Source organism: Streptomyces sp. NBRC 110028, from assembly GCF_001417735.1.
GTDB lineage: Bacteria > Actinomycetota > Actinomycetes > Streptomycetales > Streptomycetaceae > Streptomyces.
In genome coordinates this window covers 1-57,671 of the sequence record NZ_BBUZ01000038.1, presented here as the reverse complement: position 1 = coordinate 57,671, position 57,671 = coordinate 1, and the positions used below count along the sequence as shown (strand labels likewise).

The 57,671-nt window shown below is 74.1% G+C and carries 45 protein-coding genes; 24 read left to right on the top strand and 21 right to left on the bottom strand.

The features are described 5' to 3' along the window. The first annotated feature begins 207 nt into the window (after positions 1-207). From ASC60_RS30205 to ASC60_RS30180, 6 genes are all read left to right on the top strand, one after another. Entirely contained in the window at positions 208-1,632 is a 1,425-nt protein-coding gene (locus ASC60_RS30205; protein WP_055556507.1) for a hypothetical protein, read from the top strand. 236 nt (positions 1,633-1,868) lie between these two features. Further along, entirely contained in the window at positions 1,869-3,011 is a 1,143-nt protein-coding gene (locus ASC60_RS30200; protein WP_055556505.1) for a glycosyltransferase family 1 protein, read from the top strand. After that, the gene (locus tag ASC60_RS30195; protein ID WP_055556503.1) at positions 3,008-4,198 is read left to right on the top strand and encodes a glycosyltransferase; all 1,191 of its coding nucleotides are present in this window, start codon (positions 3,008-3,010) and stop codon (positions 4,196-4,198) included. Before ASC60_RS30200 ends, ASC60_RS30195 begins: the two co-directional genes overlap by 4 nt. Positions 4,199-4,340: 142 nt before the next feature. Next, positions 4,341-5,690 carry an SGNH/GDSL hydrolase family protein gene (locus ASC60_RS43370; protein WP_234357198.1) on the top strand — a complete coding sequence of 450 codons (1,350 nt, stop codon included), beginning with the start codon at positions 4,341-4,343 and terminating at the stop codon, positions 5,688-5,690. Further along, entirely contained in the window at positions 5,599-9,201 is a 3,603-nt protein-coding gene (locus tag ASC60_RS30185; RefSeq protein WP_055556502.1) for a hydantoinase B/oxoprolinase family protein, read from the top strand. Before ASC60_RS43370 ends, ASC60_RS30185 begins: the two co-directional genes overlap by 92 nt. 200 nt (positions 9,202-9,401) lie before the next feature. Further along, positions 9,402-9,674 carry a WhiB family transcriptional regulator gene (locus tag ASC60_RS30180; protein ID WP_055556500.1) on the top strand — a complete coding sequence of 91 codons (273 nt, stop codon included), beginning with the start codon at positions 9,402-9,404 and terminating at the stop codon, positions 9,672-9,674. A gap of 48 nt (positions 9,675-9,722) precedes the next feature. Here the strand turns inward: ASC60_RS30180 and ASC60_RS30175 are convergent, their stop codons facing one another. Both ASC60_RS30175 and ASC60_RS30170 read right to left on the bottom strand, forming a co-directional pair. Then, the gene (locus ASC60_RS30175; protein WP_055556609.1) at positions 9,723-10,745 is read right to left on the bottom strand and encodes an iron-containing redox enzyme family protein; all 1,023 of its coding nucleotides are present in this window, start codon (positions 10,743-10,745) and stop codon (positions 9,723-9,725) included. 23 nt (positions 10,746-10,768) lie between these two features. Next, a complete protein-coding gene (locus ASC60_RS30170) occupies positions 10,769-12,391 on the bottom strand; it encodes an FAD-dependent oxidoreductase (RefSeq protein WP_055556498.1) in 1,623 nt (540 codons plus the stop codon). A gap of 174 nt (positions 12,392-12,565) precedes the next feature. Here ASC60_RS30170 and ASC60_RS30165 point away from each other — a divergent pair, with 174 nt between their 5' ends. Together ASC60_RS30165 and ASC60_RS30160 are read left to right on the top strand one after the other, a co-directional pair. After that, positions 12,566-13,246 (top strand): HemK2/MTQ2 family protein methyltransferase, encoded by a 681-nt coding sequence (locus tag ASC60_RS30165; protein ID WP_055556496.1) that lies wholly within the window; start codon positions 12,566-12,568, stop codon positions 13,244-13,246. Beyond that, on the top strand, positions 13,236-13,493 hold the full coding sequence (locus ASC60_RS30160; RefSeq protein ID WP_055556494.1) for a CDGSH iron-sulfur domain-containing protein: 258 nt from the start codon (positions 13,236-13,238) through the stop codon (positions 13,491-13,493). The genes ASC60_RS30165 and ASC60_RS30160 overlap by 11 nt, the downstream gene beginning before the upstream one ends. Here ASC60_RS30160 and ASC60_RS30155 read toward each other — a convergent pair. Genes ASC60_RS30155 through ASC60_RS30135 form a run of 5 tightly spaced genes read right to left on the bottom strand, consistent with a single transcriptional unit; the run spans position 13,451 to position 17,939 of the window. Beyond that, positions 13,451-14,359: a biotin-dependent carboxyltransferase family protein gene (locus ASC60_RS30155; protein WP_055556492.1), complete on the bottom strand. Its 909-nt coding sequence runs from the start codon at positions 14,357-14,359 to the stop codon at positions 13,451-13,453. The genes ASC60_RS30160 and ASC60_RS30155 overlap by 43 nt on opposite strands. Further along, the gene (locus ASC60_RS30150; RefSeq protein ID WP_199831088.1) at positions 14,356-14,979 is read right to left on the bottom strand and encodes an allophanate hydrolase subunit 1; all 624 of its coding nucleotides are present in this window, start codon (positions 14,977-14,979) and stop codon (positions 14,356-14,358) included. The genes ASC60_RS30155 and ASC60_RS30150 overlap by 4 nt, the downstream gene beginning before the upstream one ends. Before the next feature lie 2 nt (positions 14,980-14,981). After that, the gene (locus ASC60_RS30145; protein WP_055556488.1) at positions 14,982-15,761 is read right to left on the bottom strand and encodes a LamB/YcsF family protein; all 780 of its coding nucleotides are present in this window, start codon (positions 15,759-15,761) and stop codon (positions 14,982-14,984) included. Between the two features lie 59 nt (positions 15,762-15,820). Next, complete coding sequence (locus ASC60_RS30140; RefSeq protein WP_055556486.1) at positions 15,821-16,609, bottom strand: putative hydro-lyase; 789 nt, start codon at positions 16,607-16,609, stop codon at positions 15,821-15,823. Between the two features lie 31 nt (positions 16,610-16,640). After that, positions 16,641-17,939: an MFS transporter gene (locus ASC60_RS30135; RefSeq protein ID WP_055556484.1), complete on the bottom strand. Its 1,299-nt coding sequence runs from the start codon at positions 17,937-17,939 to the stop codon at positions 16,641-16,643. 188 nt (positions 17,940-18,127) lie between these two features. On the opposite strand from ASC60_RS30135, the gene ASC60_RS30130 reads away from it, so the two are divergent. From ASC60_RS30130 to ASC60_RS30115, 4 genes are all read left to right on the top strand, one after another. Continuing rightward, positions 18,128-18,832 carry a GntR family transcriptional regulator gene (locus tag ASC60_RS30130; RefSeq protein WP_055556482.1) on the top strand — a complete coding sequence of 235 codons (705 nt, stop codon included), beginning with the start codon at positions 18,128-18,130 and terminating at the stop codon, positions 18,830-18,832. Positions 18,833-18,918: 86 nt separating this feature from the next. Continuing rightward, positions 18,919-20,451 carry a hypothetical protein gene (locus tag ASC60_RS30125; protein WP_055556480.1) on the top strand — a complete coding sequence of 511 codons (1,533 nt, stop codon included), beginning with the start codon at positions 18,919-18,921 and terminating at the stop codon, positions 20,449-20,451. 77 nt (positions 20,452-20,528) lie between these two features. After that, the gene (locus ASC60_RS30120; RefSeq protein ID WP_055556478.1) at positions 20,529-21,422 is read left to right on the top strand and encodes a hypothetical protein; all 894 of its coding nucleotides are present in this window, start codon (positions 20,529-20,531) and stop codon (positions 21,420-21,422) included. A gap of 77 nt (positions 21,423-21,499) precedes the next feature. After that, the gene (locus ASC60_RS30115) at positions 21,500-26,797 is read left to right on the top strand and encodes a hypothetical protein (protein WP_055556476.1); all 5,298 of its coding nucleotides are present in this window, start codon (positions 21,500-21,502) and stop codon (positions 26,795-26,797) included. Positions 26,798-26,807: 10 nt separating this feature from the next. On the opposite strand, the gene ASC60_RS43805 is transcribed toward ASC60_RS30115, so the two are convergent. The 7 genes from ASC60_RS43805 to ASC60_RS30080 all read right to left on the bottom strand — a co-directional run bounded on the left by ASC60_RS43805 (position 26,808) and on the right by ASC60_RS30080 (position 36,086). Then, complete coding sequence (locus tag ASC60_RS43805; RefSeq protein ID WP_055556474.1) at positions 26,808-27,020, bottom strand: Ig-like domain repeat protein; 213 nt, start codon at positions 27,018-27,020, stop codon at positions 26,808-26,810. Positions 27,021-27,088: 68 nt separating this feature from the next. Continuing rightward, a complete protein-coding gene (locus ASC60_RS30105) occupies positions 27,089-28,654 on the bottom strand; it encodes an APC family permease (RefSeq protein ID WP_055556472.1) in 1,566 nt (521 codons plus the stop codon). 31 nt (positions 28,655-28,685) lie between these two features. Then, entirely contained in the window at positions 28,686-30,152 is a 1,467-nt protein-coding gene (locus tag ASC60_RS30100; protein WP_370592979.1) for an aldehyde dehydrogenase family protein, read from the bottom strand. Then, complete coding sequence (locus tag ASC60_RS30095) at positions 30,149-31,306, bottom strand: aromatic ring-hydroxylating dioxygenase subunit alpha (protein ID WP_055556468.1); 1,158 nt, start codon at positions 31,304-31,306, stop codon at positions 30,149-30,151. Before ASC60_RS30095 ends, ASC60_RS30100 begins: the two co-directional genes overlap by 4 nt. Positions 31,307-31,379: 73 nt before the next feature. After that, entirely contained in the window at positions 31,380-33,869 is a 2,490-nt protein-coding gene (locus tag ASC60_RS30090) for an FAD-dependent oxidoreductase (RefSeq protein ID WP_055556466.1), read from the bottom strand. A gap of 29 nt (positions 33,870-33,898) precedes the next feature. Continuing rightward, complete coding sequence (locus ASC60_RS30085) at positions 33,899-34,984, bottom strand: S-(hydroxymethyl)mycothiol dehydrogenase (protein ID WP_055556464.1); 1,086 nt, start codon at positions 34,982-34,984, stop codon at positions 33,899-33,901. Between the two features lie 304 nt (positions 34,985-35,288). Beyond that, positions 35,289-36,086 carry an IclR family transcriptional regulator gene (locus ASC60_RS30080; RefSeq protein WP_055556462.1) on the bottom strand — a complete coding sequence of 266 codons (798 nt, stop codon included), beginning with the start codon at positions 36,084-36,086 and terminating at the stop codon, positions 35,289-35,291. Positions 36,087-36,235: 149 nt separating this feature from the next. On the opposite strand from ASC60_RS30080, the gene ASC60_RS30075 reads away from it, so the two are divergent. Further along, the gene (locus ASC60_RS30075; protein WP_055556460.1) at positions 36,236-36,574 is read left to right on the top strand and encodes a bifunctional 3-phenylpropionate/cinnamic acid dioxygenase ferredoxin subunit; all 339 of its coding nucleotides are present in this window, start codon (positions 36,236-36,238) and stop codon (positions 36,572-36,574) included. Then, positions 36,574-37,794, top strand: coding sequence for an NAD(P)/FAD-dependent oxidoreductase (locus ASC60_RS30070; RefSeq protein ID WP_055556607.1), 1,221 nt, complete (start codon positions 36,574-36,576; stop codon positions 37,792-37,794). The genes ASC60_RS30075 and ASC60_RS30070 overlap by 1 nt, the downstream gene beginning before the upstream one ends. Here the strand turns inward: ASC60_RS30070 and ASC60_RS30065 are convergent. Further along, positions 37,742-38,158 carry a hypothetical protein gene (locus ASC60_RS30065; RefSeq protein WP_055556458.1) on the bottom strand — a complete coding sequence of 139 codons (417 nt, stop codon included), beginning with the start codon at positions 38,156-38,158 and terminating at the stop codon, positions 37,742-37,744. The genes ASC60_RS30070 and ASC60_RS30065 overlap by 53 nt on opposite strands. Positions 38,159-38,524: 366 nt before the next feature. On the opposite strand from ASC60_RS30065, the gene ASC60_RS30060 reads away from it, so the two are divergent. The 4 genes from ASC60_RS30060 to ASC60_RS30045 are packed head-to-tail and all read left to right on the top strand — an operon-like array spanning position 38,525 to position 42,472. Further along, positions 38,525-41,062 carry a nitrate- and nitrite sensing domain-containing protein gene (locus ASC60_RS30060; RefSeq protein ID WP_055556456.1) on the top strand — a complete coding sequence of 846 codons (2,538 nt, stop codon included), beginning with the start codon at positions 38,525-38,527 and terminating at the stop codon, positions 41,060-41,062. Next, positions 41,059-41,484 (top strand): roadblock/LC7 domain-containing protein, encoded by a 426-nt coding sequence (locus tag ASC60_RS30055; RefSeq protein ID WP_055556454.1) that lies wholly within the window; start codon positions 41,059-41,061, stop codon positions 41,482-41,484. Before ASC60_RS30060 ends, ASC60_RS30055 begins: the two co-directional genes overlap by 4 nt. A gap of 15 nt (positions 41,485-41,499) precedes the next feature. Next, a complete protein-coding gene (locus ASC60_RS30050; RefSeq protein ID WP_055556453.1) occupies positions 41,500-41,898 on the top strand; it encodes a DUF742 domain-containing protein in 399 nt (132 codons plus the stop codon). Continuing rightward, a complete protein-coding gene (locus tag ASC60_RS30045) occupies positions 41,879-42,472 on the top strand; it encodes an ATP/GTP-binding protein (protein ID WP_055556451.1) in 594 nt (197 codons plus the stop codon). Before ASC60_RS30050 ends, ASC60_RS30045 begins: the two co-directional genes overlap by 20 nt. A gap of 94 nt (positions 42,473-42,566) precedes the next feature. Here the strand turns inward: ASC60_RS30045 and ASC60_RS30040 are convergent, their stop codons facing one another. Together ASC60_RS30040 and ASC60_RS30035 are read right to left on the bottom strand one after the other, a co-directional pair. After that, the gene (locus ASC60_RS30040; protein ID WP_055556449.1) at positions 42,567-43,757 is read right to left on the bottom strand and encodes a lipid-transfer protein; all 1,191 of its coding nucleotides are present in this window, start codon (positions 43,755-43,757) and stop codon (positions 42,567-42,569) included. After that, positions 43,754-44,206, bottom strand: coding sequence for a Zn-ribbon domain-containing OB-fold protein (locus tag ASC60_RS30035; RefSeq protein WP_079038714.1), 453 nt, complete (start codon positions 44,204-44,206; stop codon positions 43,754-43,756). The genes ASC60_RS30040 and ASC60_RS30035 overlap by 4 nt, the downstream gene beginning before the upstream one ends. Positions 44,207-44,347: 141 nt before the next feature. On the opposite strand from ASC60_RS30035, the gene ASC60_RS30030 reads away from it, so the two are divergent. From ASC60_RS30030 to ASC60_RS30015, 4 genes are all read left to right on the top strand, one after another. Continuing rightward, the gene (locus tag ASC60_RS30030) at positions 44,348-45,385 is read left to right on the top strand and encodes an ABC transporter ATP-binding protein (RefSeq protein ID WP_079038713.1); all 1,038 of its coding nucleotides are present in this window, start codon (positions 44,348-44,350) and stop codon (positions 45,383-45,385) included. A gap of 92 nt (positions 45,386-45,477) precedes the next feature. After that, positions 45,478-46,659 carry an ABC transporter substrate-binding protein gene (locus ASC60_RS30025; protein ID WP_055556443.1) on the top strand — a complete coding sequence of 394 codons (1,182 nt, stop codon included), beginning with the start codon at positions 45,478-45,480 and terminating at the stop codon, positions 46,657-46,659. Position 46,660: 1 nt separating this feature from the next. Continuing rightward, a complete protein-coding gene (locus ASC60_RS30020) occupies positions 46,661-47,509 on the top strand; it encodes an ABC transporter permease (protein WP_055556441.1) in 849 nt (282 codons plus the stop codon). Between the two features lie 11 nt (positions 47,510-47,520). After that, complete coding sequence (locus ASC60_RS30015) at positions 47,521-48,333, top strand: ABC transporter permease (protein WP_055556439.1); 813 nt, start codon at positions 47,521-47,523, stop codon at positions 48,331-48,333. Between the two features lie 3 nt (positions 48,334-48,336). Here ASC60_RS30015 and ASC60_RS30010 read toward each other — a convergent pair whose 3' ends face one another. Together ASC60_RS30010 and ASC60_RS30005 are read right to left on the bottom strand one after the other, a co-directional pair. Then, complete coding sequence (locus tag ASC60_RS30010) at positions 48,337-49,140, bottom strand: M15 family metallopeptidase (protein WP_055556438.1); 804 nt, start codon at positions 49,138-49,140, stop codon at positions 48,337-48,339. A gap of 10 nt (positions 49,141-49,150) precedes the next feature. Then, a complete protein-coding gene (locus ASC60_RS30005) occupies positions 49,151-51,550 on the bottom strand; it encodes a glycoside hydrolase family 31 protein (RefSeq protein ID WP_055556437.1) in 2,400 nt (799 codons plus the stop codon). 433 nt (positions 51,551-51,983) lie between these two features. On the opposite strand from ASC60_RS30005, the gene ASC60_RS30000 reads away from it, so the two are divergent. Together ASC60_RS30000 and ASC60_RS29995 are read left to right on the top strand one after the other, a co-directional pair. Continuing rightward, positions 51,984-54,002: an acetoacetate--CoA ligase gene (locus ASC60_RS30000; RefSeq protein WP_055556435.1), complete on the top strand. Its 2,019-nt coding sequence runs from the start codon at positions 51,984-51,986 to the stop codon at positions 54,000-54,002. 65 nt (positions 54,003-54,067) lie between these two features. Continuing rightward, a complete protein-coding gene (locus ASC60_RS29995; protein WP_055556434.1) occupies positions 54,068-55,006 on the top strand; it encodes a hypothetical protein in 939 nt (312 codons plus the stop codon). A gap of 73 nt (positions 55,007-55,079) precedes the next feature. Here ASC60_RS29995 and ptsP read toward each other — a convergent pair whose 3' ends face one another. After that, positions 55,080-56,750 carry a phosphoenolpyruvate--protein phosphotransferase gene (ptsP, locus tag ASC60_RS29990; RefSeq protein ID WP_055556432.1) on the bottom strand — a complete coding sequence of 557 codons (1,671 nt, stop codon included), beginning with the start codon at positions 56,748-56,750 and terminating at the stop codon, positions 55,080-55,082. A gap of 95 nt (positions 56,751-56,845) precedes the next feature. Next, a complete protein-coding gene (locus ASC60_RS29985; protein WP_055556431.1) occupies positions 56,846-57,295 on the bottom strand; it encodes a PTS glucose transporter subunit IIA in 450 nt (149 codons plus the stop codon). Positions 57,296-57,671 lie beyond the last annotated feature (376 nt).

The window sequence follows — 57,671 nt, the reverse complement described above, 5'->3', positions numbered from 1 at the left end:
TCGGTGGTGCTTCTGGCATATGTCATTGGCTTTCCTGGGGCACATCGGGCGCGGCTGGGTGGAGTATCCGGTTCCGGGTAGGCTGCGGCGCTCGGGGATTCCCTCCGTCCAGGTGTTCATCCGGCATATGGCGCCAGGACACCGGCAAGAATGCCGGTCGACGGAAATCCCGTTGCCAGCGAACCCCCCGCACCGGATGCTGACCTCATGTTCGATCCAGACATAGCGCCCAGCGGTACCCTCCTCGGCCTCCTCCAGCGAGGCCGCGGCGACGGTACTCTGCATGCCCTCGCCGCGCCGCGGGCCGAGGCGCTCGCGGCACTGCACCACTGTGTGCTGCACGACCCCCGCCGTGACTGGCAGGTCGAGAACCGCTCCCTCTATTACGCCCGGCTCTGCCTGGACCTCGACGCGGACCTCGACGAAATCGAACAGCACCTCTTCCACCCCGACGACCTGGTGAACACCGACGAGGAGCGCACCGGGCTAGCCCTCGCCGTCCTCGGCCACCTCGCCGCGTACGACCGGCTCGACGCGCTGCGGCTGCTGCGCCGGTACGCGGCCGTCGGCGGCAACTGGGAATGGGCCCTGGACGAGCTGGCCCTGCGCGACGACGACGCCGGGCTGCGCGCCCTCGCCCCCGCCGTCCTCGGCCGCTTCCCCGAGACCCCCGAGGGCGAGGCCGAACTCGCCGCCGCCGCGCGCGGCGCCTACGAGCCCCGCCCCTGGCGGCTGTGGGCCCACGACCCGGTGTACGGCCCGCGCGTGCGCGCCGCGCAGGAACAGGGCGCCTTCGACCGCTGGCAGCGTCAGCTGCGCCCCTCCGGGCCGCGGCCCGGCTGGAGCGTCCACGACGTTCTGGTCTGGGCCCAGCAGGAGCACGACCTGCGGCCCGGCGCCCGGCGCCCCGACGCCGCCGCCCGCTGTCTCGCCGCCGTCGCCGGTCCGGAGGACCGGCCCGAGCTGCTGGCCGCCGCTGCGTCGGCCCCGGACGCCGCCCGCGCGACCGCCCTGCGGCACCTGGCCGATACCGGCGACCCCGAGGTGCTGGACCTGATCGAGGCCGCCGTGACCGAACCGGACGCAACGGAGCCGGTCTCCCGGGCCGCCCTCGGCGCCTTCGAACGCATGCGCAGTGTCGCCGCCCTGGACCGCGCCCGGATCTGGGCCCACCGCCCCGACGCGCTCGGCGCCGCGGCCGCCGCGATGCTCGCCGCCCGGGGCGGACCGTACGACGCGGGCCTCGTCCTCGCCGCCCTCCGCCGCACCGTGCGGGCCGAGGGCCCGCACAGCCAGGCGTTGTGGACGCTCGTGGACGGCGCCGGCCGCCTCGCGATCACCTGCGCCGCCCCCGTCCTGCGCCACGTCTACCGCGAGACCGCCTCCTCCCACCTCCGCGGCCGCGCCGCCCGCGCCCTGGCCGCCACCGATCCCTCGTTCGCCGCGGGCTTCGCCGTCGAATGCCTCTGGGACTGCGAGGAGACCACCCGCGAACTCGCCGCCCGCCACGCCGCCACCGGTGACGCCCGCGTCGTGGAGCAGCTCCGCAGGCTGGCCACCGACCCGGCCGAGGAAGCGGAGGTCCAAAACGCGGTCCGCAGCCGCATCGGCCCCGACGCCGCCGGGGTCTGACCCCCGGCCTCGGCCGCGGGGCGTCATCCGGGGCGGCCGGGGGCCGCCGGAACGGGTGACCGATGGGTTCACGCCATGTGGTCGGCTGTAATCCCCGCGGCCGGGGTGGGGTTTGGGGTGGTTCCTCCGGCACTCGCCCGGCTTCGGCGGGCGCGAGGGCCAACGCTCACGGGACGTTTCACGGCCCGCAAGGTGCACGATGCCGGGGCCACCCTTCGTACGCCGACAACACCGGTATGCGAGTCGCCATCGTGACCGAATCCTTCCCGCCCGACATCAACGGCGTCGCTCATTGCACGCTCCAAACCGCCCGGCATCTCCACCGGCGCGGCCACCAACCCCTCGTCATCGCCCCCGCGGGCCCGCACGACGGGTCGCCCGATGCGACCGGGGACATCGACGGGGCGCATCCGTTCCCCGTCGTCCGGATCCCGTCCCTGCCCCTGCCCGGCTATCCGCAGGTGCGGGTCGCGCTGCCCAGCCGCCGGCTCGCCGCCGCGATCACCGCGCACCGCAGCGACCTGGTCCACCTGGCCAGCCCCTTCGTGCTCGGCGCGCGCGGGATGACGGCCGCGCTGCGGCTGCGGATCCCCGCCGTCGCCGTCTACCAGACCGACCTGGGCGGCTACGCCCGTACATACCTCGGCGCGGGCGAGAACGCGGCCTGGCGCCGGATACGGGCCGTCCACACCGCCGCCGACCGCACCCTCGCCCCGTCCACCGCCGCCGCCCGCGACCTCGACGAGCACGGGGTGCCGCGGATCGCGCTGTGGCCGCGCGGCGTCGACACCGAGCGCTTCCACCCCTCGCGCCGCGACCCGGAGCTGCGCCGCTCCCTGGCGCCCGGGGGCGAGCTGATCGTCGGCTACGTCGGCCGTCTGGCGCCCGAGAAGAACGTCGAGCTGCTGGCCCCGCTGTGCGCGCTGCCCGGCGTCCGGGTGGTCGTGGTCGGGGACGGGCCGAGCGAGCCCGCGCTGCGCGCTGCCATGCCCGGCGCCCGCTTCCTCGGCCGCCGGACCGGCACCGAGCTGGCCCGCGTCTTCGCCTCTCTCGACGTCTTCGCGCACACCGGCCCGCAGGAGACCTTCTGCCAGACCGTGCAGGAGGCGCAGGCCAGCGGCGTGCCCGTGGTCGCGCCCGCCGCGGGCGGCCCGCTCGACCTCGTCGACCACGGCCGTACCGGCCTGCTGGTGCCGCCCGGCGACGCGGACGAGGTGCGCGACGCCGTGTCCCTCCTCGCCGCCCACCCCCGCAAGCGCGCCGCGCTCGGGCGGGCGGGCCGGGAGGCGGTCCAGGGCCGCACCTGGGAGGCGATCGTCGACCAGCTGATCGACCACTACGCCGAGGTCCTGATGGCCCGTACGGCGGTGGCGGCATGAGCGGGAACACCCACGGGCCGCTGCGCATCGTCCGGCTCGCCAACTTCGTCACCCCCTCCTCCGGCGGCCTGCGCACCGCGCTGCGCGAGCTGGGCGCGGGCTACCGGGCGGCCGGGCACGACTCCGTCCTGATCGTGCCGGGGGAGCGCGACGCGGACGAGCACACCCGCCAGGGCCGCGTGATCACCCTCCCCGGCCACACCGTGCCCGGCACCGGCGGCTACCGGGTGCTGACCGACCGGCGGCGGCTGGCCCGGCTGCTCGACGGGCTCGCGCCCGACCGGCTGGAGGTCTCCGACCGCACCACCCTGCGCTGGACGGGGGAGTGGGCGCGGCGCGCCCGCGTGCCCGCCGTGATGGTCTCCCACGAGAGCGCCGACGCCGTGCTGCGCACCTGGGGCGTGCCCGAGGCGGCCGCCCGGGGCGCGGCCGACCGGCTGAACCGCCGTACCGCGCGGGCGTACGCACGGGTCGTCTGCACCACGGAGTGGGCCGAGCGCGAGTTCGTACGCATCGGCGCGCGCAATGTCGTACGCGCCCCCCTGGGCGTCGACCTCGGCCACTTCCACCCCTCCCACTACGACGGCGCCCTGCGCGAGCACCACCGGGGCGGCGCCGCGGTCCTGCTCGCCATGTGCTCCCGCCTGTCGCCCGAGAAGCGGCCGGGCCGCGCGCTCGACGCCCTCGCCGAACTGCGGCGGCGCGGCGTCCCGGCGGCGCTCGTCGTCGCGGGCGACGGCCCGATGCGCGCCCGGCTGGAGGCCCGCGCCCGCGCGGAGGGGCTTCCGGCGGCCTTCCTCGGCCACGTCGGCGACCGGACCCGGCTGGCCGCGCTCCAGGCCAGCGCTGACGTCGTCCTCGCCCCGGGCCCGGCGGAGACCTTCGGGCTGGCCGCGCTGGAGGCGCTGGCGTGCGGGTCGCCCGTGGTCGTCAGCGCCCTGTCCGCGCTCCCCGACATCGTCGGCCCGGCGGGCGCGACGGCGGCCGACGACGGGGCGGCGTTCGCGGACGCCGTCGCCCAGGTCCTGGCCCGCCCCGAGCCCGTACGCCGCGCCGCGGCCCGGGCCCGCGCCGAGCGCTACGGCTGGCCCGCGGCGGTCGACGCCTTCCTGGCCGCCCACGACGCGCCCCGCCCCCGGCCCGACGGCCGTACCCCGGCCCGCACGACGGTCGGCGGTGCCCGGTGAGCGCACCCGGCGCCCACCCGGCCCGTCGGCCGCGTCCGGCGACCACGCCCGGCGGTACGACGGTCCCGGGCGCCCGGACCGGTCGGCTCGCGGAGGCCGCCGCCGCGCCGGTTCCCGGCCGTCCGCCGTCATCCCGGCGCCGGTGGGCGCGTCCGGCCGAGCGGTTCCGGGCGGTGCCGCCCGGGGGCCCGGCGGCGCCGGCACCGATGCGTCCGCGTCGTCGGGCCCGGACGCGGACGCGGTCGCCCAGCGGGCCCGGCACGCCGAGTCCGCCGACCGGGCGTGCGCCCCGGGCGGCGGCCGCACGGCGGCCCCGGGGAGCGCCGTGCCGCCGGGCCCGGCAGCACCGCCCCGGCACGTGGTCCCCTCCGGCCCGGCGGCCGCCCGACGCGGGGCGCGCCCCACCCCGGACGGGTCCGCCCGCCCGGCCGTACCGACCGGGAACGGCCGCTGCCCCTCGGCGTCGGCCTCCGGTGCGGCGACCGGCCCGCAGCCCGCCGCACCGGAGGCCGACGGCGATGCCGCATCCGCCCCGGCCGTGCCCACCACGCGGTTCGCCGCGCTCGGCGACTCGCTCACCGAGGGGCTCGGGGACCCCGTGACCGGCGGCGGGTGGCGGGGGTGGGCGGCGGGCCGCACGGGGAGCCCGTCGACTTACGTCAACGTCTCCCGCAGCGGCGCGCTCGCCGCCGACGTGGCCGGTGAGCGGCCGACCGCCGCCCGCCGGGCCCGTCCGCGTCTCGCGTCCGTCGTGGTCGGCATGAACGACCGCCTGCGCGGCACCTTCGACATCCGCCGGGTCGCCGAGGCCCTGGACGCGACGATCGGCGCGCTGCGCGCCGACGGGACGGTGGTGCTCACCGCGTGCCTGCCCGACCCGGGCCGGATGCTGGGGCTGCCGGACGCGCTCGCCCGGCCGCCGGGGCGCCGTATGCGGGCCGTCACCGCTGTGGTGCACTCGCTGTCCGGCCGGTACGGCGCGGTGCACGTGGAGTTGACCGGGCACGGCTGGGTCACGGACCGTGCGGCGTGGAGCGTGGACCGGCTGCACCCGAGCGAGCTGGGGCACCGGCTGCCGGCGCGGGAGTCCCACGCCGCGCTCACGGCCCGCGGGGTCGCCATGGGCGACCCGCCGTCCACGGCGCTCGACGGCCCGGAGCCCTCGCGGGCCGTCGAGCGCCTGGTGGATGGCGACCCGCGGCACGCGCTGGGTCGTGGACCGCTGTACCGATCTGCTGCCCGGACTCCTCGCACCCGGCGGCGCGGGAGGTCCGCCACCGGGTGCGGGGGACCGGACAGCTGCTCGACGGGCGGGAACGCCGGGCCGCGCTCGCCGCGCTGCCCCGGGCGACACCGGTCGAACTCGGCACATCACCCCCGCACGCTGCGACAATGGCGGGATGACGGGTCGCTGGGAATTCTGGATCGACCGTGGCGGTACCTTCACCGACGTCGTCGGAAAGCGCCCGGACGGCCGCCTGGTCACCCGTAAGCTCCTGTCCCATCATCCCGAGCGCACCATGGACGCGGCCGTCGCCGGGATCCGGCAGACGCTGGGGCTCAGGTCCGACGAGCCGGTTCCGGCCGACCGGATCGCCGTCGTCAAGATGGGCACCACCGTCGCGACCAACGCCCTGCTGGAACGCGAGGGCGAGCCCACGGTGCTCGTCGTCACGGCCGGTTTCCGGGACGCGCTGCGCATCGCGTACCAGAACCGGCCGCGGCTGTTCGACCGCCGGATCGTGCTGCCGGAGGCGCTGTACGACCGGGTGATCGAGGTGCCCGAGCGGGTGGACGCGCACGGCGGCGTCGTACGCCCCCTGGACCTCGGCGCCGCCACCGAGGCGCTGCGCGGCGCCCGCCGCGACGGCTTCCGCAGCGCCGCGGTCGTCCTGACGCACGGCTACCGGTATGCCGCGCACGAGCGCGCGGTGGGCGACGCGGCCCGCGCGCTGGGCTTCACGCAGGTGAGCTGTTCGCATGAGGTGAGCCCGCTGATGAAGCTGGTCTCGCGCGGCGACACCACCGTGGTCGACGCGTACCTCTCGCCGATCCTGCGCCGATACGTCGAGGACGTGGCCGCCGAGCTGCGCGGCATCCGGCTGATGTTCATGCAGTCCAACGGCGGGCTGCGGGAGGCCGCGCACTTCCGGGGCAAGGACGCGGTGCTGTCGGGGCCCGCGGGCGGCGTCGTGGGCATGGCGCGCTCCTCCGCCGAGGCCGGTCACGCGCAAGTCATCGGCTTCGACATGGGCGGCACCTCGACCGATGTGTCGCACTACGCGGGCGAGTTCGAGCGGGTCTTCGGGACCGAGGTCGCGGGGGTGCGGATGCGCGCGCCCATGATGAACATCCACACCGTCGCGGCGGGCGGCGGCTCGGTGCTCCACTTCGACGGGCGCCGCTACCAGGTGGGCCCGGACTCGGCCGGTGCCGTCCCCGGCCCCGCCTGCTACCGGCGCGGCGGACCGCTGACCGTGACCGACGCCAACGTGATGCTGGGACGGATCCAGGCCGCCCACTTCCCGGCGGTCTTCGGCCCGCGCGCCGACCAGCGGCTGGACGCGGACACCGTACGGGAGCGCTTCGCCCGCCTCGCCGAGGAGATCGCGGAGGCGACCGGGGACCGGCGCGGCCCGGAGGAGGTCGCGGCGGGCTTCCTGGACATCGCCGTGCTGAACATGGCCAACGCGGTCAAGAAGATCTCCGTGCAGCGCGGTCACGACGTCACCCGCTACGCGCTCACCAGCTTCGGCGGCGCGGGTGGCCAGCACGCGTGCGCGGTCGCGGACGCCCTCGGCGTCGGCACGGTGATCGTGCCGCCGCTGGCCGGGGTGCTCTCGGCGTACGGCATCGGGGTCGCCGACGCCACCGCCATGCGCGAGCAGGCCGTGGAGACGGAGCTGAGCGAGGAGTCGCTGCCCCAGGTGCGCGAGCTGTGCGCGCGGCTGGCCGGCCGGACCCGCGACGAGCTGCTGGCCGACGGCGTTCCCGGGGAGAGCGTGCGCACCACGGCCCGGGTCCATCTGCGGTACGCGGGCACCGACGCGGCCCTCCCCGTCCCGCTGGACTCCGCCGCCGTGATGACCGACGGCTTCGTACGGGCGCACCGCGCGCGCTACGCCTTCACCATGGACAAGCCGCTCGTGATGGAGGCGGTGTCGGTGGAGGCGGTCGGCGCGGCGGGCCCGGCGGGCGGCCACGCCGTGGAACCGCCGCCCAGGGAGGGCGCCCTGGCACCGGTGGCGACCGCGCGGATGTTCACGGCGGGCCGGTGGCAGGACACCGGCCTGTACGAACGCGCCGGGATGCGCCCCGGCGACACCCTCACCGGCCCCGCGGTCATCGCCGAGGCCGACGCCACCACCGTCGTCGACCCCGGCTGGCAGGCGGCCCTGGGCGACCGCGGCCATCTGCTGCTCACCCGGGTCCGGCCCCGGGTGAGCACGGCGGCGGTCGGCACCGAGGTGGACCCGGTGATGCTGGAGGTGTTCAACAGCCTCTTCATGGCCATCGCCGAACAGATGGGCCTGCGTCTGGAGAACACCGCCCACTCCGTGAACATCAAGGAGCGGCTGGACTTCTCCTGCGCCCTGTTCGACGCCGACGGCAACCTGATCGCCAACGCCCCCCACATCCCGGTGCACCTGGGATCGATGGGCGAGTCCATCAAGGAGGTGCTGCGGCGCAACGGCGAAACCATGCGGCCGGGCGACGTCTACGCCATCAACGACCCGTACCACGGCGGCACCCACCTCCCGGACGTCACGGTCGTCACCCCGGTCTTCGACGACGGCGGGACGCGACTGCTGTTCCTCGTCGCCTCCCGCGGCCACCACGCCGAGATCGGCGGCATCACCCCCGGCTCCATGCCCGCCTTCAGCCGCGTCATCGAGGAGGAGGGCGTCCTCTTCGACAACTGGCCGCTGGTACGGGACGGCGCGCTGCGCGAGCGTGAGACCCGCGAACTGCTGACCGCCGGGCGGTACCCCTCCCGCGCCCCGGACGCCAACCTCGCCGATCTGCGAGCCCAGATCGCCGCCAACGAGAAGGGCATCCAGGAACTGCGCCGCATGATCGGCGAGTTCGGCCTGGACGTCGTGCACGCCTACATGCGCCACGTCCAGGACAACGCCGAGGAGTCCGTGCGCCGCATCGTCGGCGCCCTCCGGGACGGCTGTTGCGCCTACGAGACGGACGGCGGGGCCGTCATCCGCGTCACCGTCACCGTCGACCGCACGGGCCGCGCCGCCGTCCTGGACTTCGCCGGTACGTCGCCGCAGGCGCCGGGCAACGCCAACGCGCCCAGCTCGGTGGTGATGGCGGCCGTGCTGTACGTCTTCCGCACCCTGGTCGCCGAGGACATCCCGCTCAACAGCGGCTGCCTGAAGCCCCTGGAGGTCCGCATCCCCGAGGGCTCGATGCTGGCCCCGGTGTACCCGGCCGCCACGGTCGCCGGGAACGTCGAGACCTCCCAGGCCGTCACCGGCGCCCTCTACGCGGCGCTCGGCGTCCAGGCCGAGGGCTCCGGCACGATGAACAACGTCACCTTCGGCAACGACCGCGTCCAGTACTACGAGACGGTGGCCAGTGGCTCGGGCGCGGGCGACGGCTTCGACGGCGCCGACGCCGTGCAGACCCATATGACCAACTCCCGGCTCACCGACCCCGAAGTGCTGGAGTGGCGCTACCCGGTGCGGGTGGAGAGCTTCGAGGTGCGGCGGGACAGCGGCGGCCGCGGCCGCTGGCACGGCGGCCACGGCGTCACCCGCCGCATCCGCTTCCTGGAACCGATGACGGTCGCCCTGCTCACCGGTCACCGCCGCGTCCCCCCGTACGGCATGGCGGGCGGCGCGCCGGGCGCGCTCGGCGCCAACCTCATCGAGCGCGCCGACGGTTCGGTGGACCGGCTGAAGGGCTGCGACGCGGCCGACGTCGGCGTGGACGACGTCCTCGTGGTCCACACCCCGGGCGGCGGCGGTTACGGCCCGGCACGGGACTGACGGCCGCTCGCCGCCTTCGCCGCCGTATTGGCGCGATCAACCCCGTTTGCGGTCGCCGGGGTGGGAAACCCGACTTCCGTCAAGCCCGCCAAGCCTTGTGCGCGAGGTCGGCTGCGTGCCCTCATGACCACCCATTGGATGCGGCACACCCGCGTGGGCGAGGCGGGAAATCACCACGACGCATCACAGAAGGGGCAGTCATGGATTGGTGGCAGAGCGCGGCATGCGTGGACGAGGACCCCGAACTCTTCTTCCCGGTGGGGGCGGCCGGACCCGCGGCCCAGGCGCAGCAGGCCCAGGCCAAGGAGGTCTGCCACCGCTGCCCGGTGATCCACCAGTGCCTCACCTACGCGCTGGACACCGGTGTGACGCACGGCGTGTGGGGCGGCACCGACGAGGAGGAACGCCGCGTGCTGCGCCAGCGGGCGCGGCGTCAGGCGCGCGGCGCACCGGCCGAGGCGTCCCGGAGGTGAACCGAGCCCTCGAACGAGGCCGGGCCCGGGCGCCCCGCCGCGCGGCGGTCAGCCGTCGCACAGCGGCAGGCGCAGGGACGGGCGGCCGGCCGCCCACGCCCCGAGCAGGCGGTCCGACCAGCGGGCCTCCAGGTAGTCGGTGGCCTGGATCCCGAAGACGACGGCCGGGGCCTGATCCGGCTCCTGCGCGAGGAAACCGCCGATGACGTCCCGGCGCATCAACTGCTCGTGCACCGCGTCGGCCTCGATGTGCTCGGTGAAGAACCGTACGCACCGGGGCTCGGCGCCCAGCCGCTCCAGCGCCCGGGCCAGCCGCCGGGCGCCGGGCGACGAGGTGATCTCCAGGGTGGCGAAGTGTCCGGCCATCGCGCCGCGCAGCGAGCGGTGCAGGCCGAGCAGCGACATCAGGTTGACGGTGGCGAGGGTCTCGGCGGGCGCGTGGTCCAGGTAGCGGCCGTACCCCGGATCGAGCCCGGCCCCCGCCATCGCCTCGGCGAACAGCCGGGCGTGCACCCGGTCGCCGTGGCCCGCCCCGAACTCGTCGAACGCCACCGCCACCAGTGACGCCTTGGGCTGCCCGGTCAGCCGGGGGATCAGCCACGCCTGCGGATCGGCCTCCTTCAGCTGGTACAGCGAGCGGTGCGCCAGATATTCGCGCATCTGCCCCCAGGTGCCCCGGCGCTGGAGGTGGTGGCTGACGCCGGGCGCGTCCAGCGGTTCGGCCAGCAGTCCGTCCAGCGCACCGGCCACGTCCGCGCCACCGGGCACCGCCTCGCGCAGCGCGCCCAGGAACCGGTCCTCCAGCGCGGCCCGCAGCCGCAGCAGATCCGGCTGCCACTCCCACGCCTCGTCGACGCCCGCGAAGCCGCGGTAGTGGAGTTCGTACGCGAGGTACAGCGCGAGCTGAAGGTCCTCGGCGAACGGGTCGGCGTCCCCGGCCTCCGGCAGCTCGCCCGGCGGCGGGGCCTGCGGCAGGGCGGTACGGACCGCCGCGGACAGCGGACCGCGGGCCTCCGGCAGCCCGGGCGGACCGGACGCGGCGCCGGATGCCGTGCCGGGCGTCTCGCTCATGGCCGTGTTCCGTGTGCCGGTGGTCACCGCTCACCCTTCCCCTTCGGCCCGTCGTGCCCGTCGTGCCCGTCGTGCCCGTCCGGGCCGGGTCCATGGCCTTCGTCGATGTCGCCGTAGCGCTCCAGCGGGCGGATCGCCGGGCCCTGCAGCACGCTGCCGTCGACGCCGAAGCGGGACCCGTGGCACGGGCACTCCCAGGTCCGCTCGGCGTCGTTGAACCGCACCAGGCACCCCAGATGGGTGCAGCGCGCGGACAGGGCGTGCAGCGCGCCCTCCTCGTCACGGTGCACGGCGCGCTGCCCCGCCCCGACGCGCACGACCGCGCCGCCGCCCGGCGGGATGTCGCCGACCGCGTCCGCGCCGTCCCCGGAGATCCGGTCGCCGAAGAAGTGGCGCGCCACCTCGCCCTGCAGCCGCAGCAGCGCCGGGGCCTCGCGCAGCGGGTTCAGCCGCCGCGGATCGTAGAGGTCCGTCCACGGCAATGGCTCTCCCGTCAGCCGCGCGGCGAGCAGCCGCCCGGTGAGCACACCGCCGGTCATGCCCCATCCGGCGAAGCCGGTCGCCACGTAGGCGTGCCGGGCGGCGGGGTGCAGCGGGCCCACGTACGGCACGTGGTCGGTGGTCCAGTTGTCCTGCGCGGCCCAGCGGAACGCGGGCTCGGCGCCCGGGAAGCGCCGCCGCGTCCAGGAGATCAGCCGCTCGTAGCGGCCCTCGGCACTGCCCACCCCGGGCGTGAACTTCTCGCCGGTGACCACGAGCAGCCGCCGCCCCTCGCCGTAGGGCGCGGTACGGACCGACCGGGTGTCGTCCTCGGGCGTGAGGTACATGCCGCGCGGGGCGCGGTCCTCCGGCAGCACCGCGGCGACGACCAGCTCGCGCCGCGCCTTCAGCCGGGGGAAGAGCAGCGCCCGGTCGAAGATCGGGTAGGCGGTGGTGACCACGACCTCACGGGCCCGGAGCCGCGCTCCCCGGTCGGTCGTGAGACGACAGGGATGCCCCTCGCCCAGGCCCATGACCCGCGAGTTCTCATAGATCCGGCCGCCGCGCGCGACCAGGTCCTCGGCCAGCGCCAGCAGATACTTCCGGGGGTGGAACTGGGCCTGGTCCGGGACCCGGACCGCGCCCGCGACGGGGAAGGGCAGATCCGTCTCCGTCGTGAACGAGGCGTCGAGGCCGGCCGCCCCGGCCGCCTCCGCCTCGGCCCGCACCGCGTCCAGGGACTCCTCGCTCTCGGCGTAGGTGTACGCCGGGGCCCGCTCCAGATCGCAGTCGATGCCCAGCTCGGCGGCGACCCGGCCGATCCGGTCCACCGCGTCGAGCTGGGACGCCGCGTACAGCCGCGCCGCCTCCTCGCCGCGCGAGGCGCGGATGTCCTGGTAGGCGAGGCCCTGCAGGGCGGAAACCTTGGCCGTGGTGTGGCCGGTCGCCCCCGCGGCCAGCCGGTCCGCCTCGATCAGCGCCACCTGCCGCCCGGCCCGCGCCAGCTCCCAGGCCGTGCAGAGCCCCGCGATGCCGCCGCCGACGACGGCGACCTCGACCTCGGGCACGGCGTGCTCGGGGCCCGGTTCCAGGGCCGGATACGCGGGGCCCGGGGCCGACTCCATCCAGTACGACGCGGGCGCGAACCCGGTGGGAAGACTCGTCATCGATCGCTCCTCTTCCGCCGCTCTTCCGCCGCTCTTCCGCCGCTCTCACTGCGCTCCGACTGCCGGTTCCCCCGCTCTCGCGGGCCCGCCGAGTGCCCCCGAGCGCCCGGCCGATGCATCCGGCCGGGCACACCGGCGCGGTTTTGACCGGTGCGGATGAGGTACCTGGGACGAATGCGACTGATTGCGCCCCCAGGCGTGTACGCGCCGCAGGACGACACCACCCTGTTGGCCGATGCGGTACGCCGGGAGCCCGGTGTACCGGGTGCCAAGGTGCTGGACATCGGAACCGGCACCGGTGCGCTGGCGGTCCTCGCCGCGCGCTGCGGAGCCGCGGGGGTCGAGGCCGTGGACGTCTCGGCGCGCGCGGTGCTCGCGGCCTGGCTGAACGCCCGGCTCCACGGCGAGCCGGTCCGGGTCCGCCTCGGCGGCCTGGCGTCCGTGGCCCAGGGGCGGCGCTTCGACGTCGTCCTGGCCAACCCGCCCTATGTGCCCTCGCGCCATCCCCGCCCCTTCGAGCGCGCCGGGGGCGGCCGCGCGTGGAACGCCGGACAGGACGGCCGGGAGATGCTGGACCGGCTGTGCGACCGGATGCCGGGGCTGCTGCGCCCGCGGGGGGTGCTGCTGCTCGTGCAGTCCGCGCTGAGCGGCGTCGAGACGACGCTGGAGCGGCTGGCCGCGCAGGGTCTGCACGCGGATGTGACCGCGCGCCGCGTCATCCCGTTCGGGCCCGTGCTGCTGCGGCACAGCCCCTGGCTGGTCGCCAGGGGGCTGATCGGCCCGGGCGAGGACAAGGAGGAGCTGGTGGTGATCCGTGCCGTCCGTACGACCGAGTGCGGCAGCTGTGCCCGATGACCCGGCGCTCGACGAGCGGGCGCCGGATGCCCGGACACTCGATGCCCCCGCGCGGCGCGTCATCGTCGACCCCGAGGGCCCGACGCTGGTCGAGGGGCCGGTGGAGGTCGTCCTGGAGGACGGCACCACCGTCCGCTCCGACCGGGTGATGGTCGCGGTGTGTGCCTGTGGGCGCAGCGGCCGCTACCCCTGGTGCGACACCAGTCACCGCCGCCCGGTGCGCACCCGGGACCCCCGGGACGGCTGACCCGGGCGCGGCGGGGTGAACCGGACCGGGGTGCCGGGGAGGGCCTGTGCCGCGGCGGCCAGGTACGGCTCCGGGACGACGCCCACCACGGGGTAGCCGCCGGTCGTCGGATGGTCGGCGAGGAAGAGCACCGGGCGGCCGTCGGGCGGCACCTGGAGGGCGCCGAGCACCATGCCCTCGCTGGGCAGCTCGCCCTCACGCGCGCGCTCCAGCGCGGGCCCCTCGGTGCGCAGCCCGATGCGGTTGCTCGCGGCCGACACCCGGAACCGGCCGGTGGTGAGGGTGCGCAGTCCGGCGGCGGTGAACCAGTCGTCGCGCGGGCCGGGCACCACCGGGAGCACCAGCTCCGGCACCACCCCCGGGTACGGCACCCAGTCCACGGCCGGGGCCGGCCGGTGGGGCGGCCCGAGCCCCAGGACGGAGCCGTCGGTGACCGGGGGCGGGCCGAGGCCCGAGAGCATGTCGGTCGAGCGGCTGCCGAGCATCGGCTCGACGTCGACGCCCCCGCCGAACGCCAGATAGCCGCGCACCCCGTGGATCGCCGGACCGGCCTCCAGCACGGCGCCCGCCGGTACCCGCACGGGCGCCCCCCAGGGGGCGGGCCGGCCGTCGACGGTGACGGGGCAGGGAGCGCCGGTGACCGCCACCGTCGCCGCGCGCCGGAGCCGTACGGCGCAGCCGGTCAGGGTGGTCTCCAGGGTCGCGGCCGCTTCCGGGTTGCCCACCAAGCGGTTGGCGAGCCGGTGGGCGGGCTGGTCGAGCGCGCCGGAGCGGGGCACGCCCAGATGGGCGTGGCCGGGCCGACCGAGGTCCTGGACGGTGGTGAGCGCGCCCGCCCGGACCACCGTGAGGGCGCTGTCCGTCACCGGGTCCTCCCTTCCGGTACGAAGCGGACGTGGACGCCGGGGGCGAAGAGGGCCGCCGGTTCGCGCGCGGCGTCCCACAGCAGGGCGTCCGTGGTGCCGATGAGCTGCCAGCCGCCGGGGGAGGAGCGCGGGTAGACACCCGTGTACGGGCCGGCGAGGGCGACCGAGCCGACCGGCACCCGGGTCCTCGGGGTGGCGCGGCGCGGCACGTGGAAGCGCTCGGGCAGGCCCGTCAGATAGCCGAAGCCGGGTGTGAACCCGCAGAAGGCCACCCGGAACAAGGAGGAGGCGTGGATGCGGGCGGCCTCGCCGGGGGTGACGCCCCACCGCGCGGCGACATCGGCGAGGTCCGGTCCGTCGTAGCGCACCGGGACCTCGATCGTGGTCCCCCGCCCGCCGGTGAGCGGAGGGATGTCCCACTGGACGATTTCGGCGGCGAGGTGGTGCGGATCGGCCACGCCGTCCAGGAGCACGGTCCGCGCCGCGGGCACGATCTCCCGGACCTCGGGCAGTGTCCGGGCCGCGGCGCGGCGCAGCAGCTCGGCGTGGAGCGCTTCGGCGGCGTCCCCGTCGTCGAGTTCGATGAGCAGCCCGTGCTCGCCGACGGGCAGCGGTCTCATGCTCACGCGAACGCCGCCAGGCGCACGCCCGCGGCGGCCAGCTCGCTCCGTACCCGGCGGGCGAGTTCGGCGGCGCCGGGTGTGTCGCCGTGCAGGCACAGGGAGCGCACCTCCACGTCGATCCACCGGCCGTCGATCGAGGTGACGGCCCGGTCGCGGGCGAAGCCCAGGGCCCGCTTGACGACGGTGCCGGGGTCGGAGACGACGGCGCCGGGCTCACCGCGCGGGACCAGGGTGCCCGCCGCGGTGTACGCGCGGTCGGCGAAGGCCTCGGCGATCACCGGCAGCCCGGCCGCGCGGGCCGCCTCGTGCAGCTTCGAGCCGGGCAGGCCCAGCACGGGCAGCGGCCCGTCCGCCGCCAGCCGCACCCCCTCCGCCACGGCGGCGGCCTGCGCCGCGTCGTGCACGCTGCGGTTGTAGAGCGCGCCGTGCGGTTTGACGTAGGCCACCCGCGCCCCGGCGGCCCGGGCGAAGATCTCCAACGCGCCGATCTGATAGGCGATCTCGTCGGCCAGTTCGCGGGGCGGTACGTCCATGGCGCGCCGCCCGAAGCCCGCGAGGTCGCGGTAGGAGACCTGCGCCCCGATGCGGACGCCGCGCTCGGCGGCCAGCGCGCAGACCCGGCGCATGGTGGACGGGTCGCCCGCGTGGAAGCCGCAGGCGACGTTGGCGCTGGTGACGATGGACAGCAGGGCCTCGTCGTCGGTGAGCTGCCAGCGGCCGAAGCCCTCGCCGAGGTCGGCGTTGAGGTCGATCAACGGGCCGGCCGGTGCGTCGGTCATCGGTCCTCTCTTTCTTCTCTTTCTTGTCTTTGCTTCCCGGACGGTGACGGATCGTGGAGTCACGCCACGCGGTATTCCTCGTCGCGCACATCCGTGATGAGCATCCTGCCCGGCGAATGAGTGATCGCGAACGGCGGGCGGGAGGCCATCACGGCCGCCTGCGGGGTGACCCCGCAGGCCCAGAACACCGGCACGTCGCCCGGTCGTTGCTCCACCGGGTCGCCGAAGTCCGGCAGCGCGAGGGCGCGGATGCCGAGCCCGGCGGGGTCGCCCACGTGCACCGGATCGCCGTGCACGGCGGGCATCGCGCCGCTCACCCGCCGTGCGGTGCCGACCAGTTCGCGCGGTATCGGCCGCATGGACACCACCATGGGTCCGCTCAGGCGCCCGGCGGGCCGGCACTGCCGGTCCGTCACGTACATGGGGACGTTGCGGCCCTGCTCGATGTGGCGCAGCGGGACGCCCGCCGCCGCGAGCGCCGTCTCGAAGGTGAAGCTGCAGCCGATGAGAAAGGTGATCAGATCGTCGCGCCAGGCCCCGGCCACCTCGGCCGGCTCGGCGCTGAGTTCGCCTTCCTCCCACACGCGGTAGCCGGGGAGGTCGGTGCGCAGGTCGGCGCCGGCGGCCAGCCGCGTCGTCCACGAGCCGGGCGCGGTCTCGTCGAGGACCGGACAGGGCTTGGGGTTGCGCCGGCAGAAGAGCCGTACGTCCTCGGCCCAGTCCGCGGGGACGGCGATGAGGTTGACCTGGGTGTGGCCGGGTGCCCAGCCGGCCGTCGGGGTGGACAGTCCGGCCCGGAAGAGGGCGCGGGCCTCGGCGGGGCCGGCGGAAGGCGCGGTGAGAGTCATGATCGTTCCCTTGTCGTCTCGGGCGTCGGGCTCAGACCAGTTCACGGCCGCGGGTCTCGGGCAGCCCGAGCAGGGCGACGGCGGCGATGCCGTACCCCACGGCGCCGAAGACCAGGGCGCCGCCGACTCCCCAGCCGCCGGCGAGATAGCCGACCAGGGTCGGGAAGAACGCGCCGACCGCACGTCCGGTGTTGTACGTGAAGCCCTGCCCGGTGCCGCGCACGGCGGTCGGGTACAGCTCGCTGAGGAACGAGCCGAAGCCGCTGAAGATGGCCGACATGCAGAAGCCGAGCGGGAAACCGAGCACGAGCAGCAGGGTGTTCGATCCGGCGGGGATGTTGGTGTAGACGAGGATGCAGACGGCGGAGAGGAGGGCGAACAGCGCGATCGTCTTCTTCCGGCCCAGCCGGTCGGTGAGGTAGCCGCCGGTGAGGTAGCCGGTGAAGGCCCCCGAGATCAGGGACGTCAGATAGCCGCCGGTGCCGACGACGGTGAGGCCGCGCTCCTCCTTCAGGAACGTGGGCACCCAGGTGGCGAGCGTGTAGTAGCCGCCCTGCACGCCGGTGGCCAGCAGCGAGGCGAAGAACGTGGTCCGCAGCAGCCGCGGCCGGAAGATCTCGCCGAACGAGCCCCGCCGCGTGGTGCTCAGCCGCCGCTCGGTGGCCTGGGGCGCGTCGGTGACGTTCTTGCGGACGTAGAAGACCAGCAGCGCGGGCAGCGCGCCGGTCCAGAACAGCACGCGCCAGGCCAGGTCCTGGTCGACGAGTTCGAAGACGACCGTGTAGACGATCACCGCGAGTGCCCAGCCGACCGCCCAGGAGCTCTGGATGAAGGCGAGCGTGCGCCCGCGGTGCTTGGCGGAGGCGTACTCGGCCACGAGGATCGCGCCGACCGCCCACTCGCCGCCGAACCCGAGCCCCTGGAGACCGCGCAGCACCAGCAGTGTCTCGTAGTTGGGGGCGAAACCGCACAGAATGGTGAAAAGCGCGTAGGTGATCACCGTGATCATCAGCGCCTTCACGCGGCCGATCCGGTCGGCCAGGATGCCGGCCAGCACGCCGCCGACCGCCGAGACCACCAGGGTGACCGTGGTGAGCAGGCCGGTCTGGTCGGAGCTGAGCCCGTAGTAGGCCGCGATGGCGGACATGCTCAGCGGCAGGGTGAAGAAGTCGTACGAGTCCAGGGCGTAGCCACCGAAGGCGCCGGTGAACGCGCGGCGGCCGCGGGGGCCGAGGGCGTGCAGCCAGGCGAAGGCGCCGCCCTCGTGACCGGTTTCGGGGGGAGTCGGCTGGGACGTCGGGGTGGAGGGGGTCGTCGGGGTCGTACTCACGGGCACCTCGCAGAGGGGGCGGTGCGGCAGAGGAGTCGGTACCACCCGAGGGCGTATGCGGTCGGGTCTGGCCGTCAACGTAGAGGATTGTTGAACGATCCGGCAATACCCGCGTTGTTTCGTTCCTCTTTCTGCGATTGACTTACGGCAGACGCCGCACACGGCGGCGCGAGGAGGGACGAGGGCGCGTGGGCAACACCGGGGACGGCCGGGCCGGGCTGGCCTCACTGGCCGACGATCGTGCGCTGCTCGGCCGCACCAGCACCGCCGAACGGGTGGCGGACATCCTTCGGAACCGCATCACCGACGGATTCATCCTCCCCGGCTCCCGGCTGTCCGAGGACAGCATCGGCGGCGCGCTCGGCATCTCCCGCAACACCCTGCGCGAGGCCTTCCGGCTGCTCACCCACGAGCGCCTGCTCGTCCACGAGCTCAACCGCGGGGTCTTCGTCCGCGTGCTCACCGTCGACGACGTCGAGGACATCTACCGGGTGCGGCACCTCATCGAATGCGCGGCGCTGCGCGGGCTCGGCGACCCGCCCTACCCGCTCGACACGCTGCGGCAGGCCGTCGAGGCCGGGCGGCGGGCCGCCCGGGACGACGCGTGGCGGGATCTGGGCACCGCCAACATCCGCTTCCACGAGGGGATCGTCGCGCTCGCGGGCAGCCCCCGCACCGACGAACTGATGCGCGGCATCCTCGCCGAACTCCGCCTGGTCTTCCACTCGATGGACGACCCCCGGCACTTCCACGAACCCTATCTGGCACGCAACCGTGAGATCCTGCGGGCCCTGGAATCGGGCGACGCCGAGGCAGCGGAACGGCTGCTCGCCGCCTACCTGCGCGACTCCCGGGCGCAGCTCACCGAGGGGTACGCCCAGCAGATCGGCTGACCGGCCGGCGGTCCGGCACGCCGGGGCGTGGCGGGAATACCGTGCCGTTTCGTGCGTTGTCGGTGCGACCGCCTAATCTGTGCGACGTGACATCTCCACCCCCCGGGGCGCCTGCGCCCCAGCTCAACGGCCATGACGGGGCGGCCCGCCCGGCGCCCGGCCCGGCCGCCGACGAGGGCCTGGCCCGTCGGCTGCGCGCGCTCGCGTGCACCGCGCCGCTCCACGACCTGGACACCCGCAAGGCCAACCTCGCGGGCGAGTACGGGGTGTACGCGATGGCCGAGGTCGCCCTCGCCGCCATCGACCTGGTCACGCTCAACATGGACTTCGACACCGGCGCCGACCACGAGCAGATAGTGGCCAGGCTGCTGCCCCGCGTCGCCGCCCAGGCCCCGGCGCGGCCCGCCGCCGAACACGAGCGCGTCGCCCGCTGGGTGCTGGAGAACCTGATCAACGTCGGCAGCGTGGACCGCGGCTTCCGCGCCGTGTACGGCACGTTCGGCGCCGACGGCGCGTATGTCCGGCGCGACTACGACTTCAAGCTGATCGAGGAGGTGCCGGGGCCCGGCGGCAGCGTCTATCTGCGCACCACCGACGAGGCGGTCAACGTCCTGGTCGGCGCCCTCGACACGGACGTCACCAGCGCCCAGATCGCCGCCGAGGTCAAGCTGGAGGTCCTCATCAGCCGCGGCCGCCTCGCCGACGCCCAACTCGCCGCCGAGCAGGCCCGCTACCGCACCGTCCAGTACTCCGAGACGCTGCGCCGCACGCTCGACGCGACCCGGCGCAACGTCCGCGCGGTCGACTGGCTGCGCACCGTCCCCGAGATGATCACCGAGGCGCTGGACCACGTAGCCGACCGCTACCGCCATGAGAACGCGATCCTGACCAACATCCGCAAGGCACGCGACGAGGCCGAGGGCGCCGAGCACAAGCGGCGCGCCGCCGAACTGGTCGACATCGTCAAGGACTGCATCCGCCGTCACACCCAGCTCCAGTCCCGGCTGCTGGAGGCCGGGCCGCTGTTCCGCGCCGAGCAGGACCGCCAGGCGTTCGCCCCGCCCGCCGCGCGCGCCGGACTCGACCTGTACGGACAGCTCCTGGCCCCGATCCTGCCGCGTCCCGTCGAGGAGGCGGGCCGGGTCACCGACGCGTTCTTCGCCCGCGGCACCGGCATGCGGACGCCCACCTCCGTGCGCGTCGGCGACCTCGTCGACATGCTCCTCACGCCGCCCGTCGAGCGCGAACACCTCGGCGCGGAGATGCCCGAGCCGGACCTCATCGCCACCCCCGACGACAGCCGCTTCAGCGAGGAACAGCTCGCGGTCGCCATGGAGCTGCTCGACCTCCCCGCCGACGCCCCGCGCCGCCTCTCCGGCCTCCTCGCCGACGCCCGCCGCCGCGACCCCGACCTGCCCTACCTGATCGCCCTCCTGGCCGTCCACGCCGCCAGCCCCCCGGTCGGCACCGCCTACCGCCAGGGCGAACAGCGGCTGCTGTTCGCCGTGGACGACGGCACCGAGCTGACCGACCCCGAATTCGGCGGCGCCGACCTGATACTGGGCACCGCCCTCCTGGACGCCGCGGGCATGGCCGCCGACCGGACGGAGGTGGCGTAGATGGCCCCCCACCCCGGCGGCACCGCGGCCGCCCCCGCCGCACCCCGTGAGCACGCCCCGCGCAAGGAGCTTCACCCGTGACCGAGTACGACGCCGCCGCCGACGCGGCACAGCCCGAGCCGACCGCCGCTCCGAGCGGTCCGGCGGGCGGGGTCACGCCCGCCGACGCGGCCGACGCGGCGCGGCTGGTCTCCTTCGGGCTGCAGCCCAAGCTGCTGCCCGCCCGGGACGTCGAATACGCCGAGCTGCTGCGCCGCTACCGCGACGAACCGGCCTTCGCCCGCCTCGCCGACGCCGTCGCCACCGGGCTCGGCCTGATCGTGCTGGAGGTGTCCACCCGCGCCGGGATGGCCGTGACCGCGGCCGAGGACTCCGTCTTCGCGGTCCGCATGGGCGACTACGCCCGCCGCGCCGCCAGCGACTCCGCCGACCGCTTCCTGCACGGCCTCGCCCACCTCGCGGTCGCCGCCATGGCGTTCCCGCGCCCCGAGGACCTGGCCGACGACGGGTACATCGGCCGGGTCACCGTCAACGGCGTCGACACCTTCGTACGGCAGGCCTGCGCCCGCCTGGAGGAGCGGGCCGCGGAGCAGGGCGAGAACACCGACCCGGCCACCGACGCGCCCGGCCTGGAGGCCGCCTGGCGGGTCTACGCGCGGCGCAGCGCCACCGGGGCGACCAAGGACGCCCGCCGGCTGGCCGGTTCGACGACCGGCATCATCGGCAAGGCCGTCGCCTTCCTCGTCGACTCCGGCTTCCTCCAGCGCACCGGGGACGAGTCCGGCGGTACGTACCGCACCACCGCCCGCTATCAGTTGCAGGTGCGGGACATGGCGGCCGGCGCCGCCATGTCCGAGCTGCTGGCCCTCGGCGTCGTGCCGGTCGGCGACGGCAGCGCCACGCTGCTGCCGCCGGACGAGAGCGACGACCTCGACCTCGTCGCCGACGCCGGTCTGCCCTTCCACTCCTGACCCTTCCTTCCCGACCGTTGCACTCCTGACCGTCGCCCGGCCCGTCCAGCCCCTTCCCACAACGAGAGTCCGCCGCCATGTACGAGCTGTCCCGGATCCGTCTCTACTCCATCGGGCCGGCCGGTGCGCGCTATGCCGACACCGTCCTGGACCTGCGCGGAGTCGGCGATCCGGTGCCCAGCCCCGCGCCGGCCCAGGCGGAGTTCTTCGAGGACGAACCGGTCGGCCCGCCGCGCCGCCCCGCCCCCGCCGGGGTGCTCTTCCTGGAGAACGGCGGCGGCAAGTCCGTCCTCCTCAAGCTGATCTTCTCGGTCATGCTGCCCGGCCACCGGAACACCCTCGGCGGCGCCAGCTCCGGGGTGCTGCGCAAGTTCCTGCTCGCCGACGACTGCGGGCACGTCGCCCTGGAGTGGCAGCACACGGTCACCGGCGAGTCCATCGTGGTCGGCAAGGTCAGCGAGTGGCGCGGCCGCCAGGTCTCCAACGACCCGCGGAAGTTCGCCGAGGCGTGGTATTCGTTCCGCCCCGGCCCCGGGCTCAGCCTCGACTCGCTGCCGGTCGCCGAGGCCGCGTCGGTCCGCCCCGCCGCGGAGGGCGCCTCCACCGCCCGCGGCCGCCGCCGCACCATGAAGGGCTTCCGGGACGCCCTCACCGAGGCGGGCAAGGCGTATCCGCACCTCGACGTCGCCTGGGTGGAGATCCACGAGCGCTGGAACGAACACCTCGGCGAACTCGGCCTCGACCCCGAACTCTTCCGCTACCAGCGCGAGATGAACGCCGACGAGGGCGAGGCCGCCGGGCTCTTCGCCGTCAAGAACGACTCCGACTTCACCGACCTGCTGCTGCGCGCCGTCACCGACACCCGCGACACGGACGGGCTCGCCGACCTCGTCCACGGCTTCGCGCACAAGCTCGGCCGCCGCGCCGAGCTGATCGCCGAGCGCGACTTCACGGCCGGTTCGCTGGACCTGCTCCAGCGCATCGCCGACGCCGCCGAACGCCGCGAGCAGGCGCGCGGGGTGCACGCGGGCGCCGAGCGCCGCACCCGTACGCTCGCCCGGCGGCTCTCCGCGCGCGGCGCCGAGGAGCGGGGCCGCGCCGCCGAACTCGCCCAACAGGTCGCCGCCGCCGCGCACGCCGTCACCGAGGCGGAGACCGCGCGCGGCCGCAGCGGCCTGGTGGCCGCCGAAATCGCCTACCGCCACGCCTCGCTGGCCCTCGCCGCCGCCGAGAAGGGCGCCGCCGCCCAGCGCCGCGAACTCAACGACGCCCGCACCCTGCACTCCGCCTGGCAGGCCGCCGAGACGGTGCTCCGCCACCGCGCCGCCGCCGACCGCTCCGCGCGCGTGGCCGCCGCCATCCGCGAGGCCGAGCGGGACGCGGCCCCCGCGCTCGCCGCCCGCGCCAAGGCCGCCGCCGACCTCGTACGCGCCCTGCACGCGGCCGCGGAGGACGGCGAGCGGCACGCGGGCGAGGAGGAGGAGCGCTCCGCCGCCCTCCAGGAGACCAGCGAGGCCGCCCACCACGACGCCACCTCCGCCGCCACCGCCGCCCAGCGCGCCCGCAGCGAGGCCGAGCACCTGCGGCAGCGGCTCACGGAGGTCGAGCAGGAGACCGCCGAGGCCGTGCGCGCCGGATGGCTCGACGACTCCGCCCCCGACGCCGACCCCGCCCGGGCCGCGCTCGCCGCCAGCGATGCCGAGAAGACCACCGCCGCGGCCTGGGAGGCCGCCCGCGAGACGGCCGGGCGCACCGCCGACCACGCCAAGGCGGCCGCCGCCGAACAGGCCCGCGCCGAACTGGCCGCCGCCCGGGCGGCCGACGCGGCGCGCGCGGCGGAGTCGGCGTACGACGCGGAGCGGCGCGCCGCCGAGGCCCTCGGCGCCGAGCCGCGCCTCATCGAACTGCTGGGCCTCCCGCAGCCCACCGCCGCCATCCCCGCGGCGCGCTCGTCCGCGGCCGAGTCGTCCCGCGCGGGCTGGGTCACGGTCCGGGTGGACGACGACCCGGACGCGGACGACATGCTGGGCCTGTCCCAGCTCCCCGCCGCCTTCCGCGCGGCCCCCGCCACCCGCACGCCCGGCGAGTGCGCCCAGGACGCCGACCACGCGTACGCCGACGACGACGCCACCGACATCCGCGGCCCGCGCGCGGACGCCGACGAGGACCCCCCGACCCCGCCCACCGGCACCCACGCGGCCGACTCCCGCCCGAAGGGCCGGGTGACGGTCCGCGTAGACGATGCGCCATGCGCCGCGTCGGCGGCCGGGGCCGAAGGCCCGGGCCCGGGTGGCAACGGCGGTGCCGGGCGTGTGTACGCGGCCGATTCGCCGCCGCCGGGGCGGGTGACGGCCCGGGTCGGGGACGACGGGGACGGCGGGGACGGCGACGAGCGGGCCTCCGCCGACGCGGACGCGGGCAGCGCACCCGACGACGAGCAGGCCCCGGACGCCGGGCAGCCGCGGCCGGCGGACGACGCGTCCGGCGACGAGCAGGGCTGCTGGGCCCCCGGGGTCGGGGACGACGACAGCGGCGCGTCCGCCGACGGAGAGGACGGCGCCCCGCGCGCCGCCGCGCCCGCGTCCACGCCCGCGCCCGCGCCGCGGGCCGTCGGGGACGGGCCGCTGACCGCCGAGGAGCTGGACCGGAACGTCGAGGCGCTGCGGGAGCTGCTGGAGGAGAGCGTGGGCTCCGCCGAGCGGCAGCTGTTCGACCTGCGGACCGCCGCCGCCGACGACTCGCGCATCCTCGCGGCGCTCGGCGACGGCGGGCTGCTGCCGCCCAGCCCCGACGTGCTGGCCGCCGTCGAGTACCTGGGTGAGCACGGCATCCCCGCGCTGCCCGGCTGGCGCTACCTGGCCCAGGCCGTCGATCCCGCCGACCACGCGGCCGTGCTCGCGGCCCGCCCCGAGCTGGTGGACGGCGTCGTCATCACCGACCCCGACACCCACGCCCGGGCCCGCGCGGTGCTGGGGCAGGCATCGCTGCTGCCGCGGTCGGCCGTGGCGGTCGGGACGGCGGCCGCGCTGCTCGCGCCGACGCCCGCGCCCGGATCCGGTGAGGACAGCGGGGTGTTCCTCGTTCCGCCGAACCCGGCGATGCACGACGAGCGCGCCGCGGACGACGAGCGGCGCGGACTGCGCGACCGGGCCACCGCGCGGGACGAGGAGATCCGGGCGCTGGCCGCCCGGCTGTCCGGGGACCGGGCGCTGGCGGCCCGGCTGTCGTCGTGGCGCGCCGGATGCCCGGCCGGGCGGCTCGCCGAGCTGGCGGCCGCCGCCGAGGGCGCCGCGGAGGCCGCCGAGACGGCGCAGCGGGAGCTGGTGGAGGCGCGTACGGCGCGGGCCGAGGCGGACGAGGCGGCCACCGAGGCGGCCCGGGTCCGGGACGAGCGGCAGGAGGCCGCGCAGCGGGCCCGCCGGGTGGCGGACGCGCTGGCGGGGCTCGCGTACCGGCTGCGTGAGCGCGCCACCTGGCAGACCCGGCTGCGCGAACTCGCCGAAGAGGCGGCCGAGGCCGAGGAGCAGGCCGCCGCCTGCGTGGACCGGGCGCGCGCCGCCGACGAGGACCGGCGCGCGGCCCAGCGCGCGGCCGACGACGCGCACCGCACCGCCCGCGCCCTGCGCGCCGAGCGGGCGGAGATCGCCGGGGCGCCCGACGACCTGGGCGAGGACACCGAGCCGCCCACCGCGTCGCTGCCCGCGCTCCGCGAGGCGTACCGCGCGGCCTCCCAGGTGTACGAGAAGGTCGGCGTCGGCGCCGATCTGCGGGCCGAACAGGCCCGTGCGGAGAGCGACGAGAGTGCGGCGCTCGCCACCCTCGACCGGCTCACCAACAAGGTCCGCACCCGCGCCGCCCAGCTGCTGGAGGGCACCGACGGCGCCGACGGCCCGTCCCGGCAGGCCGCGGCGGCCCGCGCCGAATCGCTGGTCCAGATGCTGGAGACCCGCGCGTCGGCGGCGAGCGAACAGCTCGGCAGGCTGCGCGGCGAGGCCGAGCGGCTGGCCCCGGCCGACGGCGACGACGCCCACACCGCCCTGCCGGAGGAGATGGTTCCGGCCGATGCGGAGCAGGCCAAGGAGCTGCTGCGCACGGCCAACGCCGAGCTCGCCGCCCGCACGGACGCGCTGGACACCGCCCGCACCGCCCACGCCGACCTGCTGCGCGCCCACCGCTCCGCCGAGGACGCGGCGGGCGGCTTCGACGAGACCGCCGCCCTGCTGCGGGACCTGCTCCGGGAGGGCCCCGGCGCCGAGGACGACGGCGAGCGCCCCGACCCGTACGCGGGCGGACTCGACGAGGCCCGGCAGGCGGCCACCGAGGCCCGCCGCTCGCTGCGCGGCTGCGCGGCCGATCTGTCGGGCGCCGAGTCGGCGGTCCGGGAGGCGAGCGACGTCCTCGTACGGCACGCCAACTCCACCCGCTACGAGCAGGTCCGCACCCCCGCCCGCCAGCAGATCCGCGAACTGCCCGCGGCCGCGCTGCCCGAGCACGCCACCGCCTGGGCGGACGCGTTCGCGCCCCGGCTGCGGGTGCTGACCGACGAGCTGGAGCAGCTGGAGCGCAACCGGGACTCCATCGTCGACCGGCTGCGCGGCCTGGTCGAGTCGTGCCTAGCCACGCTCCGTTCGGCGCAGCGGCTCTCCCGGCTCCCGGAGGGGCTCGGTGAATGGTCGGGGCAGGAGTTCCTGCGGATCCGGTTCGACGACCCGGACCAGGCGACGCTCACCGAGCGGCTGGGCGAGGTCATCGACGAGGCGACCCGCTCGGCGGTGAAGAAGAACTCCGACCTGCGCCGGGACGGCATGTCCCTGCTGCTGCGCGGCGTCTCCGCGGCGCTCCAGCCGCGCGGGGTGGCCGTGGAGATCCTGAAGCCGGACGCGGTGCTGCGCGCGGAGCGGGTGCCGGTGGGGCAGATGGGCGACGTCTTCTCCGGCGGCCAGCTGCTGACCGCCGCCATCGCCCTGTACTGCACGATGGCGGCGCTGCGCAGCAACGACCGGGGCCGCGACAAGCACCGCCACGCGGGCACGCTGTTCCTCGACAACCCGATCGGCCGGGCCAACGCGACGTATCTGCTGGAGCTCCAGCGGGCGGTCGCGGACGCGCTGGGCGTCCAGCTGCTCTACACGACGGGGCTGTTCGACACGACGGCGCTGGCCGAGTTCCCGCTGGTGATCCGGCTGCGGAACGACGCGGACCTGCGGGCCGGGCTCAAGTACATCAGCGTCGAGGAGCATCTGCGGCCGGGCCTGCCGGCGCAGGACCCGGAAGGGGAGCAGGTGCACGGCCAGATCACCGCGACGCGCATGTACCGGCGCCCGGAGGGGGACACGGGCGGCGCGCCCGCCGGGACACCGGCGGACGGCCCGTGAGCGCGCCGGGTCACGCCAGGCCGGTGGTGACGGTCTGGGTGGTGGCCCCGGCGGACGCCACGTAGTCGACGCTGCCGTTGTAGTCGGCGGTGACGGTGTACGTGCCCTTGGGCAGCGGGTTGAACGTCGCGGAGGCGGTGCCGTTCACCAGGGGCACGGTCTGCGGTGTGCGCCCCGGGATGGCGACGGTGACGGTTGCGGACTGAGGCCCCCAGTAACCCATTCCGGTGAGGCGCAAGGCAACGCCGCACACATCGCATCACCCGAACGGCGGAGCGCGCCGAGGCCCGGTCAGACCTTGGCCGCCGCCGGGGCGCCGCTGTCGCCGGCGCCCCCGCCCGGGCCCCCGTCCGGCGCCGCGTGCTCGGCCAGCACGCCCGTACGGTGGCGCTGGACGCACCAGTAGTAGGCGAAGCCGCCGAGCGCGACCGTCCCCACGAAGAGGAACGCGCCCCAGCGCAGATACCAGTGGTGCGGGGGAGCCGCGTTGTAGACCGCGTCGCGCGGCCAGGCCAGGTTGAGGGTCATGCCCGCGCCCCACAGCACCGCGAGCACATTGACCGGCAGCCCGAACCGCCCGAGCGAGAACCGCCCCTCACCCGCCGGAGTCCACCGGCCCCGCACCCGGGCCACCAGCATCGGCAGCGTGACCAGCAGATACGCCACGTAGATCATGATGATCCCGATGCTGGTCACCACCGAGAAGATCTGCGGCTGACGGATGTTGACGGCCAGCACGGCCAGCGCGAGCAGGCCGACGATCACCGCGGGCAGCACCGGGGTCTGGAAGCGCGGGCTCACCCGGGCCATCAGCGACGCGGCGGGCAGGTTGTTGTCCCGGGACATCGCGAACGCCAGCCGTACGGCCGCGGTGTGCACCGCCAGCGCGCACACGGTCACCGCGATCAGCACGCACCACAGCATCGCCTTGCCGACCGTCGGCCCCAGCACGTCCAGCACCACGTACTGCAGACCGTCCGTGGACAGCCCCTTGCCGGTCAGGCTCCCGACGCTCATCAGCGCCAGCAGCAGGATCAGCCCGCCCAGCACGAAGGACGCGATGAGCGCGCGCAGGATCGCCCGGGGCGCGTTGCGCGAGGGGTCCAGGGATTCCTCGCCGAGGGATGCGGCGGTGTCGAAGCCGTACATGACGTACGCGGAGGCCAGCGAGGCGGTGAGGAAGGCGCCCAGATAGCCGAGGTTCTGCCCGGAACCGGTGTGCGCGGTGTCCGTGACCACGCCCGGACCGCGCACCACGTGGACGGCGAGGAGGACGATCAGCACGACCGTGGCGACGAGTTCGAGGAACACCCCGGCCGTGTTGATCCGGGCCATCAGCTTGACCCCGAAGGCGTTGACCAGCGTGGTGAAGAGGATGAGCACGGTGGCCAGCAGCACCGCGTTGGTCGCCGTGTCGTACGTACCGGAGCCGTCCCCGATGAACTGGAACGACGAGGATATCTGCGGCAGCGTGAGCTGATAGGCGAGGGCGACGGCGGCCAGCGACACGATGGAGGCGACCAGCATCATCCACCCGGCCAGCCAGCCCACGTGCGCGTTGCCGAGCCGCTTCGACCAGTTGTAGACGGATCCGGCGACCGGATGGCGGGCGGCCAGCTCGGCGAAGCACAGCGCGATCATGAGCTGTCCGGCGAAGACCATGGGCCAGGACCACCAGTAGGCGGGTCCGCCCTGGGCGAAGCCGAAGTAGAAGAGCTGGAAGGTGCCGGTGAGGATGGAGATGTAGCTGATCCCGGCGGCGAAGGTGTGGAAGCTGCCGAGGGTTCTCTTCAGTTCGGGGCGGTAGCCGAACTCGGTGAGCTCGGCGTCATCCTGTGCTGTGGACAAGGCGGACACTCCCCTATCGGGCCGGCGGGCCCCGCGCGGATCAGGTGAACCAACCCTGCGGCCTGGGGCGGGTGTTGCACCAGATGTGTTTCGCCTCCCGGTATTCGGCCAGCCCGCTCGGCCCCAGTTCCCGCCCCGTCCCCGACTGCTTGAACCCGCCCCACTCCGCCTGTGGCACCGACGGGTGGTAGTCGTTGATCCATACGGTGCCCAGCCGCAGCCGGGACGCGACCCGCCGCGCCCGTCCCTCGTCGCAGGACCACACCGCCCCGGCCAGCCCGTACACCGTGTCGTTGGCGAGCCGTATCGCCTCCTCCTCCGAGGTGAAACGTTCCACCGTGAGGACCGGCCCGAAGGACTCGTCGGCCAGCACCGACATCCCGCTGTGACAGGAGTCGAGCACCGTCGGACGGTAGTAGAAGCCGTCCCGCAGCTCCGGATCCTCCGGCCGGGAGCCGCCGCAGCGCAGCCGGGCGCCCTCCGCGAGCCCGGTGGCCACGTACGCCTCGACCTTGGCCCGGTGCGCGGCCGAGATCAGCGGACCGGTCTGGGCCCGCTCGTCGAACGGCCCGCCGAGCCGGATCCTCCGGGCGCGCCGCACCACCTCCTCCACGAAGGCGTCGTGCACCGGGTTCTGCACCAGCAGCCGGGCACCGGCCGAGCAGACCTGCCCCGAGTGCAGGAAGACGGCGGTGAGCGCGTGGTCGACGGCGGCCTCGAAGTCCGCGTCCGCGAACACGATGTTGGGGTTCTTGCCGCCCAGCTCCAGAAAGGTCCGTTTGACCGTGCCGGAGGCCGCGGCCATGACGCGCCGCCCGGTCCGCAGACCACCGGTGAAGGACACCAGGTCCACATCGGGGTTGTCGGTGAGCGGGGCGCCCGCCTCGGCGCCCGGCCCCAGCACCAGATTGGCCGCCCCGCCCGGCAGCCCCGCCTCGTCCAGCAGCCGCATCAGCGCGATGGCCGTGGACGGGGTCAGCTCGCTGGGCTTGAGGACGATGGCGTTGCCCGCGGCGAGCGCCGGCGCCACCTTCCACGCGGTCTGCAGCAGCGGATAGTTCCACGGGGTGATCAGCGCGCAGACCCCGACCGGTTCGTGGACGACCCGGCTGACGGCGTCCTCGGTGCCGGTGTCCACGATCCGGTCCGCCTCGGTGCGCACCAGCTGCCCGTAGTAGCGGAAGCAGGCGATCACATCGTCGACGTCCCCCTCGCTCTCCACCAGCCGCTTCCCGGTGTCCAGGGACTCCGCCCGGGCCAGGGCCGCCCTGTCCCGGGCCAGCAGACCGGCGACCCGCAGCAGCAGCTCCCCGCGGGCGGCGACCGGGGTACGCGGCCACGGGCCGTGGTCGAACGCCTGCCGGGCGGCGGCCACCGCCTCGGCCGCGTCCTTGCCGCCGCCCTCGTCGACGACCGCCACCAGCGAGCCGTCGGCCGGACATCTGATCTCCCGGGTGCGCTCGTCGACCGCCCCGGTCCACTGGCCGCCTATGAAGAGATCCCTCACGGGCATTCCTCCCCGTCCGGGGCCGGGACCCGGTCGGTCACCCATCGGTGGAAGGCCCCGATGTGGTGTTCGCTGGGCACGAGCACCCCGCCGCGGCGGTACGCGCGCGAGTCCATGGCGGGCTGGGTGCGCTCACAGGCGTCGAAGTCCTGGACGTTGACCCGGTGGAACAGTTCGACCGACTTCGACAGGTCCCGCTCCGACGCCACCACCTCCGGCGCGTACAGCCAGTCACAGCTGATCAGCGTGCGGTCGGCGGCGAGCGGGAACATCCGGTGGACGATCACATGGTCGGGGACCAGATTGAGGAAGACCTGCGGCCGCACGGTGATCGCGTAGTAGCGGCGGTCCTGTTCGTCGGCGATGCCGCTGAACCGGTCGAAGCCCGCGCTGCCGTCCACCGTGAATCCCTGGGCCTCCTCGGCGAACTCGGCACCGTGCCCCACGAAGTACTGCGCCGCCAGGCCGTCGGCGAACTCCGGCAGCACCTCGGTGAGTTCGGGATGGATCGTGGCGCAGTGGTAGCACTCCATGAAGTTCTCGATGATCAGCTTCCAGTTGGCCTTGATGTCGTAGTCGATCCGGCGGCCGAGCGACAGCCCCGCCACGCCGTACCGCTCCACGGCCCCGGCGTCGCCGAGCCGTTCGGCGACCGCCCCGACGACGGTCTCCTCGAACGACGGCGGCTCATCGGCCAGGCACACCCAGGCGTACCCCAGCCATTCGCGCAGCCGCACCGGCAGCAGCCCGCGCTCGGTGCGGTCCACATCGGGCATGCTCGTCAGGTTCGGGGCGGCGGTGAGCCGACCGTCCAGGTCGTATGTCCAGGCGTGGTACGGGCACTGGAGCGAGCGCCGCACCGTGCCCGACTCCTCGGTGCACAGCCGGGCGCCGCGGTGGCGGCAGACGTTGAGGAACGCGCGCAGCTCACCGGCGCGGTTGCGGGTGATCAGCACGCTCTCGCGGCCCACCCGCACGGTACGGAACGCCCCCGGCCGGTCCAGGTCGGCGCTGCGCGCCGCGCAGAACCACATCGCCTCGAAGAGGTGCTCCTGCTCCCGCCGGAAGACGGCGGGGGAGGTGTACCAGTGGCCGGGGAGGGTGCTGATCAGGCTGGGGGACGTGGCGGCGGGGGATTCGGGAGCCACGGTCATGGAATTCTCCGTAAGGTGGGCGCGGCGGTGGTCGGCCGACGGGAGGTCGAGGAGGTCGATCGGGCGCGGGGTGTCACCGGCGGATGCGGTCCATGCCCGGATCGAAGAGGGGTTCGGTGGCGACGGTCGCGGGGACCTTCTCCCCGAAGTACTCGATGTGGACGGCAGTGCCGGGGACGGCCACGTCGGCGGGCAGCCAGGCGTAGGCGACGGTGCGGCCGATGGTGTAGCCGTACGCGGCGCTGGTCACGTAGCCCGCGGGCCGCCCGGTCTCGCCGACGGCGTACACCGGCTCCTTGCCCATGACGATCGCGGCCGGATCGTCCAGGGTGAGACAGGCCAGCTTGCGCCGCGCCGTCGCCTCGCCGCGGCCCTCCAGGGCCGCGCGGCCCACGAAGTCGCCCTTGTCCATCCGGACGGCGAAGCCGACGCCCGCCTCGTACGGATCGTGCTCGGTGGTCATGTCATGGCCCCAGGCCCGGTAGCCCTTCTCCAGCCGCAGACTGTTGAACGCGGAGCGCCCGGCGGCGATCACCCCGTGCCGCTGCCCGGCCTCCCACAGCGTGTCCCACAGCCGCAGGCCCAGGTCGGCGGTGGTGTACAGCTCCCAGCCCAGCTCACCGACGTAGCTCAGCCGCATCGCGGTCACCGGGACATGGCCGATGTAGGTGCGCCGGGCCTTGAAGTAGCCGAACGCCCGGTGCGAGAAGTCGTCCGGGGTCAGCGGCTGGACCAGTTCCCGGGCGAGCGGACCCCACACCCCCACGCAGCAGGTGCCGGGCGTGATGTCGGCGATGTGGACGCCGTCGGGCGCGTGGCGCAGCAGCCAGTCCAGGTCGAGGCCGCTGTTCGCGCCCACCTGCCAGCGTTCACTCAAGCCGTGGCCCTCCGCGAGGCGCGCGACGGTCAGATCGCTGCGTACGCCCCCGGCCTCGTCCAGCAGCAGGGTGTAGGTGACCGCGCCCGGCTTCTTCGCGAGCTGGTTGGTGGTCATGCGCTGCAGGAAGTCCAGGGCGCCGGGGCCGGAGACCTCCAGCCGCTTGAGCGGGGTCATGTCGTACAGCGCGACCCGCTCCCGGGTGGCCTTGGCCTCGGCGGCGGCGATCGGCGACCAGTAGCGGGCCGACCAGGCGTCGCGCGCGGGCAGTTCGAGCCCCTCGGCGAGCGGGGCGTTGGCCTCGTACCAGTGCGGCCGCTCCCAGCCCCCGCCCTCCAGGAAGTACGCGCCCAGCGCCCGCTGGCGCTCGTAGAAAGGGCTGACCCGCAGGGGGCGCGGCCGCTCCATGGGCTGCAGCGGGTGGATGACGTCGTAGACCTCGGCGAAGCTCTGCGCACCGCGCTCGGCGATGTAGGCGGGGGAGGTCTGGGCGTCCTCGAAGCGGTACGGATCGCATGCGTGGACGTCGAGGGACGGCCGCCCGTCGGTCATCCACTCGGCGACGGCCTTGGCGACGCCCGCGGAGTGGGTCACCCACACCGCCTCGGCCAGCCAGAAGCCGCGCACCTCACGGGACTCGCCGATGACCGGCATTCCGTCGGGGGTGAAGGAGAAGACCCCGTTGAACCCCTCCTCGACGCGGCTCGCGCCGAGCGCCGGGATCAGCCCGACGCTGTCCTCCCAGGCGGGCGCGAAGTCCGCCTCGGTGAACGGCAGTGAGGACGGCATCACCGGCGCGTCGTCGTAGGCGGGCACCGCCGCCGGGTCGACCGGCATCGGGCGGTGGGCGTAACTGCCGATGCCGATGCGGTCGGTGTGCTCGCGGAAGTACAGATCGCGGTCCTGGAAGCGCAGCAGCGGCCGGCTCGCCTCGGTCCGCGGGTCGTTCACCCCGGCCAGCTCCGGCAGCGGCGCGGTCTTCGCGTACTGGTGGGCCAGTGGCAGCAGGGGGACGCGGACGCCCGCCATCGCACCGATCAGCGGCCCCCAGAACCCGGCCGCCGAGACGACGATGTCGGCGGGGAAGGTGCCCCGGTCGGTGACGACCGCGGTGACCCGGCCGCCCTCCTGCTCGATGCCGGTGACGGTGTGCCGCTCCAGGAAGCGGGCGCCGCGCGCGGTGGCCCGCTCCATCTGGGCACGGCAGGCGGGCAGCGCGCGGGCCAGCCCGTCGTCCGGGGTGTGGAAGCCGCCGAGGATCTTCTCCGGGTCCAGCAGCGGCCACAGTTCGGCGCACCGGGCGGGGGTGAGCAGTTCGCCCCGGACGCCCCAGGACGCGGCGAGCCCCGCCTTGCGGTGCAGATCGGCCCAGCGCTCCTCGCTGGTGGCGATCTCCAGACCGCCGACCGGGTTGAAGCAGGACAGCCCGTCGGCCTCCAGCGCGGAGAACTTCTCCACCGTGTAGACGGCGAACTCGGTGAGGGTCTTGGAGGGGCTGGTCCGGAACACCAGCCCGGGCGCGTGCGAGGTCGAGCCGCCGGGGGCGGGCAGCGGGCCCTGCTCCAGGACCGTGACCTGCGTCCAGCCGCGGGCGGTCAGCTCGTCGGCGAGTGAGCAGCCGACGATCCCGGCGCCGACGACGACGACGCGCCGACCCTTCTGACCACCGGTCGCATCCCTGGTCATCGGATCCCTGGTCATCGCATCCCTGGGCATCACAGCACCACCACCGAGCGCAGCACCTCACCGCGCTGCATCTTGGCGAACGCGGGTTCCACCTCGTCCAGCGGGATCGTCTCGCTGACGAACGCCTCCAGGTCGAGCTTGCGGCTGAGATGGAGGTCGACCAGGACGGGGAAGTCCCGGCTGGGCAGACAGTCCCCGTACCAGGACGACTTGAGCGCGCCGCCCCGCCCGAACACGTCGATCAGCGGCAGCTCGATGCGCATCTCCGGGTCGGGCACCCCGACCTGCACCAGCGTTCCGGCCAGATCGCGCATGTAGAAGCCCTGGCGGTAGGTCTCGGGGCGGCCCACCGCGTCGATGACGATGTCGGCGCCCACGCCCCCGGTCAGCTCGCGGACCGCCTCGACCGGGTCCGTACCCCGGGAGTTGACGGTGTCGGTGGCGCCGAAGCGGGTGGCCGCGTCCAGCTTGGCGTCGTCGATGTCCACGGCGATCACCCGGCGCGCCCCGGCCAGCGCGGACGCGGCGATCGCCGCGTTGCCGACCCCGCCGCAGCCGATGACCGCGACGGTGTCGCCGTTGGACACCCCGCCGGTGTGCACGGCCGCGCCGTAGCCGGCCATCACCCCGCAGCCGATCAGCCCGGCCGCCTCGGGGCGGGCCGACGGGTCGATCTTCACCGCCTGCCCCGCCGCGACCAGCGTCTTCTCGGCGAACGCGCCGATGCCGAGCGCCGTGCTCAGCCGGGTGCCGTCGGCGAGGGTCATGGGCTGGGCGGCGTTGCGGCTCTCGAAGCAGTACCAGGGGCGGCCGCGGCGGCAGGAGCGGCAGGCGCCGCAGGGCGCGCGCCAGGCCAGCACCACGTAGTCACCGGGAGCCAGCCCGGTGACCCCCGGGCCCACGGCCTCGACGATCCCGGCCGCCTCGTGTCCGAGCAGATACGGGAATTCGTCGCCGATGGCGCCGTCCCGGTAGTGCAGATCGGTGTGGCACACCCCGCACGCCTGGACCCCCACCAGCACCTCGCCGGGTCCGGGATCGGGCACGAGGACCGGCAGCACCTCCACGGGTGCGCCCCTTTTCAGCGCGACGACGGCGCGGACTTCTTGCGGCATGGCTCACTCCTCTGTTCTCCTGCGCTGGCAGGGACCGGTGCGTGGGAGCTGGCACGAGCTGGCATGAGCTAGGGGGAAGAGGTGGGGAAGCCAGCCGGTTCACGGGACGCTGGTTACCCCGCAGTTGCGTATGACGCGGCGTGTTGCGCGATGAGGGACATCCTGAAAGCCGCGTCCACGACGCGTCAAGAGGTACGCGCAAACCGTCCGTAAACCAGCGCTGACAGTGGGTTTCCCCTCCAGCGCACGACGAAGGGGCCGGATCGGATCCGGCCCCTTCGGGTGGGTGATGGGCGTTATCCGGTCAGCCGGGGAAGCCCATGCGGCGGGACAGCTCCTCGGCGGTCCTCATGGCCTGCTCGGCGAGATCCAGCAGATGGCTCTGGGCCATCCGGTACACCGGCCCGGAGACGCCGATCGCGCCGATGACCGCGCCGTCGTGGCCGCGCACCGGGGCCGCGACCGCGTTCAGCCCGATCTCCAGTTCCTCGCACGAGTAGGCGAAACCGCGCTCGGCGGCGGTCTCCAGTTGCTGCCGCAGCTCGGCCGATGTGGTGATGGTGTGTTCGGTGAACCGCGGCAGCTTCCGCGTCACCAGACGCTCCCGCCGCTCGCCGCTCAGATGGGCCAGCAGCATCTTGCCGCTGGCGGTCGCGTGCAGCGCGGTGCGCCGTCCCAGCCAGTTGTAGGCCGTCACGGCGGCGGCCCCGCGCGCCTGCATGATGTTGACCGCCGCGTCCCCGTCCAGGACCGCGATGTTGGCCGTCTCGCCGGTCTCGTCGGCCAGCGCCCGGCACACCGGGGCGCCCTCCTGCGAGATGTCGAGCCGGATGGCGGCCGCGCCCGCGAGTCTCAGCACCCCGGCGCCCAGGTAGTACTTCCCGCGCTCGCGCTCCTGGTCCACCAGCCCGCGGTTCTCCAGCACGCCCAGCAGCCGGAACGCGGTCGACTTGTGCACTCCCAGCTCATCGGCGATCTCGGTCACTCCGGCCTCGCCGAGTTTGGCGAGGATCTCCAGGACGCTGACCGCCCTGTCCACCGACTGCACTGCCCCGGCGGCCCCCCGCTTTTCCTCGGCCCGGTCCTCGGTCGTGTTCGTCATGGGTCTGATCTCACCATCCGGCGGCTCCGAGTGGGGCCTCTCGACGGGCAACTCTTGACGGCTGCCCTCCTAATCTGGATTCTGTTGCGCATCGCGCATTTCGATGCGCTATTCACAACGCATGATACCGATCTACGTGAGGGGGGCCAATGATTCCCGTCTGCCGTATCGAGGATCTGCCGGAAGGCGAGTCGGTGCGCATCGAGGCCGGCGACAGCCACGCGGCGATCGCGGTGTTCCACTCCGAAGGCGCGTTCTACGCCGTCGACGACACCTGCAGCCACCAGGACGCCTCCCTCTCCGAAGGCTGGGTCGAAGGCTGCTACGTCGAATGCCCGCTGCACGCGGCCCTGTTCGATCTGCGCTCCGGCATGCCCACCTGTCTGCCCGCCCGCAAGCCGGTACGGACGCATGCGGTCACGGTGGTCGACGGAATGCTCCATGTCCACCCCCTGGTGCCCGCCGCCCAGGAAGAAGCCGTCGCATGATGCGGACGGTCACCGTCGTCGGGGCCTCGCTCGCGGGACTGCACGCGGCGCGGGGCCTGCGCGACCAGGGCTACGACGGGCGGCTGGTGATCGTCGGCGAGGAGCGCCACCGCCCGTACGACCGCCCTCCGCTGTCGAAGGCGTTTCTGACCGGTGAGGGCCCGACCGGTGACGGCGGGCCGGACGGCGGCCTCGGCCCGCTCGCCCTCACCGACCCCGAGGACGAGGCCGAACTGGACGCCGAGTGGCTGCTCGGCGTCCGGGCCGACCGGCTGGACCCCAGGGCGGGCACGGTCGGGCTGGCCGACGGCCGCACCCTGCGCACCGACGGCGTCGTCATCGCCACCGGGGCCGCGCCCCGGACGCTGCGCGCCGCCGCCCCGCCCGGGGTGCACACCCTGCGCACCCTGGACGACGCCCGGCGGCTGCGCGCCGGCTTGAGGGCGGGGGCGGAGCGGGTGGTCGTCATCGGCGCCGGTTTCATCGGCGCCGAGGTCGCCTCCTCCTGTGCCGCGCTCGGTCTCGACGTGACCGTGGTGGAGGCCGCGCCACTGCCGCTCGTCCCGCAACTGGGGGAGCGCATGGCCCGGGCGTGCGCCGCCCTGCACGCCGCGCACGGCGTGACCTTGCTGTGCGGCACGGGCGTTGCCACTCTGCGCGGCACCCACCGCGTCACCGGCGTCGAACTCGCCGACGGCCGGGTGCTGCCCGCCGACGTGGTGGTCGTCGGGGTCGGGGTGCGCCCGGTCACCGGATGGCTGGAAGGCTCGGGACTGGCCCTGGACGACGGGGTGCTGTGCGACGAGGGCTGCGCCACCGCGCTGCCGTCCGTCGTCGCCGTCGGCGACGTGGCCCGCCTCGCCCTGCCCGGTACGGGACGCACCGTACGGGCCGAGCACTGGACCAGCGCCGCCGAACAGGGCGCGGTCGCCGCCCGCAACCTGCTTGCCGGGGCCACCGTCCAGCCCTTCGGCGCGCTGCCCTACTTCTGGTCCGACCAGTACGGCGCGCGCATCCAGTTCGCCGGCCGGCGCGAACCCGGCGACACCGTCCGCATCGCCGAGGGCGATCCCGATGCGGGCGCGGGCCCCGGCGGCGGCTTCCTCGCCGTCTACGAGCGCGACGCGATCCCCACCGCCGTCCTCGCCGTCAACCGCCCCAAACCGTTCACGCGGCTGCGCCGCGAGCTCGCCCGCGCTCCCCGGCTCGCCGCGCGCTGACCGCCTCCTTACGGGCCCGCCGGCGCTGCCGGCGCATCTCCCGCGCCGTGCTGCTGGGCCGGGACACCACCCCGTGACGCTGGTTCCACACCTGGCGGGTCACCCAGACGTCCAGCACCCCCCAGGTCGCCACCACCGTGCTCGCCACCGCGATGAGCACGGCGGGGAAGGCGAACCACGAACCGGCGAACGCGCACAGCACCGCCACCATCGCCAGCACCATCGTCACCGCCACGATGATGACCGCCCGCACCGCCGACGTGCGCACCGGATCGGGCAGCCGCCGTCTGCGGGCCGGCTCCTCGGTCCACAGCCGGCGGGCCCCCGGTGCCGGGATGTCGCGATCCTTGTCCAAGGCGTCCATGACGTTGCCACCCCTTTCGGTGCTGCCCCGGTCCGGTCGGTCACACATGGCGGGACTTGGGTCGTATGCACCCCCAGTGTGCCTTGTTGGATCACGAATGGCAGCGATCGGCGGTTCCCGTGGGGAGAGCAAAACCGGCCAACGGTGTTCGGCCCTGCGCAGACCGCGACGGGTCGTTGGTGTGCGCCGCCACGGGGTTTAAGTCCGATAATCACCCGAAAATCGATGATCATCGAATGTGGAGAGTGACCGGAAGCCGTAGGACACGCCTTCGGAATGACTATCCCTCAGTAGTAGGCTCGCGCCGCTCGTTGTCCGAGAACATCAGTCACCGCCCCGGCCCTCGGGGACGACGTTGGGGAGGCCATGCGCTTTCGCGGGAAGTCCATCCGCAGGAAGATCGTGGCGCTGTTGCTGGTGCCGCTTGTCTCGCTGACGGCGATCTGGGCCTTCGCGGCAGTGATCACCGGCCGGGAGGCGCTGCAACTGCTCGACGCCTCCGCCATCATCGACAAGGCGGGCCAGCCCGCCGAGGACGCCGTGCACGCCGTCCAGCAGGAGCGCCGGCAGACCCTGATCCTCCTCGCGGACCCACGCCAGTCCGACGCGCTGCCCCTGCTCCACACCCGGCAGCGCGCCACCGACGAGGCCATCGGACGGCTCCGCGACGCCGAGTCCGACAGCGCCCTGCACGACCGGATGAACAGCGAGTCCGAGGATCTGCTCGACGACGTCATCAAGGCGTCCGAAGGCCTCGACAGTCTGCGCCGAAAAGTCGAGGACAACGGCACCTCGCGGACCGCAGCCTATGAGTATTACAACAAACTCGTCGAGCTGTGTTACGCGTTCCGCAGTTCGCTGCACGCCGTGCCCGACACCGACCTGGACAAACAGGGCCGCGCGCTGGTCGCCATGATCCGTGCCCGGGAGGCCCTGTCCCGGGAGGACGCGCTGTTCGTCTCCGCGCTGACGGCACGGAAGCTGACGCTGAACGACCTCAAGTCGATGTCCGACCTCATCGCCGAGCGCACCCTGCTCTACAACACCAACCTGCCGATCCTGCCCGCCTCGGAACAGAAAGTCTTCGCCGACTACCGGCGCACCAACGCCGCCCCCGCGGCGCTGCGCATCGCCGAGGGCAAGATCCTGGCCACCATGGAGCCGAGGCAGGCCATCGGCGCCATGGACCGGGAGCACTGGGAGAACGCGGCCGGGCCTGTCCTCAACGACTACGACCGGCTGGGCGACGAGGCCACCGACCGCCTCCAGAAGCGCATCGACCCGGTGGCGGGCAGCGTCCTGCTCAAGGCGGGCGCCGCCGCCGTCCTCGGCCTCCTCGCGCTCGTCGTCTCGGTCGTCGTCTCCGTCCGGATCGGCCGCGGCCTGGTCCGCGACCTGTCCCGGCTGCGCAACGACGCCCAGGAGGCGTCCAGCGTCCGGCTGCCGAGCGTGATGCGCCGCCTCGGCGCGGGCGAGCCGGTCGACGTCGAACGGGAGGTGCCCCGCCTGCGGCACGGCCCCGACGAGATGGGGCAGGTGGCCCAGGCCCTCAACACCCTCCAGCGGGCCGCCGTCGAGGCCGCCGTCAAACAGGCCGAACTGCGCCAGGGCGTCTCCGAGGTCTTCGTCAACCTCGCCCGCCGCAGCCAGGTACTGCTGCACCGCCAGCTGACCCTGCTGGACGCGATGGAGCGGCGCACCGAGGACACCGACGAACTCGCCGACCTGTTCCGGCTGGACCACATGACCACCCGTATGCGGCGGCACGCCGAGGGCCTGGTCATCCTCTCCGGCGCGGCCCCCGCCCGGCAGTGGCGCAAGCCCATCCAGCTGATGGACGTCGTGCGCGCCGCCGTCGCCGAGGTCGAGGACTACGAGCGGATCGAGATCCGCAGGCTGCCCCGGGTGGCGGTGAACGGCCCCGCCGTCGGCGACCTTACCCACCTCATCGCCGAACTCCTGGAGAACGCCACCATCTTCTCCCCGCCGCACACCGCCGTCCAGGTGCACGGGGAGCGGGTCGCCAAGGGCTTCACCCTGGAGATCCACGACCGGGGCCTCGGCATGACGCCCGACATCCTGACCGAGGTCAACCTCCGGCTCGCGGAGACCCCCGAGTTCGAGCTGTCCGACACCGACCGGCTCGGCCTGTTCGTGGTCAGCCGGCTCGCCCAGCGGCAGGGCGTACGGGTCTCGCTCCAGTCCTCCGCGTACGGCGGTATCACCGCCGTCGTGCTGATCCCGTCCGCCCTGCTCACCGAAGCCGGCTCCGACGGGGACGGCGCGGACGCCGACACCGGCCGCCACGAGCGGCGGAAGCGGGACGCCGCCCTGCCGAAGCAGCGCAGGCCCCGCGGCCCGTCCCCGTCCGTGGTGAGCGCGCCCTCCGCCGAACAGCACCAGCAGGCGTCCGACAGCCGCACCGGCGCCCGCGACGGCGGCCCCGCGCCACTGCCCCGCCGCGTGCCGCCGGTGCTGGTCTCCGACCACGGCCACCCGGTCGACGGCGGCGGCAGCGGCGGCGGACGGCACACCCGGCCCTCCTGGGCCGACCGGACACGGCATCCGGAACCGGACCCGGAGGCCGGGAACGACGGCGAGGACCGGCGCCAGGACCAGGCGCCGGCCCCGGAGCGTCCGGCGCCGGAGCGCCGGTCCGCCTCCGGGCTCCCCAAGCGGGTACGGCAGGCGAGCCTCGCCCCGCAGTTGAAGGACGACCCCGAACCACCGGCCCGGAACGGCCGATACGCTGCCGACACCGATCCCGAACGCGACGCCGAACAGGCGAGGGCCACCATGGCCTCGCTGCAACGGGGATGGCAGCGCGGTCGGCGGCAGACGGCCACCGGTCCCGGCGGTTCGGACACGGCACCAGGAACGAGAGATGAGGGGGACGGGCGATGACCGCATCGAACGCCGCAGCACGCAACGGATCGGCACCGTCGGGCGAATTGAACTGGCTGCTCGACGAACTCGTGGGCCGCGTCGGCAGCATCCGCAAGGCGCTGGTGCTCTCCGGCGACGGACTGCCCACCGGCGGTTCACGCGATCTGTCCCGGGAGGACGGCGAGCACCTGGCCGCCGTGGCCTCGGGATTCCACAGCCTCGCCAAGGGGGTCGGCCGCCACTTCGACGTCGGCCGGGTCCGGCAGACCGTCGTCGAACTCGACGACGCCTTCCTGTTCGTCACCTCCGCCGGTGACGGCAGTTGCCTCGCGGTGCTCGCCGATGCGGACTCCGATGTCGGACAGGTAGCCTATGAGATGACGCTGCTGGTCAAGCGGGTGGGAGCGCATTTGGGCTCCGCCGCGCGATCCGGTGGGTGACGGAGGCGGGGGGAGATGACCGGAGACGGTGCGACCGACGACCGCTGGTTCGACGACGCGGCCGGACCGGTGGTCCGGCCCTACGCGATGACGCGGGGCCGCACCCGCAGCGCCGCGGAGGACAAGCTCGACCTGATCGCCGTCGTCGTCGCCGACCGGGTGGGCCCCGGGGGGAGCGTCGCCGACCAGACGTTGTCACCGGAGCACATCGACATCGTCGAACTCAGCCGTGACACCCCACAGTCCGTCGCCGAGCTGGCGGCCGAGCTCGACCTTCCGGTCGGCGTGGTCCGCGTACTCATCGGTGACCTGCTTCACGCGGCACTCGTCCGAGTGTCCCGGCCCGTACCTCCGGCGGAACTGCCGGACGAGAGGATTCTGCGCGAGGTGATCAATGGTCTACGGGCACTCTGACCCGGGCCGCCCCCACATCATCGAACCCGTGACGCTCAAGATTCTGGTGGCGGGCGGATTCGGTGCCGGAAAGACCACTTTGGTGGGCGCGGTCAGCGAGATCAAACCGCTGCGCACCGAGGAGTTGCTCACCGAGGCGGGCAGGCCGGTCGACAACATCGCGGGAGTGGAGGGCAAGAAGACCACCACCGTGGCGATGGACTTCGGGCGCATCACGCTCCGCGAGGACCTGGTGCTGTACCTCTTCGGTACTCCGGGGCAGGACCGCTTCTGGTTCCTGTGGGACGAGCTGGCGACCGGCGCGCTGGGCGCGGTGGTGCTGGCCGACACCCGCCGGCTGGAGGACTGCTTCGCCGCCGTCGACTACTTCGAGCGGCGCGGCATCTCCTTCACGGTGGCCGTCAACTGCTTCGAGGGCGCCGACAGCTACCCGGAGGACTCGGTGCGCGAGGCGCTGGACCTCGACCCGGGCACCCCGGTGGTGATGTGCGACGCGCGCGAGCGCGAGTCCGTCAAGCATGTGCTGATATCGGTGGTGGAACACGCCTTGCTCGCCACCGCGGCCACCCACTGACCGCCCCGCTCCGCCGCCCGGATCCGGTACGCCGGATCCCCGCGGCGGAGCCCGTCAGCCGCACCGCGCGCACCTCAAGCGCACCGGGCGCACCTCAGCGCACCGCGATCACCGACGAGCCATGGCCGAACAGGCCCTGGTTCGCGGTGATGCCCACCCGCGCCCCCGCCACCTGGCGGTCGCCCGCCCGCCCCCGCAACTGCTGGGTCAGCTCGTACACCTGGGCGATGGCCTGCGCCGGGACCGCCTCCCCGAAGGAGGCGAGCCCACCGCTCGGATTGACCGGGATCCGGCCGCCGAGCGCCGTCGCGCCCTCCCGGAGCAGCCCCGCGCCCTCCCCGGCGCCGCACAGCCCCAGGTCCTCGTACCACTCCAGCTCCAGCGCGGTGGACAGGTCGTACACCTCGGCGAGCGACAGGTCCTCCGGGCCGATCCCCGCCTCCTCGTACGCCGCCCGCGCGATCGACGGACGGAACGCGTCCGCTGCGGAACCGAACCCGGCGGCGGAGTCGGTGGCGATGTCCGGCAGGTCGAGCGCGGTCCGCGGATGGCGGGGCGATACGGAGGAGACGGCCCGGATCCGCACCGGGTCCGCCACCCCGTGCCGCCGGGCGAAGTCCACGCTGCTCAGCACGAGCGCCGCGGCCCCGTCCGAGGTCGCGCAGATGTCCAGCAGCCGCAGCGGATCGGCCACCACCGGCGACGCGGCCACCTCCTCGGCGGTCACGGGGGAGCGGTAGCGGGCATGAGGATTGGCGGCACCCGCGGCCGCGTTCTTCACCTTCACCGCCGCGAAGTCCTCGGGCGTGTCCCCGTACACCGCCATCCGGCGGCGCGCCCACAGCGCGAAGTACGCCGGGTTGGTCGCGCCCAGCACCCGGAAGCGCAGCCAGTCCGGGTCATCGGGCCGGTCGCCGCCGGACGGTGCGAAGAACCCCTTGGGCGCCGCGTCCGCGCCCACCACCAGCACGGTGTCCGCCATTCCGGACAGGATCTGGGCGCGGGCGGTGTCGATGGCCCGCGCGCCGGACGCGCAAGCGGCGTACACGCTGGTGACGCGCGCCCCCTGCCAGCCCAGCGCCCCGGCGAAGGTCGCCCCCGCCACCTGGCCGGGATAGCCGCAGCGCACGGTGTTCGCGCCGACCACCGACGCGATGTCCGGCCAGTCGAGCCCGGCGTCCGCGAGCGCCGCCCGCGCCGCCTTCGTCCCGTACTCCACGAAACTCCGGCCCCATTTGCCCCACGGGTGCATCCCGGCGCCGAGCACGGCCACCTCGCCGGTCATGACCGTCCCTCCGCGGCGACCGGCCGCCAGTGCCAGGTCGACCAGCTCCGCCCGCCCTCCCCGGCCAGCACCCCCGGCGCCACCTCGACCTCCATGCCGACCGCCAGATCCGCCACCGTCACCCCGGGCGCGCCCTGCCCGAGCACCACCATCCGCTCGGCGGCCAGCTCCACGGCGATCAGCGTGTACGGCTCCCAGTCGCGCGCGGGATCGGACGGGTACGGCGCGGGTGGGCGATAGCGGCCGTCGGTGTACGACCACACCCGGCCGCGCCGCGACAGCGGCACCTCCTCCAGCTCCTCACCGGCGCAACCAGGCGCCCGGCAGAAGGTGTCCTCGCGCGGGAAGTACACCGCGCCGCAGGCCCGGCAGCGGGTGCCCAGCAGCCGGAAGTCCCCGTCGCCGGAGGTGAACCACCCGGCGACCACGGGCGTACGCGCAGATGCCACGGTCTCTCCCCGACGGATGAGCGAGCCGATAACTGACGGTACGTCAGAAGTGTTGCACAGGGACCGCACGGCGGGTAACCCCGGTAAGGTGACCGGCGCGATCACGACCCTGATCAGCCGGTGCGGCGAGGGGAGCCAAGCGTGGCGGAGACGGAAGAGGCGGTCCGCTGCACCGCCGTCACCAAGGAGTTCGGCACCGCCGGTACGGTCCGGGCGCTGGACGCCGTCGATCTCACCCTCCGCCCGGGCGAGTTCTTCTCGCTCCTCGGCCCCTCCGGCTCGGGCAAGACCACCCTGCTGCGCCTGATCGCCGGGTTCGAGCGGCCCACCAGCGGCCGCGTCGCACTCGCCGGGCGGGACGTCACCGCGCTGCCCCCGCACCGCCGTGATGTGCACACCGTCTTCCAGGACTACGCGCTCTTCCCGCACATGACCGTCGAGCAGAACGTGGCGTACGCGCTCACCGTACGAGGCGTCCGCAAGCCGGAGCGCACCGCGCGCGCCCGCGAGGCCCTCGCCACCGTCCGCCTCGACGGCTTCGCGTCCCGCCGCCCCGACGCGCTCTCCGGCGGCCAGCGTCAGCGCGTCGCCCTCGCCCGGGCCCTCGTCGACCGGCCCGCCGTCCTGCTCCTCGACGAACCGCTCGGCGCCCTCGACCTCCGGCTCCGTCAGGAGATGCAGACCGAGCTGAAGGAACTCCAGCGCACCACCGGCATCACCTTCCTCCTGGTCACCCACGACCAGGAGGAGGCGCTGACCATGAGCGACCGCGTCGCCGTCGTCGCGGGCGGCCGGATCGAGCAGACCGGCCCGCCCGTGGAGGTGTACGAACGCCCCGCCACCGCCTTCGTCGCGGGCTTCGTCGGCACCACCAACCTGCTGCGCGGCGAGGCCGCCGTCCGGGTGATCGGCCGCCCCGGCGCGTACAGCATCCGCCCCGAGCGCATCCGGCTCGCCGACCCCGCCGACACGCCCCTCGACGGCGAGCGCACGGTCACGGGGCGCATCGCCGACATCGTGCACGCCGGGGCGCACACCCGTTTCACCGTCGTGCTTCCACACGGCGACCGGCTCACCGCGCACCGGCAGAACCTCTCCGAACTCCCGCCCACCGCCCGCCCGCGGGCCGAGATCAGGCTGGTCTGGGACGAGAAGGACGCCTTCCCGGTGCCCAGTTGACCTTCTCATTGCCGAAGGCACCCTGGTGTCGGCATAAGGGACGCGCGGATACTGACGGGGCCTCGAGCACCACGTGGGACGAGGAGGACCGGATGCGGAAACGGACGACATCCGCGTGGAGGTCCGCGGCGGCCGTGTGCGCGCTGCTGCTGACCGCCGCTGGCTGCGGATCCGACGACGACGGCGGCAAGGCCGCACACGCCCCCGACAAGCTCGGCAAGGGCGAGGGCAAGGTCAACATCATCGCCTGGGCGGGCTACGCCGAGGACGGCTCCAACGACCCGAAGGCCGACTGGGTACACCCCTTCGAGAAGAAGACCGGCTGCCAGGTCAACACCAAGACCGCGGGCACCTCCGACGAGATGGTCTCCCTCATGAAGACCGGCCAGTACGACACGGTCTCCGCCTCCGGCGACGCCACTCTGCGCCTCATCGCCTCCGGCGACGCCGCCCCCGTCAACACCAAGTTGGTGCCCAACTACAAGGACATCTTCCCGGCCCTCAAACAGCAGCCGTTCAACTCCAGGGACGGCCGCATGTACGGCATCCCGCACGGCCGCGGCGCCAACCTCCTCATGTACCGCACCGACAAGGTCAAGCCCGCGCCCGACTCCTGGCGCGCCGTCTTCGACGACGCCGCCGCGCACAACGGCCATGTCACCGCGTACGACTCGCCCATCTACATCGCCGACGCCGCCCTCTACCTGATGCGCGCCAAACCGTCGCTCGGCATCAAGAACCCGTATGCGCTCGACTCCAGGCAGCTCGACGCCGCCGTCACCCTGCTCAAGAAGCAGCACCGGGCGGTCGGCGAGTACTGGAGCGACTACCAGAAGGAAATCACCGCCTTCAAGGGCGGCGACAGCGTCATCGGCACCACCTGGCAGGTCATCGCGAACCTCACCCGGGCCGAGAAGGCGCCCGTCAAGGCCGTGCTCCCCAAGGAGGGCGCCACCGGCTGGTCCGACACCTGGATGGTCTCCGCGAAGGCCGAACACCCCAACTGCGCCTACAAGTGGCTCGACTGGATCGTCTCCCCGAAGGTCAACGCCCAGGTCGCCGAGTACTTCGGCGAGGCCCCCGCCAACCGCAAGGCGTGCGCCGAGACCGCCGACCCGAACCACTGCGCCGTCTTCCACGCCGACGACGAGAAGTACTTCCAGCGCGTCCACTTCTGGACCACGCCCATCAAGCAGTGCCTCGACGGCCGCAAGAACACCACCTGCACCGACTACGCCCAGTGGACCCGCGCCTGGACCGAGGTCAAGGGCTGAGATGCCCCGCCGCGCCGGGACCGGGGGAGCGCGGCTGCGCCTGGCCGCGCTCCTCGGGCCGCCCCTGCTGTGGCTGACCCTCGCCTATCTCGGCTCGCTCGCCGTCCTCCTCCTCTCCGCCTTCTGGACCACCGACCCCTTCACCTCCGACGTCGTCCGCACCTGGAACCCCGACAACGTCCGCGACCTGCTGACCACCCCCGTCTACCGCACCATCGCGCTGCGCACCCTCACCATCGCCGCCGCCGTCACCGTCCTGGACGCGCTGCTCGCCCTGCCCATGGCGTTCTGCATGGCGCGCGTCGCGGGCCCGCGGTGGCGCCGGCCGCTGCTGGTGGCCGTGCTCACCCCGCTGTGGGCCAGCTATCTGGTCAAGGCGTACGCCTGGCGGGTGATGCTCGGCGAGGACGGCGTGGTCGACTCCGTGCTCTCCCCGCTCGGACTGCACGGGCCGGGCTACGGCACCACGGCCGTCGTCCTGGTGCTCGCCTACCTGTGGCTGCCGTACATGATCCTCCCGGTGTACGCGGCCCTGGAACGGCTCCCCGAACGCACCCTGGAAGCCTCCGCCGACCTCGGCGCGGGCACCTGGCGCACCCTGCGCTCGGTCGTCCTGCCCGCCGTACGCCCCGCCCTGCTCGCCGGGTCCGTCTTCACCTTCTCGCTCAGCCTCGGCGACTACATCGCCGTGCAGATCGTCGGCGGCAAGACCCAGCTCCTCGGCAACGCCATCGCCTCCCAGGTCACCCTCGACCTGCCGATGGCCGCCGCGCTCTCCGCCGTGCCCGTCGTCCTCATCGTCTGCTACCTGGCCGCCGTACGCCGCGCCGGCGCCCTCGACTCGCTCTAGGAGAACGCCGGATGAGGCTGTCGCGCACCGCCCGGATCGTCCTCGGCTGCGTCACCGCCGCCGGACTCGCCGTCGTCTACGCGCCCCTGCTGCTCGTCCTGCTCAACTCTTTCAACGCCGACCGCTCCTTCGGCTGGCCGCCCAGCGGCCTCACCGGCCAGTGGTGGCGCGCCGCCCTCCACAACCAGGGCGCCCGCGACGCCCTGCTCACCTCGCTCAAGGCCGGGCTCGCCGCCACCGGGATCGCCCTGGGCTTGGGCACCATGGCCGCGTACGCCGTCCACCGGCACCGCTTCTTCGGCCGCCGGACCGTGTCCTTCCTGCTGGTGCTGCCGATCGCGCTGCCCGGCATCGTCAGCGGCATCGCCCTCAACGCCGCCTTCCGCACCGTCCTGGGCCCGCTCGGCATCGGCTTCGGCCTGTTCACGGTGGTCGTCGGGCACGCCACCTTCTGCGTCGTGGTCGTCTTCAACAACGTGGCGGCCCGGCTGCGCCGCATCGCCCCCTCGATGGCCGAGGCGTCCGCGGACCTCGGGGCGCGCCCCTGGCAGACCTTCCGCCACGTCACCTTCCCGGCCATGCGCTCGGCGCTCTTCGCAGGCGCGCTGCTCGCCTTCGCGCTCTCCTTCGACGAGATCGTGGTGACGACCTTCACCGCCGGCCCCGGCACCCGCACCCTGCCCATCTGGATCTACGAGAACCTGGCCCGGCCCCACCAGGCCCCCGTCGTCAACGTCGTCGCCGCGACGCTCATCGCCCTGTCCGTGGTGCCCGTGGCCATCGCGCAGCGGCTGTCCTCGGACACCGCGGGCGGGCGGCTGTGAGTCTCAGTGCCTCGTCAGCGACCGGCGCGAGACGGGGAAGTCGAAGCAGGTGTCCGGGAACGGCTCCGGCTGGTACGTGTAGTGCCACCACTCCTCGGCCAGATTGACGAAGTCCTGGGCCTCCATCGCGCCCTTGAGCAGCAGCCGGTTGGCCCGCTGCGTGCCCTTGATCCGCGAATCGAGGGTGTGCGAAAGGGTGTCGAAGCAGTCGTAACCGGTCCCCATGTCGACCGAGTTGTCGGGGAAGCGGTCCTTCTTCGGCGCGTAGCAGGGCACCAGCTTCTCGCCCGGCACATACGGGCGGGTCGGCAGCGCGGGCAGCTTCGCGATCGTCAGGTCCATGGTGCTGCCCCGGCTGTGCCCCGACTTCTCCGCGATGTAACCGTCCTCGAACAGCCGGGCCTTGTCGACGTCCGGATAGAACTCGCGCTTCATCCGCTGGTCGTCGAGGTCCTTCGCCCAGTCGACGAAGGTGTCCACCGCGCGCTGCGGCCGGTAGCAGTCGTACACCTTCAGGGTGTAACCCCGGCGCAGCAGCTGACGCTGCGCCCGGTGCAGCGCCCTGGCCGCCGGGCGGGTCAGCAGGCACAGCGGCTCGCGATAGCCGTCCACGGGGCGGCCGGTGAAGTTGTGCGGCGTGAAGTACCGGATCTCCTGGCGGATCGTCGGATCCACATCGCTCAGCGCCACGAACTCCTTCGGCGCCTCGGACCCGGCCTTCGCCTGCGCCGGGGCGGGCGAGGCGAGGGCCATGAGAGCGGCGACGGGCAGGGCGAGCGCGCGCAGCGCGGTGGTGAGTCTTGGCATGCACACCCAACTACCCCGTGCCACCGGGCCGCGAACCACCCCGGACCCGCACCGGATACCCCGCCTCGACGCCGCCCTCCCGCTCGACCCGCACCTCGTCCCCGCGCAGCCGGGAGACGAACCGCACCAGCTCCGCCGCGTCCCAGCCGTCGCCCGCGTCCACCGCCATCACCCCGCCGCCCTTGCGCCCCTGACACGGCGCCCACACCTCCAGCTCCACGCCACCCTCCGGCGCAGCGACGGGTATCACCGCGCCCGCCCGGGCCAGCACCGGGATCCGGGACAGCGGGGCGTCCACCACCACCTGCCCGGGGCCCTCGTAGGCGCGGCCGGTCGCCGTGTCGTACCAGCGGCCGCGTGGCAGCCGCACCGCCCGCCGCACCGCGCCCTCCTCCAGCACCGGCGCCACCAGCAGCGCGTCGCCCAGCAGGAAGGCGTCCTCGCAGTCGCGCAGGCCGCGGTCCTTCGGCTGCCGCCACCACACGGGCCGCACATAGGGCGCGCCGGTACGCTCCGCCAGCCGCGCCAGCGTCATGAAGTACGGCAGCAGCCGCTGCCGCTCGCGCAGCGCCTCCGCCGCGTGCTCCAGCACCGTGGCCCCGAACTCCCACGGCTCCCGCCGCCCGGCCGTGACCGCCGAACGCGTACGGAACAGCGGCAGATACGCGCCCAGCTGGAACCAGCGCAGATACAGCTCCGGCGACGGGGAGCCGGTGAAGCCGCCGATGTCCGGGCCGGAGTACGGAACCCCCGACAGACCGAGCCCGATCACCAGCGCCAGCGAGGCCCGCAGCCCCGGCCAGCCCGTCGTCACATCACCGGACCAGCTGCCCCCGTACCGCTGGAGCCCCGCCCAGCCGGAGCGGGAGAACAGGAACGGCCGCTCGCCGGGGCGCAGTTCGCCCAGCCCCTCGTACCCGGCCCGGGCCATGGCCAGCCCGTACACGTTGTGCGCCTCCCGGTGGTCCCCGCCCCGGCCCTCCAGGGCGTGCCGGGCCGAGCGCGGCAGGGTGGGCTCGCCGAAGGCGGCGAACGACACCGGCTCGCATCCGTCGTGCCACACCCCGGAGAAACCCTGCTCCAGCCGCTCCGCGTACAGCCCGCCCCACCACTTGCGCACCCGCGGATCGGTGAAGTCCGGGAAGACCGACTCGCCCGCCCACACCATCCCGCGCACCTCCCGGCCGCGGGCGTCGGTCACGAACCCCTCCGCCGCCGACCCGCTGTCGTACACCGCGTTGCCCGGCTCCGCCTTCACCGCCGGGTCCACGATCGACACCAGCCGCACCCCGTCCCCGCGCAGCTCCGCGGCGAGCCCCGGCAGATCGGGGAAGCGCGCCGCGTCCACCGTGAAGACCCGGTGCCCGGACAGATGGTCGATGTCCAGGTGCAGCGCCGACAGCGGCAGGCCCCGCTCCCGGTAGCCCGCCACCACCCGCCGCACCTCCCGCGCGTCACCGAACCCCCGGCGCGCGTGGTGATGGCCCAGCGCCCAGCCCGGCGGCACCGCGGGGGAACCGGTCAGCGCCGCCCAGCCGTGCAGCACCCGGGCCGGGGTGCCCACGAACACCCAGTAGCGCAGCGGCCCGCCCTCCATGCGCATCCGCACACCACCCGGCCGGTCGTGCCCCGAACCCGCGCCCTCCTCGCCCTCCCGCAGGCCGACCGTGCCGTCCCACGAGTTGTCGTGGAACACCAGATGGGTGCCCGCGTCGGCCACCACCAGCTGCACCGGCATCGTCAGATACAGCGGATCGTCGCCCGGCCCGAAGCCGCCGCCGGGATCGGTGTTCCACAGCCGGTACGAGCCGTCCCGCAGCCGCGGCCCGCCCGCCCGTCCGCCGAGCCCGAAGAACCGCGCGTCCGCCGCCACCTCCGACCGCTGGTGCCAGCGCGAGCCCGGCACCCCCGCCGCCCCGCCCTCGCAGCCCCGGTCGATCACCGCCTCGGCCGGCTCCCACCAGCGCGGCGGCAGATCCCGCCGCAGCACCACCCCGCCCGGAGTGCGCACCTCCACCGCGCCCATCCGCGACACCGCGACCGTCACCCGCTCCGACACCACCCGCCAGCCGCCGTCCGTGTCCGGCTCCAGCTGGGCCCGCTCGTCCGCCTCCGGACAGGCCCCGTCCAGCGCGTACGACGGCTCCGGCTCGGCCCCGTCCCAGCCGCAGAACACCGCCCCGCCCGCCGCCACCCGCACCCGCAGCGAGGACCGTGCGAACCGCACCACGCCACCGCCCGGCTGCGGATCCGCGCCCTCCACCACACCCGGCACCCGGGCCAGCTCCGCGCCCCGCCGCGGCAGTCCGGTCGCGTCCGTGCGGCGGCGCCGCCACGCCCAGCGCAGGGAGCGCAGCCCCCGCGCCGTACCGACCCATTTCACCGACCGCACCAGGTCACGCGCATTCATACTGATCACTGTGCCATTGACGAGGCAGGACGCGACCACAGTTCAACTGCCGTTCACCCGTGGTCGTCCCACATGCCACCCACCGCGGATGTGGAGTGGCGCACCTGGTGCACAAGTCGATCACATGGCATCGTCCTGCTCGGACGCCGAAGCAGCCGACGACGCGGACCAACCGGACTTAAGGGGGTGTCTTGTGGATCGTGCCGGGCTCCCGGCGCCCGCTGTGACATCAGCCGCTGCCGCGGCGGGTGGCACCTCGCGGCCCCGCGCTCGTCGCACGCGGCGCCGCCGCGCCCTCCTCACGCGGGTTGCGAGCTTCCCCCGGCTACCGCTGGGAGGTGCCCCCCCCGCACCAGACGCCGCTCGCTGATCCGGACTGATCCACAAGACACCCCCAGCGCACCGAAACGGACCTCCCGGGAGCCGAACACAGATGAACACCGCAGCGCACCCCGACCACCTGCCCGGCCCCCTGTGGCAGCCCGGCGCGGACCGGATCGCCCGCGCCCGGCTGACCCGCTTCCACGCCTGGGCGGCCGAGCGGCACGGCGCGCCCGCCGCCCTCCCCGGCGACCCGGCCGCGAGCTACGCCGCGCTGCACCGCTGGTCGGTGGAGGAGCTGGAGACCTTCTGGCGGTCGGTCGCCGACTGGTTCGAGGTACGCTTCGGCACCCCGTACGACACCGTGCTCGCCGACCCCGCCATGCCCGGCGCCCGCTGGTTCCCCGGCGCCACCCTCAACTACGCCGAGCACGCCCTGCGCGCGGGCGAGGACCCCGCCCGCGCCGACGACCCCGCGCTGCTGCACGTCGACGAGACCCACGAGCCCCGCCCCGTCACCTGGGCCGAGCTGCGCGCCCGGGTCGGCGCGGCCGCCGCCGCGCTGCGCCGCCTCGGTGTCCGCCCCGGCGACCGGGTCAGCGGCTACCTGCCCAACATTCCGCAGGCCGCCATCGCCTTCCTCGCCACCGCCGCCGTCGGCGGGGTGTGGACCTCCTGCGCCCCCGACTTCGGCGCGCGCAGCGTCCTGGACCGCTTCCAGCAGGTCGAGCCCGTCGTCCTGTTCACCGTCGACGGCTACGTCTACGGGGGCAAGACCCACGACCGCACCGAGACCGTCGCCGAGCTGCGCCGCGAACTGCCCACCGTGCGCGCCGTCGTCCACATCCCGCTGCTGGGCACCCCCGCCCCCGAGGGCGCGCTCGACTGGGACGACCTCGTCGGCGAGGAGACCGCCCCGGTCTTCGAGCAGGTGCCCTTCGACCACCCGCTGTGGGTGCTCTACTCCTCCGGCACCACCGGGCTGCCCAAGGCGATCGTGCAGTCCCAGGGCGGCATCCTGCTGGAACACCTCAAGCAACTGGGCCTGCACAGCGACCTCGGCCCCGAGGACCGCTTCTTCTGGTACACCTCCACCGGCTGGATGATGTGGAACTTCCTGGTGTCCGGGCTGCTCGTCGGCGCCACCGTGGTGCTGTACGACGGCAGCCCCGGCCACCCGGACACCGCCGCCCAGTGGCGCATCGCCGAGCGCACCGGCACCACCCTGTACGGCACCTCCGCCGCGTACGTCATGGCCTGCCGCAAGGCCGGGGTGCACCCGGGGCGCGACTTCGACCTGTCCCGGGTGAAGTGCGTCGCCACCACCGGCTCGCCGCTGCCACCGGATGGTTTCCGCTGGATCCACGACGAGGTGGCCGAGGACATGTGGATCGCCTCCGTCAGCGGCGGCACCGATGTGTGCAGCTGCTTCGCGGGCGCCGTGCCCACCCTCCCCGTCCACATCGGCGAACTGCAGGCGCCCGGCCTCGGCACCGACCTGCAGGCGTGGGACCCGCAGGGCAGGCCGGTGACCGACGAGGTCGGCGAGCTGGTCGTCACCCGCCCCATGCCGTCCATGCCGGTCCGCTTCTGGAACGACCCGGACGGCAGCCGCTACCGCGACAGCTACTTCGAGATGTTCCCCGGCGTCTGGCGTCACGGCGACTGGATCACCCTCACCTCGCGCGGCACCGTCGTCATCCACGGCCGCTCCGACTCCACTCTCAACCGGCAGGGCGTGCGGATGGGGTCCGCCGACATCTACGAGGCGGTCGAACGCCTCCCCGAGATCCGCGAATCCCTCGTCATCGGCGTCGAACAGCCCGACGGCGGCTACTGGATGCCGCTGTTCGTCCACCTCGCCCCGGGCGCCACGCTGGACGAGGAGCTGCTGGCCCGCATCAAGAGCACCATCCGCGCCGAGCTGTCCCCGCGCCACGTCCCCGACGAGGTCATCGAGGTCCCGGGCGTCCCCCACACCCTCACCGGCAAGCGCATCGAGGTCCCGGTCAAGCGGCTCCTGCAGGGCACGGCCCTGGACAAGGCGGTCAACCCGGGGTCCGTGGACGACGTGGAGCTGCTGCGGTACTACGAGCGGCTGGCCCGGACGAAGGGCGTCGCGGCCGACTGAGGGAGCGTTGTCGGTGCCCCCGGTTACGGTGAGTGAGTACTGAACGTCTGCGCTGAGGGGGAGTCATGGCGCACACCGACACCGGAACCGGCGGCCCCGGCCGCACCCACGACCACGGCGACGACCGCGGGACGCCCACCGCGATCCGGGCCTTACGCAGGGAAGTGCCCAGCGTGGTGGCGCTGTTGGCGGCCGAGGAGGACTTCGCCGCGATGCGGCGTTACGCGTCGTTCGGCTTCGACGACCACGCCCGGTACCTGCGGCGGATGGAGGGGCTGCTGCGGGCGCTCTCGTCACAGGGTGTGCACACCACCGTCGCCCTCTTCGACCCGGTCGCCTACCAGGAGTACTGCGCGCACACCCGGCTCGATCCGGACACCCCCGCAAGCCGCAGCCGCTTCACGGCGGAGGTGGCGTCCACGGGTGCCACCGTCGTCTACGACGGCCAGTCCATCGACCAGCTGCTGCCACGCCTGATCACCGCGGCCGAGGAGCGCGCCACCTGGGAGTACGCGTCGGCCGTGCTCGCCCGCGCGGGCGGCTGCGGCGGCCGTGACGGCTGTGGCGACGGCACCGGGGGCGCGGCGTTCGACCGCGCCACGGCCGCGCTGTACGCGGTGCTCGACGCGGCGGGCAAGGGCCTGCACCACCTGGTGTGCAGCGTCCCGGTGGACGACACCCCGCTGGCCGCCGTGGTGCACGCCACCGTGCGCGAAGGCCGGCCCCCGAGGCTCGCCGAGCCCGGCGCCCTCGTCTTCCGCACCGTGCTGGCCTGCGGCATCGCCACCAAAAGCCCCGGCGGCATCGTCCTGCGGACGAGCCTGCCCGGAGCCCCGGACACGGTCCGCGGCTGGGCGCTGCGCGACGGCTGGCCCCGCCCGCTGAGTGAGGCCGAGGTCTTCACCGCGTACTGCACCGACGCCCGGACCGGTGAGCCGATCCCGCCGGAGCACGGCGTCGAGTACCGGGCGGGCCTCCCCCTGCCCCGGCCCGAGGAGGAGTGACACGGCGAAGGGCCCGCCCCACCGCGGTCACCGCGACGGGACGGGCCCTTCCGCCCTGCTTCAGTTCATCGGCTCACTCGCCGGACAGCACCGCCTGCGCGGCCCGGCGGGCATCCTCGGCGGTGTCCGCCGCGCGCGCCGCCGAAGCGGCCCGCTCGCACTGGGCGAGCGTGTGCTTGGCCAGCGTGGCGCGGACATACGGAATCGACGCGGCACCCATGGAGAGGCTGGTGACGCCCAGACCGGTCAGCACACACGCCAGCAGCGGGTCCGACGCGGCCTCACCGCACACCCCGCAGCTCTTGCCCTCGGCCTGCGCGGCCTCGGCCGACGCCGCGACCAGGTCGAGCAGCGCGGGCTGCCACGGGTCCTGCAGCCGCGACACCGCCCCCACCTGGCGGTCCGCGGCAAAGGTGTACTGGGCCAGGTCATTGGTGCCCAGCGACAGGAACTCGACCTCCTGGAGGATCGAGCGGGCCCGCAGCGCGGCCGACGGAATCTCCACCATCGCGCCGAACTTGGCCTGCAGCCCGACCTCACGGCATGCGTCCGCGAACGCCTTGGCGTCCAGCCGGTCCGCCACCATCGGTGCCATGACCTCGAGATAGACCGGCAGCCCCTCGGCCGCCTTGGCCAGCGCCGTCAATTGCGTCCGCAGTACCTCGGGGTGGTCCAGCAGCGTGCGCAGCCCGCGTACGCCCAGCGCCGGGTTGGGCTCATCGGACGGGGTGAGGAAGTCCAGCGGCTTGTCCGCGCCCGCGTCCAGGACCCGGACCACCACCCGGCCCTCGGGAAAGGCCTCCAGCACCTGCCGGTAGGCCTCGGTCTGCTTCTCCTCCGACGGCGCCTTCGCGCTGTCGTCCAGGAAGAGGAACTCGGTCCGGAACAGCCCCACGCCCTCGGCGCCCGCCTCGACCGCCGCCGGTACGTCCGCCGGACCGCCGACGTTCGCCAGCAGCGGCACCTTGTGCCCGTCGGAGGTCGCCCCCGGACCGGACGAGGCGGCCAGCGCCGCCCGCCGCTCCTCGGCGACCCGGGTCAACTCCGCCCGCTTCTCCTCGCCGGGTGACACGAAGATCTCGCCCGTGCTGCCGTCCACGGCGATCATGGTGCCCTCGACCAGTTCCCCGGCGCCGGGCAGCGCCACCACGGCCGGGACCCCGAGGGCGCGCGCCAGAATCGCGCTGTGACTCGTCGGCCCGCCCTCCTCGGTCACGAAGCCGAGCACCAGGGTCGGGTCGAGGAGCGCCGTGTCGGCCGGGGCCAGATCGCGGGCGATCAGTACGTACGGCTCGTCGCTGTCGGGCACGCCCGGCATCGGCACGCCCAGCAGCCGTGCCACGATCCGGTTCCGCACGTCATCGAGGTCGGCCACCCGGCCCGCCAGGTACTCCCCGGCCCCGGCCAGCAGCGCCCGGTACGCGGCGAAGGCGTCGTACACCGCGCGCTCGGCGGTGCTGCCCACCGCGATCCGCCGCTCGACGTCGGCGATCAGCTCCGGGTCCTGCGCCATCATGGCCTGCGCCTCGAGCACGGCCTGGGCCTCACCGCCCGCGAGGTTGCCACGCGCGATCAGATCCGCCGATACGGCCTCCACCGCCTGGCGCGCCCGACCCTGCTCACGCGGCGCCTCGTCGGCCGGAATCTGCTTCGCGGGCGGCTCCAGTACCGCCGTGCCCATGTGGCGCACCTCGCCGATGGCCACCCCGTGGCTCACGCCGACGCCTCGCAGCGTTGTCTCCATGTCACCTGTCCCCGGTTGATACGGCGGAACCCCGCCGTGGTGGATGTCGTACTAGCCGTCGACGCCGCCCGGACCGGTTCCGGACGGCGTCGGGGTCACGTCCAGCTGAAGAGCGCGTCGCCCGGCCTCACGTCGCCGTCCTCCCGTACCGCGGCAAGGGAATCGGCCGTGGCCTCCAGGGCCACGACCGGACAGATCGGCGACTTACCGGCGGCCACGGCCACCGCGGGGTCCCAGCGCACGATCGCGTCACCGCGCTTCACGGTGTCCCCCTTGTTGATGAGGACATCGAAGCCGTCACCGTTGAGCTGCACGGTGTCGATACCGAGGTGGGTGAGGACCCCGTGCCCGTCCTCGTCCACGACCACGAACGCGTGCGGGTGCAGCGAGACGACGATGCCGTCGACCGGAGCCACGGCCACACAGGTCTCGAGCACCGGGTCGATCGCCGTACCCGGACCGACCATGGCGCCCGAGAACACGGGATCGGGAACCGCTGTCAGTCCGATCGCGCGCCCGGCGAGCGGAGACGTCACGGTGGTCATGGGAGGCCTCCCGGGGTGAAGATCCATCTCGCGCTGTCACCGTCTGTCCCGGACAGCGCACTGCCCAGAAGCGTAAGTCATAGGAACTTGGGATTCCGCACAAGCGCCGCAGGCCGGAGACCCCCAGAGGACCCCGAATCGATTTGCCACGGCCGCGTGAGGCGCTGTACTGTCGTACCCCTGCCCATCCGGATGAAGCATCGCAGTCAGCTGCGGGTTCGTCCAGGTGAGGGCGGCACCTACAGTCACTTGATCCAAATCTCGGATCTGCTTTCGCATGCCATGTGAAAGACGCGGATTCGGAAAGCGGAAAAGGGTCTGATAGTGTGTGAGACACGAAAGGCCGGAAAGCCGAAAGGCTGAAAGGCTGAAAGGT

What these genes read in the sequence shown, in the direction of transcription:
- ASC60_RS29995 (WP_055556434.1), top strand. Translation starts at nt 54,068, where the DNA reads ATGGCGCACACCGACACCGGAACCGGCGGCCCCGGCCGCACCCACGAC.
- ptsP (WP_055556432.1), bottom strand. Translation starts at nt 56,750, where the DNA reads ATGGAGACAACGCTGCGAGGCGTCGGCGTGAGCCACGGGGTGGCCATC.
- ASC60_RS30115 (WP_055556476.1), top strand. Translation starts at nt 21,500, where the DNA reads ATGTACGAGCTGTCCCGGATCCGTCTCTACTCCATCGGGCCGGCCGGT.
- ASC60_RS30070 (WP_055556607.1), top strand. Translation starts at nt 36,574, where the DNA reads ATGCGGACGGTCACCGTCGTCGGGGCCTCGCTCGCGGGACTGCACGCG.
- ASC60_RS30205 (WP_055556507.1), top strand. Translation starts at nt 208, where the DNA reads ATGTTCGATCCAGACATAGCGCCCAGCGGTACCCTCCTCGGCCTCCTC.
- ASC60_RS30000 (WP_055556435.1), top strand. Translation starts at nt 51,984, where the DNA reads ATGAACACCGCAGCGCACCCCGACCACCTGCCCGGCCCCCTGTGGCAG.
- ASC60_RS30045 (WP_055556451.1), top strand. Translation starts at nt 41,879, where the DNA reads ATGGTCTACGGGCACTCTGACCCGGGCCGCCCCCACATCATCGAACCC.
- ASC60_RS43805 (WP_055556474.1), bottom strand. Translation starts at nt 27,020, where the DNA reads ATGGGTTACTGGGGGCCTCAGTCCGCAACCGTCACCGTCGCCATCCCG.
- ASC60_RS30150 (WP_199831088.1), bottom strand. Translation starts at nt 14,979, where the DNA reads ATGAGACCGCTGCCCGTCGGCGAGCACGGGCTGCTCATCGAACTCGAC.
- ASC60_RS30075 (WP_055556460.1), top strand. Translation starts at nt 36,236, where the DNA reads ATGATTCCCGTCTGCCGTATCGAGGATCTGCCGGAAGGCGAGTCGGTG.
- ASC60_RS30145 (WP_055556488.1), bottom strand. Translation starts at nt 15,761, where the DNA reads ATGACCGACGCACCGGCCGGCCCGTTGATCGACCTCAACGCCGACCTC.
- ASC60_RS30185 (WP_055556502.1), top strand. Translation starts at nt 5,599, where the DNA reads ATGACGGGTCGCTGGGAATTCTGGATCGACCGTGGCGGTACCTTCACC.
- ASC60_RS30085 (WP_055556464.1), bottom strand. Translation starts at nt 34,984, where the DNA reads ATGCCGCAAGAAGTCCGCGCCGTCGTCGCGCTGAAAAGGGGCGCACCC.
- ASC60_RS30170 (WP_055556498.1), bottom strand. Translation starts at nt 12,391, where the DNA reads ATGACGAGTCTTCCCACCGGGTTCGCGCCCGCGTCGTACTGGATGGAG.
- ASC60_RS30020 (WP_055556441.1), top strand. Translation starts at nt 46,661, where the DNA reads ATGCCCCGCCGCGCCGGGACCGGGGGAGCGCGGCTGCGCCTGGCCGCG.
- ASC60_RS30140 (WP_055556486.1), bottom strand. Translation starts at nt 16,609, where the DNA reads ATGACTCTCACCGCGCCTTCCGCCGGCCCCGCCGAGGCCCGCGCCCTC.
- ASC60_RS30040 (WP_055556449.1), bottom strand. Translation starts at nt 43,757, where the DNA reads ATGACCGGCGAGGTGGCCGTGCTCGGCGCCGGGATGCACCCGTGGGGC.
- ASC60_RS30175 (WP_055556609.1), bottom strand. Translation starts at nt 10,745, where the DNA reads ATGAGCGAGACGCCCGGCACGGCATCCGGCGCCGCGTCCGGTCCGCCC.
- ASC60_RS30195 (WP_055556503.1), top strand. Translation starts at nt 3,008, where the DNA reads ATGAGCGGGAACACCCACGGGCCGCTGCGCATCGTCCGGCTCGCCAAC.
- ASC60_RS30180 (WP_055556500.1), top strand. Translation starts at nt 9,402, where the DNA reads ATGGATTGGTGGCAGAGCGCGGCATGCGTGGACGAGGACCCCGAACTC.
- ASC60_RS30025 (WP_055556443.1), top strand. Translation starts at nt 45,478, where the DNA reads ATGCGGAAACGGACGACATCCGCGTGGAGGTCCGCGGCGGCCGTGTGC.
- ASC60_RS30065 (WP_055556458.1), bottom strand. Translation starts at nt 38,158, where the DNA reads ATGGACGCCTTGGACAAGGATCGCGACATCCCGGCACCGGGGGCCCGC.
- ASC60_RS30080 (WP_055556462.1), bottom strand. Translation starts at nt 36,086, where the DNA reads ATGACGAACACGACCGAGGACCGGGCCGAGGAAAAGCGGGGGGCCGCC.
- ASC60_RS30010 (WP_055556438.1), bottom strand. Translation starts at nt 49,140, where the DNA reads ATGCCAAGACTCACCACCGCGCTGCGCGCGCTCGCCCTGCCCGTCGCC.
- ASC60_RS30165 (WP_055556496.1), top strand. Translation starts at nt 12,566, where the DNA reads ATGCGACTGATTGCGCCCCCAGGCGTGTACGCGCCGCAGGACGACACC.
- ASC60_RS30050 (WP_055556453.1), top strand. Translation starts at nt 41,500, where the DNA reads ATGACCGGAGACGGTGCGACCGACGACCGCTGGTTCGACGACGCGGCC.
- ASC60_RS30200 (WP_055556505.1), top strand. Translation starts at nt 1,869, where the DNA reads ATGCGAGTCGCCATCGTGACCGAATCCTTCCCGCCCGACATCAACGGC.
- ASC60_RS29985 (WP_055556431.1), bottom strand. Translation starts at nt 57,295, where the DNA reads ATGACCACCGTGACGTCTCCGCTCGCCGGGCGCGCGATCGGACTGACA.
- ASC60_RS30055 (WP_055556454.1), top strand. Translation starts at nt 41,059, where the DNA reads ATGACCGCATCGAACGCCGCAGCACGCAACGGATCGGCACCGTCGGGC.
- ASC60_RS30095 (WP_055556468.1), bottom strand. Translation starts at nt 31,306, where the DNA reads ATGACCGTGGCTCCCGAATCCCCCGCCGCCACGTCCCCCAGCCTGATC.
- ASC60_RS30005 (WP_055556437.1), bottom strand. Translation starts at nt 51,550, where the DNA reads ATGAATGCGCGTGACCTGGTGCGGTCGGTGAAATGGGTCGGTACGGCG.
- ASC60_RS30090 (WP_055556466.1), bottom strand. Translation starts at nt 33,869, where the DNA reads ATGACCAGGGATGCGACCGGTGGTCAGAAGGGTCGGCGCGTCGTCGTC.
- ASC60_RS30060 (WP_055556456.1), top strand. Translation starts at nt 38,525, where the DNA reads ATGCGCTTTCGCGGGAAGTCCATCCGCAGGAAGATCGTGGCGCTGTTG.
- ASC60_RS30015 (WP_055556439.1), top strand. Translation starts at nt 47,521, where the DNA reads ATGAGGCTGTCGCGCACCGCCCGGATCGTCCTCGGCTGCGTCACCGCC.